At 55.9% G+C, this 48,363-nt stretch carries 40 protein-coding genes and 1 tRNA gene (1 of these 41 running past the window's edge); 22 read left to right on the top strand and 19 right to left on the bottom strand.

Going from position 1 to position 48,363, the window contains the following annotated elements; translation table 11 throughout:
* The 3 genes from EO133_RS16015 to EO133_RS16005 all read right to left on the bottom strand — a co-directional run.
* Positions 1–2,060: methyl-accepting chemotaxis protein (locus EO133_RS16015; protein WP_164735046.1), on the bottom strand; the 2,060-nt coding region annotated here is incomplete at its 3' end.
* A gap of 160 nt (positions 2,061–2,220) precedes the next feature.
* A complete protein-coding gene (locus tag EO133_RS16010; protein ID WP_127073637.1) occupies positions 2,221–2,988 on the bottom strand; it encodes an N-acyl amino acid synthase FeeM domain-containing protein in 768 nt (255 codons plus the stop codon).
* A gap of 69 nt (positions 2,989–3,057) precedes the next feature.
* The gene (locus EO133_RS16005; RefSeq protein ID WP_127073636.1) at positions 3,058–5,361 is read right to left on the bottom strand and encodes a putative bifunctional diguanylate cyclase/phosphodiesterase; all 2,304 of its coding nucleotides are present in this window, start codon (positions 5,359–5,361) and stop codon (positions 3,058–3,060) included.
* A gap of 162 nt (positions 5,362–5,523) precedes the next feature.
* Between EO133_RS16005 and EO133_RS16000 the strand changes: the two genes are divergently transcribed.
* The gene (locus EO133_RS16000) at positions 5,524–5,814 is read left to right on the top strand and encodes a 4a-hydroxytetrahydrobiopterin dehydratase (RefSeq protein ID WP_127073635.1); all 291 of its coding nucleotides are present in this window, start codon (positions 5,524–5,526) and stop codon (positions 5,812–5,814) included.
* Here the strand turns inward: EO133_RS16000 and EO133_RS15995 are convergent.
* On the bottom strand, positions 5,801–6,349 hold the full coding sequence (locus EO133_RS15995; RefSeq protein WP_127073634.1) for a hypothetical protein: 549 nt from the start codon (positions 6,347–6,349) through the stop codon (positions 5,801–5,803). The two genes, EO133_RS16000 and EO133_RS15995, sit on opposite strands and share 14 nt — an antisense overlap.
* A 257-nt stretch (positions 6,350–6,606) precedes the next feature.
* Between EO133_RS15995 and EO133_RS15990 the strand changes: the two genes are divergently transcribed.
* From EO133_RS15990 to EO133_RS15955, 8 genes are all read left to right on the top strand, one after another.
* Positions 6,607–7,053, top strand: coding sequence for a tellurite resistance TerB family protein (locus tag EO133_RS15990; RefSeq protein WP_127073633.1), 447 nt, complete (start codon positions 6,607–6,609; stop codon positions 7,051–7,053).
* Between the two features lie 332 nt (positions 7,054–7,385).
* Positions 7,386–7,685 (top strand): YggT family protein, encoded by a 300-nt coding sequence (locus tag EO133_RS15985; RefSeq protein ID WP_127073632.1) that lies wholly within the window; start codon positions 7,386–7,388, stop codon positions 7,683–7,685.
* Positions 7,686–7,688: 3 nt separating this feature from the next.
* Entirely contained in the window at positions 7,689–8,015 is a 327-nt protein-coding gene (locus EO133_RS15980; RefSeq protein ID WP_164735045.1) for a DUF167 domain-containing protein, read from the top strand.
* A gap of 201 nt (positions 8,016–8,216) precedes the next feature.
* Positions 8,217–10,364 carry a sodium-translocating pyrophosphatase gene (locus EO133_RS15975; RefSeq protein WP_127073630.1) on the top strand — a complete coding sequence of 716 codons (2,148 nt, stop codon included), beginning with the start codon at positions 8,217–8,219 and terminating at the stop codon, positions 10,362–10,364.
* Between the two features lie 337 nt (positions 10,365–10,701).
* Positions 10,702–15,468: an NAD-glutamate dehydrogenase gene (locus EO133_RS15970; protein WP_127073629.1), complete on the top strand. Its 4,767-nt coding sequence runs from the start codon at positions 10,702–10,704 to the stop codon at positions 15,466–15,468.
* A gap of 180 nt (positions 15,469–15,648) precedes the next feature.
* A complete protein-coding gene (gene ppa / locus EO133_RS15965; RefSeq protein ID WP_127073628.1) occupies positions 15,649–16,179 on the top strand; it encodes an inorganic diphosphatase in 531 nt (176 codons plus the stop codon).
* A gap of 133 nt (positions 16,180–16,312) precedes the next feature.
* Positions 16,313–17,722: a 3-isopropylmalate dehydratase large subunit gene (leuC, locus tag EO133_RS15960; RefSeq protein WP_127073627.1), complete on the top strand. Its 1,410-nt coding sequence runs from the start codon at positions 16,313–16,315 to the stop codon at positions 17,720–17,722.
* A 10-nt stretch (positions 17,723–17,732) separates the two neighbouring features.
* A complete protein-coding gene (locus EO133_RS15955) occupies positions 17,733–18,164 on the top strand; it encodes a metallopeptidase family protein (RefSeq protein WP_127073626.1) in 432 nt (143 codons plus the stop codon).
* Positions 18,165–18,395: 231 nt separating this feature from the next.
* Here EO133_RS15955 and EO133_RS15950 read toward each other — a convergent pair whose 3' ends face one another.
* Positions 18,396–19,019, bottom strand: a complete 624-nt coding sequence (locus EO133_RS15950; protein WP_127073625.1) for a hypothetical protein — start codon at positions 19,017–19,019, stop codon at positions 18,396–18,398.
* A 121-nt stretch (positions 19,020–19,140) separates the two neighbouring features.
* On the opposite strand from EO133_RS15950, the gene EO133_RS15945 reads away from it, so the two are divergent.
* Positions 19,141–20,304 (top strand): GGDEF domain-containing protein, encoded by a 1,164-nt coding sequence (locus EO133_RS15945; RefSeq protein WP_188681844.1) that lies wholly within the window; start codon positions 19,141–19,143, stop codon positions 20,302–20,304.
* Positions 20,305–20,379: 75 nt separating this feature from the next.
* Here EO133_RS15945 and EO133_RS15940 read toward each other — a convergent pair whose 3' ends face one another.
* Together EO133_RS15940 and EO133_RS15935 are read right to left on the bottom strand one after the other, a co-directional pair.
* On the bottom strand, positions 20,380–21,951 hold the full coding sequence (locus tag EO133_RS15940; protein WP_127073623.1) for an ABC transporter substrate-binding protein: 1,572 nt from the start codon (positions 21,949–21,951) through the stop codon (positions 20,380–20,382).
* Between the two features lie 238 nt (positions 21,952–22,189).
* Positions 22,190–22,264 (bottom strand) — tRNA-Gly (locus EO133_RS15935).
* A gap of 248 nt (positions 22,265–22,512) precedes the next feature.
* Here EO133_RS15935 and EO133_RS15930 point away from each other — a divergent pair.
* The 3 genes from EO133_RS15930 to EO133_RS15920 are packed head-to-tail and all read left to right on the top strand — an operon-like array spanning position 22,513 to position 24,381.
* The gene (locus EO133_RS15930; protein ID WP_244640565.1) at positions 22,513–23,451 is read left to right on the top strand and encodes a thioredoxin family protein; all 939 of its coding nucleotides are present in this window, start codon (positions 22,513–22,515) and stop codon (positions 23,449–23,451) included.
* Between the two features lie 46 nt (positions 23,452–23,497).
* Positions 23,498–24,160: an LON peptidase substrate-binding domain-containing protein gene (locus EO133_RS15925; RefSeq protein WP_127073621.1), complete on the top strand. Its 663-nt coding sequence runs from the start codon at positions 23,498–23,500 to the stop codon at positions 24,158–24,160.
* Positions 24,160–24,381 carry a Trm112 family protein gene (locus EO133_RS15920; RefSeq protein ID WP_127073620.1) on the top strand — a complete coding sequence of 74 codons (222 nt, stop codon included), beginning with the start codon at positions 24,160–24,162 and terminating at the stop codon, positions 24,379–24,381. Before EO133_RS15925 ends, EO133_RS15920 begins: the two co-directional genes overlap by 1 nt.
* 124 nt (positions 24,382–24,505) lie before the next feature.
* Here the strand turns inward: EO133_RS15920 and EO133_RS15915 are convergent, their stop codons facing one another.
* The gene (locus EO133_RS15915) at positions 24,506–25,744 is read right to left on the bottom strand and encodes an FAD-dependent monooxygenase (RefSeq protein WP_127073619.1); all 1,239 of its coding nucleotides are present in this window, start codon (positions 25,742–25,744) and stop codon (positions 24,506–24,508) included.
* A 315-nt stretch (positions 25,745–26,059) separates the two neighbouring features.
* On the opposite strand from EO133_RS15915, the gene EO133_RS15910 reads away from it, so the two are divergent.
* From EO133_RS15910 to EO133_RS15890, 5 genes are all read left to right on the top strand, one after another.
* Positions 26,060–26,398, top strand: a complete 339-nt coding sequence (locus EO133_RS15910; RefSeq protein ID WP_127073618.1) for a P-II family nitrogen regulator — start codon at positions 26,060–26,062, stop codon at positions 26,396–26,398.
* A gap of 29 nt (positions 26,399–26,427) precedes the next feature.
* Positions 26,428–27,810 carry an ammonium transporter family protein gene (locus EO133_RS15905; RefSeq protein WP_127073617.1) on the top strand — a complete coding sequence of 461 codons (1,383 nt, stop codon included), beginning with the start codon at positions 26,428–26,430 and terminating at the stop codon, positions 27,808–27,810.
* 305 nt (positions 27,811–28,115) lie between these two features.
* Positions 28,116–30,737, top strand: a complete 2,622-nt coding sequence (locus EO133_RS15900; protein ID WP_127073616.1) for a DNA translocase FtsK — start codon at positions 28,116–28,118, stop codon at positions 30,735–30,737.
* A gap of 125 nt (positions 30,738–30,862) precedes the next feature.
* The gene (locus tag EO133_RS15895) at positions 30,863–31,489 is read left to right on the top strand and encodes a LolA family protein (protein ID WP_127073615.1); all 627 of its coding nucleotides are present in this window, start codon (positions 30,863–30,865) and stop codon (positions 31,487–31,489) included.
* Between the two features lie 148 nt (positions 31,490–31,637).
* Positions 31,638–32,441, top strand: a complete 804-nt coding sequence (locus tag EO133_RS15890; protein ID WP_127073614.1) for an exodeoxyribonuclease III — start codon at positions 31,638–31,640, stop codon at positions 32,439–32,441.
* Between the two features lie 20 nt (positions 32,442–32,461).
* On the opposite strand, the gene holA is transcribed toward EO133_RS15890, so the two are convergent.
* Genes holA through leuS form a run of 3 tightly spaced genes read right to left on the bottom strand, consistent with a single transcriptional unit; the run spans position 32,462 to position 36,607 of the window.
* Entirely contained in the window at positions 32,462–33,487 is a 1,026-nt protein-coding gene (gene holA / locus EO133_RS15885) for a DNA polymerase III subunit delta (RefSeq protein WP_127073613.1), read from the bottom strand.
* The gene (locus EO133_RS15880; RefSeq protein ID WP_127073612.1) at positions 33,484–33,987 is read right to left on the bottom strand and encodes a hypothetical protein; all 504 of its coding nucleotides are present in this window, start codon (positions 33,985–33,987) and stop codon (positions 33,484–33,486) included. The genes holA and EO133_RS15880 overlap by 4 nt, the downstream gene beginning before the upstream one ends.
* Positions 33,974–36,607: a leucine--tRNA ligase gene (gene leuS, locus EO133_RS15875; protein ID WP_127073611.1), complete on the bottom strand. Its 2,634-nt coding sequence runs from the start codon at positions 36,605–36,607 to the stop codon at positions 33,974–33,976. Before leuS ends, EO133_RS15880 begins: the two co-directional genes overlap by 14 nt.
* A 90-nt stretch (positions 36,608–36,697) precedes the next feature.
* Here leuS and EO133_RS15870 point away from each other — a divergent pair, with 90 nt between their 5' ends.
* From EO133_RS15870 to EO133_RS15860, 3 genes are all read left to right on the top strand, one after another.
* The gene (locus EO133_RS15870) at positions 36,698–37,372 is read left to right on the top strand and encodes a YggS family pyridoxal phosphate-dependent enzyme (protein ID WP_127073610.1); all 675 of its coding nucleotides are present in this window, start codon (positions 36,698–36,700) and stop codon (positions 37,370–37,372) included.
* 138 nt (positions 37,373–37,510) lie between these two features.
* On the top strand, positions 37,511–38,194 hold the full coding sequence (locus tag EO133_RS15865) for a response regulator transcription factor (protein ID WP_127073609.1): 684 nt from the start codon (positions 37,511–37,513) through the stop codon (positions 38,192–38,194).
* Between the two features lie 300 nt (positions 38,195–38,494).
* Complete coding sequence (locus EO133_RS15860; protein WP_127073608.1) at positions 38,495–38,950, top strand: Crp/Fnr family transcriptional regulator; 456 nt, start codon at positions 38,495–38,497, stop codon at positions 38,948–38,950.
* A gap of 301 nt (positions 38,951–39,251) precedes the next feature.
* Here the strand turns inward: EO133_RS15860 and EO133_RS15855 are convergent, their stop codons facing one another.
* The 8 genes from EO133_RS15855 to hemE all read right to left on the bottom strand — a co-directional run bounded on the left by EO133_RS15855 (position 39,252) and on the right by hemE (position 47,830).
* Positions 39,252–40,139, bottom strand: a complete 888-nt coding sequence (locus tag EO133_RS15855) for a ParB/RepB/Spo0J family partition protein (RefSeq protein WP_127073607.1) — start codon at positions 40,137–40,139, stop codon at positions 39,252–39,254.
* Positions 40,140–40,150: 11 nt separating this feature from the next.
* Positions 40,151–40,951 carry a ParA family protein gene (locus EO133_RS15850; protein ID WP_127073606.1) on the bottom strand — a complete coding sequence of 267 codons (801 nt, stop codon included), beginning with the start codon at positions 40,949–40,951 and terminating at the stop codon, positions 40,151–40,153.
* 37 nt (positions 40,952–40,988) lie between these two features.
* Positions 40,989–41,666: a 16S rRNA (guanine(527)-N(7))-methyltransferase RsmG gene (rsmG, locus tag EO133_RS15845; RefSeq protein WP_127073605.1), complete on the bottom strand. Its 678-nt coding sequence runs from the start codon at positions 41,664–41,666 to the stop codon at positions 40,989–40,991.
* Positions 41,666–43,531, bottom strand: a complete 1,866-nt coding sequence (gene mnmG, locus EO133_RS15840) for a tRNA uridine-5-carboxymethylaminomethyl(34) synthesis enzyme MnmG (protein WP_127073604.1) — start codon at positions 43,529–43,531, stop codon at positions 41,666–41,668. The genes rsmG and mnmG overlap by 1 nt, the downstream gene beginning before the upstream one ends.
* 68 nt (positions 43,532–43,599) lie before the next feature.
* Positions 43,600–44,910 carry a tRNA uridine-5-carboxymethylaminomethyl(34) synthesis GTPase MnmE gene (gene mnmE / locus EO133_RS15835; protein WP_127073603.1) on the bottom strand — a complete coding sequence of 437 codons (1,311 nt, stop codon included), beginning with the start codon at positions 44,908–44,910 and terminating at the stop codon, positions 43,600–43,602.
* 27 nt (positions 44,911–44,937) lie between these two features.
* Positions 44,938–46,203 carry a transcription termination factor Rho gene (gene rho, locus EO133_RS15830; protein WP_127073602.1) on the bottom strand — a complete coding sequence of 422 codons (1,266 nt, stop codon included), beginning with the start codon at positions 46,201–46,203 and terminating at the stop codon, positions 44,938–44,940.
* Positions 46,204–46,367: 164 nt separating this feature from the next.
* Positions 46,368–46,802: a protoporphyrinogen oxidase HemJ gene (gene hemJ / locus EO133_RS15825; protein WP_127073601.1), complete on the bottom strand. Its 435-nt coding sequence runs from the start codon at positions 46,800–46,802 to the stop codon at positions 46,368–46,370.
* Positions 46,799–47,830, bottom strand: coding sequence for a uroporphyrinogen decarboxylase (gene hemE / locus EO133_RS15820; protein ID WP_127073600.1), 1,032 nt, complete (start codon positions 47,828–47,830; stop codon positions 46,799–46,801). The genes hemJ and hemE overlap by 4 nt, the downstream gene beginning before the upstream one ends.
* A 483-nt stretch (positions 47,831–48,313) precedes the next feature.
* Here hemE and EO133_RS15815 point away from each other — a divergent pair, with 483 nt between their 5' ends.
* Positions 48,314–48,363 carry the beginning of a Maf family protein gene (locus EO133_RS15815; protein WP_127073599.1) on the top strand. 580 nt of this gene lie beyond the right edge of the window, so 50 of the gene's 630 nt are visible here — the first part of the coding sequence; its start codon is at positions 48,314–48,316; its stop codon lies off the right edge, out of view.

Genomic DNA, 48,363 nt, shown 5'->3' with positions numbered 1-48,363 from the left:
CCCTGGCTGAGATAGGCCTGCTTGGCCTTTTGCTGTGTCTTTTGCACTGCCTTGGCACCAGCAGCGGGAGCGGCGGGCTTGGCTTCAGGCTTTTTGGACACCAGCCCATTGGCTGCCGTCTTTGCCTTGGCCTGCAGCGCGTGGATATCGTGCTTGCCGGCAAGCTTGAAGATATCGACAATGCCATCGAGCGTGGACGCCTGCTCTTCGGTCTGGGCAATCGCAGCATTGGTTTGTTCAACCAGCGCCGCATTGTGCTGGGTCATTTCGTCCATCTGCTGGACCGCAACATTGACCTCTTCGATTGCCGATGCCTGAGCCTGGCTCTGCTTGGCGATCTCTTCCATCAGCAGGGTATTGGCACGGGCGGTTTCAACCATGACGCCAAGTTTATCGGCAACCTGGGCCACCAGTTTGGAGCCCCCATCCACTTCATTGGCGCTCTGCTCGATCAGCGCCTTGACCTCCGAGGAGGCTTCCGCTGCCGATTGGGCAAGACGGCGCACTTCAACCGCGACAACCGCAAACCCCTTGCCAGCTTCCCCGGCCCGCGCCGCTTCAACCGAAGCGTTCAGCGCCAAAAGATTGGTCTGGAACGCGATGTCATCGATCATCTTGATGATGTCGGAGACCTTGGCCGAAGACGTTGTGATCCGCTCCATGGCCAGCGTGGCTTCGCCCATCACCTGCCCGCCCTCTTCGGCGGCATTGGTAACGGTCAATGCTGTCGCGCTGGCTTCCTGGGCCCGCTTGGCATTTTCCAGAACCGTTGTGGCAAGCTGTTCCATGGCGCCAGAGGTTTCCTCAATCGTTGCCGCCTGACGGGTCGTGCGTTCGGACAGATCGTTGGCGCCCGAAAGGATTTCCTCGGTTGCGATCTTGAGCGCCCGCGAGGTCGTGCGCAACTGACCCACAATATCGGACAATTTGTCGGCCACCGCATTGGTATCGTCCCGAAGCTGGGCAAAGGCGCCCTCATATTCGCCTTCGACACGGCGCGTCAGATCGGTCTGGGCCAGCGCCCCAAGCACCGAAACGGTTTCGCCAAGGCCCCGGTCGACAGTCTCGACAAGCGTATTGACCCCTTGCGCCAACCCGTTGAGTTCGGCATCGGCAAATTGTGCATCCACCCGATGGCTGAAATCGCCCTTGGCCGCCGCATCGACAACCGCGCCAAAGGCCGACTGCAACTCGCCCATCATCTTGCGCCGCGCTTGTTCGTCCGCAATGATCCGGGCCGCTTCCGCCTCGGTCATCTCGGCAACCTTGAGCCCGTTCTGGCGGAAAACTTCCACCGCCCGCGCCATATCCCCAACCTCGTTGGAATTGGCGGTATAGGGAACCTCAACGTCGAACCTGTTCTGCGCAATGTCATCCATCACACGAGAAAGCTTCGGGATCGGACGCGAAACCAAACGCGCGGCAAACGCTGCAATTGTACCCAGAACAAGCGTACCGACGGCGCCTGCGATCAGCAGCATTCTGAGCGTGTCCCAAACGACTGCATCAATCTCGGCCTTACGCACACCGACATAAAGCAATCCCAGAGGTTCTCCCTGAGGACTGAGGATGGGCTGATAACCTGTATAATAGGGAACGCCTAGAATGTTGGCTTCACCATAATATGCCCGGCCAGCCACGTTATAACTATAGGCAGCGCTGGCCTGTCCCAGCTGCGTGCCCACCGCACGTTCGCCTTGCGCATTGACGATGTTTGTTGTCCGGCGCCAGAAATCCTGGGTCTCGGCATCCCATACAAACACAGTAGCCGTCTGACCGGTAATCTGGCCAATTGTGTCGATCAGGGTGTGATCGGCAAATTCTGGAATGGCATCGACAGTAATGGATGCAATAGTCTGGCTGTCTTGCCAGACAATTTCCATTCCAGGAACAGCGTTGGCCAATGTATTGGCCGCAACACGCATGTTCATGGACTGCGCTTCCGATGCGTTGCGTGCTGCATTGCCAGTAAGCGCAAAATAAGTCGTTGCAAGCGCAAATACGACAGAAATGGCGATCCCGCTAATAACGAGGCCCACAATCGCGGTCGTAAGTTTCATTTTCCTGCGAGTAAAAGCCGGTGCGCTCATTTGTAATGCCTACCCATTCTGGTTGTAGCAGTATAATGAGTTGGCACAGCCCTTCACAAAAAAGCGTTAATCAGAGCTAACGCCCTGCACTCGTATTTATCTTTATTTGCTTTAAAGCCTGCTTTCTGGCTCAGACTGGAACAAATCGGTCTTCGGCCAGAGCCGCGGCGCGTGCGGTAGGCCTGATGAGCGGCAGATAGCGGGCATCGCTGTCGCCACCAAACATGGCTTCCCGCTCTTGTGGCGTCGACATGAAAAAGGGAAACCGGTCTGCAACCCTGTCGCGGATATCGCTTACATCGGCGCAGTAAAGCCTTACAGGAAATTGCAACCCGTTATAGTGGCCGACATCGGCAATCTGCCTGGAACCGAACACACGCTTGTAAAATGCCGCGTGCTCATCGCGCACACCTGAGAGACAAAAGTCTGCCTCGAAATATTCGCAAGCCATGGCTGCAATTCGCAAAGTCAGGAACGGCAGGGCTGGAAACGCCAAGGTCGCTTCGCGATCGGCCGTAAAGCGGGAAGGATCGATATAGGTCTTGCCCTCATCGAGCATCGGATTGAGCACGTCGGGATAAACGACCATGCAGGGCGATTGCCGATGTTCAGCCGTGCAGTGATGCAGCCTTAGCGAACTGACAAGCGTGCCATCGATATAGACGCCATAACACATGGCATTGGGCACATCATCGAGCGAATCGTGCACGATTCCGTCAGAGTTTTCTGCAACACCGTCTTCGCGCCTATAGGCCTCGTAGCGCAGGCGATAGACAGGGTCAAACTGGTCTTGCAGCCTCACCCGTCTGTACTCCACACGGTCCAGAATATCCATCAGGTTTGCAGCAAAACGCGATGTCTTTACGCCCTGCCGGATGTCGGGTTGTTCCAAACGCATTACAAATCGTCCCCGTCTTCGACGAAAACGATATTAATAAAATTTTAGCTAATTTGGAAACACTAAATTTCAATCGCTTTTCGCGAGGCGGAGATGTGGCCGGGCGCTTTGCTCCAGCGAAGCGATAAGTGTTGCAATATCGCCCGATGGCAGCGCCATTCCGAACAGATAGCCCTGCACCTGATCGATATTGGTTTTTTCGCTGATCAAAGCCAGCTGCTCTTCTGTTTCAACCCCTTCCGCTGTCAGGATAAGGTCGAGATCCTTGCCCAGTCGGGCGACATTTGCCATCAGCCGCAGGGCACGTGGGTCGGAAGTGATATCGGCAACAAAGGATTGGTCTATCTTGAGCTTGCGGAAAGGCATCTCGCGCAGATAGCTCAGTGACGAATAGCCCGTTCCGAAATCGTCGAGCGCAATGCTGACACCAAGTTCGGCAATCGCACGCAAATGCTTGAGCGCCAATGCGCGCTCTTCAATCAAAGCGGTCTCTGTAACCTCGATTTCAAGCCGATGCGCAGAAAGGCCCGTTTCTTTCAGCGCGCGGGTGATAGAGCGTACCAGCATGTCGGAGCGCAGGTCACGAGCCGATACATTGACCGATACACCGATCGGGTCTGGCCAATTGCGGCATTCCGCACAGGCCTTTTTCAGAACGAACCGAGTGATTTTTGAAATTACCCCGATTTCCTCAGCAAGCGGAATAAAGACCGATGGCGGAATAGGTCCCAGGTCGGGGTGCGTCCAGCGCAAAAGCGCTTCGCAACCTGCGACCTTGCGTGTGGCCAGATCGACAAGCGGCTGATAGGCAAGGCGCAACTGTCCTGCCTCTATCGCCATGCCCAAATCCACCTTCAGGCGCTGGCGGTAACGGAACTCCGCATCCATCGTCTCGTGGAAACTCTCGATCTGTCCCTTGCCGCGAGCTTTGGCGCGATAAAGCGCAAGATCGGCACGCGCGGTCAACTCATCAAGGGAAATATCGGCTTCAGTCGTTGTTACATAGCCTATGCTGGCCCGCAGATCGATCCGCTCATGGCCTATATTGAAGGGCTGGACAATAGCGGACAGAATAGCGGAGGCTTCGGCTCCGCCTGCGCTGTGATTGACCGCTTCAGAACGGTAAAGCACAAACTCGTCGCCACCGAACCGGGCGAGCCGACTGGAAGGGTGAGCGGCATCGCTGATCCTGCGCGCAGTTTCAATCAGCACCTTGTCGCCAACCAGATGCCCCAGTGAATCGTTGACATGTTTGAAATCATCAAGATCGATGATCATGAGGACCGCTGGCGAAATCCGCTCCATTCGCGCCCGAGCTGCAAGGTCTGCGTCCGCGAGCTCGGTAAAATTGGTGCGGTTAGGCAAGCCGGTCAGGACGTCATTGCGCGCCATGAAATTGATGCGCTCTTGCGTCCGCACCCTTTGGGTGACATTTTCAAAAAGCAGTACAGTGCGATCCGAGCGCGAACTGACCGTTACCTCACAGTAAAAATCGCCCGACAGCTTGAGCACGACTTTGCCGCCGGACTGCTGCTCGATCATACGCAGCAGCCGTTCTGCAGTGGCCTTTGGCAAGGCCCGGCGGACGATTGCCTCCTCCATCAAATCGGCAAATGTCCGTCCGACCCACGCGCCCGCCGCGATCCCGGCGAATGTCTGCTGCGCCCGGTCATTGGCAAGCGCAATCACACCATTTTCATCAAGCATGCACAGACCATGCTGCATGGTTTCGAGCGCCGTATCAAGCTGATCGGCAAGCCGGGACGCCGCCACCCGGCCATGCACAGCCGCCAGAAGCATACCACGCACATCAGCTGCCAGAAATCTGAAGCTGATCATCAGCGGAATAAGAAGGCAGGCCAGGATAAGATGGAAAACATCGCCGACCATCACAAGGCCCAGTGCCATTGGCACTGCGCTGGCGATGGACTGCACTGTAACGATGCTGTCGATCCCGAAGTTGCGGGTCGCAATTCCGATCATGGCAGCAATCGTGACCGAAATTGCCATCAATTCCGCAAATGGATCACGCACCATGACCAGCGTTGAAAAGCACCAGGTGCCATAAAAAAAGGCAGAAAAGAAGCCAAGAACCATCGCGCGCCGTTCCCAGACCTTGGCGGCATCGCGATCGTCGGGCGCGGGGCGCTCGCGCTCGAACCTGCGCATATTGATGTAACGCAGGACAGTAACCAGAGCGAAAAGACCCGCATGCAGGAACAACACCACTGCCCCGGTCTTGAATCCCGCCGTCAGAACGCCAAAAATCGTCGCGAACATGCCAACAAGCATCGCCCGCCGATCCTTGTAGAGTGAAGCGACGATAGACACATAATCAAGCGTAGGCAGCGATTTGCTGTGTGTATTGGGCATATCTCCGGGCTCCGCAACAAAGTGTGGAGCGCCTCGCCTTTCGTAATGGAACGCCAACCACTTAGCATGACGCTATTGGCTAAACTATTAAATTGCCGCCTCTAGGCGTGGTAAAGACGGAGTGAACAGGCACTATCATTGCCAAAGTACAAAGGAATCATCATGGGCACGAAACCCACCATCCTCGGGCAAGCTGAACTCGACGCTGCCATGAGCGATCTTGCCGGCTGGCAACAGACCGACGCGAGCACTATTACCAGAAGCTACAAGTTCAAAAACTTTGTCGAGGCTTTTGGCTTTATGGCACAGGTCGCTATTCTGGCCGAAAAGGCCAACCATCACCCCGACTGGTCCAACAGCTACAATCGGGTTGAAATCACACTCGTCACTCATGACGCGGGCGGCATTACCCAAAAGGACGTTGACCTGGCGCAGGCAATCAACGCGCTTTAGCCTTTTTCGGCACCAAGACCAGAGCGGCAATGGCCAGCAATGCAAACGCAAGGACAAGATCGGCGCTTGCATGAAAGCCGATGATTTCCGCAATAAACAGCCGCCCTGCATGGACAATCGCAAGAATGCCACATCCGGCCGCCAGCCAGCGCGTCCCTGTTGCAAAAAAGTGCAGGGCAAAACCGGCCAGCCCGGCCACCAGAAAGATCAGTGCCAACACATAAAAGGGCGTATAGACGATATCACCATAAACGATGTCACCCCCCTGCAAGGCACCCAATGTGCCCGATGTCAGCGTGATAATCATCACCATGCCGAACGACAGTGCGGCAAAACAAATCATCACGACACCAACCCGGCCCGGTCGCGCCATCTGTGGGAGATCCTTGGCGCCCCAAATACCCATGGCAATCGCTGTCCAGGCCAGAATCGCCACAGTGCCGTTGAACGGGGTGATGTCGCCGCTCGACAGCACCAGGGTTTGGGAAACTGCCAGGCCAATTGAGCCAAGCACCAGCACGAGAGCGAAAATCATTTCAGGTGCATCTCCAAAAGCCGCCATGGGCGGGTGAATTACCAAACTGTTTGGAATCCGGCGTCATAGTCACGTCGATAATGACTCGAACGGTAGTTGAAAAGTGTCCAATTGCCACAGCGCATGAGCGCCAGGGCCATGAGCTGTGGCGCAAGACACACACCAAAGAATTTGTGCACGCCATCTGCAACGACCCGCTTGAGCCTCCCACTGCTCCGGCATAATTTCGAAAACACATACCGGAGACTGATCGACTGATGTTCGACGCCATTACCCGCCTTTTCGGGCAAGCTGACCAGCAGCGGGATAAACCGATAGAACCGCGCCTTGCTGTTGCGGCGCTATTGATTCATCTGGCCGCTGTCGACGGCATGGCCAAACCGCTGGAAATAAAAGCCATAGCCACAACGCTCAAGGATCACTACGGACTTGATGATACACAGGTTAAGACTTTGATTGCCGAAGCCAGGCGCAAGGATCGTGACGCGGTCGATTTCTATCAGTTCACCTCGGCCTTGGCCAAGATAGAAGAGCGGGAAAAAATCGAGATCATCCGCATGATGTGGCAGGTGGTTTTTGCCGACAACACCAACCATGAATTGGAAGACAACATGGTCTGGCGCGTCGCGGAACTGATCGGTGTTTCATCACGGGACCGCAACATATTGCGCAATCAGACGCGCCCCTACGAAAAGCCCCTCTGATTTTTGCATTTTGCAAAAATGTCATTGCATTTTGCACTGCATATTGCACGCAACTGCCACAGCATTGTCATTGGGAAATGGCTGAGCTTTCTCAACAGTTTGATTTAATTTGTCTTTCTAATTTCCATCGACTTTGGCACGCCACATGCATTCTATTGATCTGTCCGGATCTTTGTGTGTTGCGTACCGGACACTCCTTTGAAAGGCCCAGCCCTCGCGTAATTTTGAGGCGGGCCTTTTTTTTTCAATTCAACCGGTCTAGATATGCCGGGTTGATCGCGGCAAAGCCGATGTGACTGGCTTGGCGATACCGATTTTTGGAGGCGTTTCCGATGCTTTACGGCCTGCTGCAATTCATTGATGTGGTGCTCAACCTCATCATCATCATTATCGTCGCACAGGTTATTGTGAGCTGGCTTCTGGCTTTCAACATCCTCAATATGTCCAACCAGTTCGTCGCCATGGTCGCGAATGCGCTTCATCAGATCACCGATCCGCTGCTGCGCCCGATCCGGCGCCTTGTGCCCAGTTTCGGCGGCCTCGATATCTCGCCAATCCTGTTGTTCCTCGCCATCTACTTCATCCGACTCGTCATTCTTTATCCGACAATGGCGCAAGTGCGCTTTATGTAGCTGTTGGACTGGTTTACCCAAAGCGGCACCGATCTCTTTATCCGCGTTCGGGTAACACCAAATGCAGCGCGCAACGCCGTTGCCGGCCTGGTCATGCGCGCGGATAACCGCCAGTTCCTGGCGATCCGCACCAGCGCCCTTGCCGAAAACGGAAAGGCCAATAGCGCTGTGATTGCCATTGTTGCCAAGGCCCTGGGTGTCACAAAAACATCGATCGCCATCGCGACCGGCAGTCAATCGCGCGAAAAGACGCTTCTCATTTCGAGCCCATCGGAAAGCGCTATTGCAAAGCTCGCGCAGTTGCACGAGCAGCAGGCAGCTTCCCAATAACCATTTCAGCACCCTGAAAGAAATAACGGCAGCAATGTTGACCAAATAGAAAAGTAACCACTTTCTATTTGCTTGCGGTCATCTGTTCTGCCTATCCTCACCTTTATCTTGGGAGAAGTTTCTGCACGCTCAAATGCGGAGGAGTTTTTGCGCGCATGAAACCAGGACAATAAAGCTGACCAAAAGTGAGGGGAATTTATTATGTCACTGGCCTTATGGCTCATCGTAGCCTGTGGCGTCTTGTCGATCCTTTACGGGATCGTTACGACCCGCACCGTCATGGCTGCCGATCCGGGCACCGCACGCATGCAGGAAATTGCAGCCGCCGTTCGTGAAGGCGCAACAGCCTATCTCAAGCGCCAATATCTTACGATTGCTATCGTCGGCGTCGTCATATTCGTCGTCGCCTTCTGGCTCCTGGGTGTTTATGCGGCGATCGGCTTTCTTATCGGCGCGATCTTGTCGGGGGCGGCGGGCTTTATCGGCATGCATGTTTCGGTGCGTGCCAATGTCCGTGTCGCACAAGCCGCCACGACCTCGCTGGCCGGCGGTCTCGAACTTGCCTTCAAGTCCGGCGCAGTAACCGGGCTACTTGTTGCAGGGCTCGGGCTTCTGGGTGTGACGCTCTATTTCCTGTTTCTGACCGATATTGGAGGCTATGACGCCACGTCCCGAGTGGTCATCGACGCACTCGTCGCGCTCGGATTCGGCGCTTCGCTTATTTCGATCTTTGCCCGTCTTGGGGGCGGAATTTTCACAAAAGGCGCCGATGTCGGCGGCGACATGGTCGGCAAGGTGGAAGCGGGTATTCCCGAGGACGATCCCCGCAACCCGGCCACGATTGCCGACAATGTGGGCGATAATGTCGGCGACTGTGCCGGCATGGCCGCGGACTTGTTTGAAACCTATGTGGTCACTATCGTGGCAACTATGGTGCTTGCAGCAATCATTTTGCCGGCCGACTTGCAACTGGCCGGCATGGTGCTGCCACTCGCCATCGGCGGCGCCTGCGTCCTTACATCGATTGCCGGAACCTATTTTGTAAAACTCGGCCCCTCAAACAACATAATGGGCGCGCTTTACAAAGCAGTGATTGCAACGGGTTTGCTTTCACTTGTCGCACTGTTTCCAGTGATGGGATTGATTTTTGGCGGGCTCGACGTGCCCATTGTGGTCGGTGATCGCACTTTTACTCCCATTGCACTCTATTTCTGCGGCGTGGCCGGACTTGTCATCACCGGCCTGATCATTTGGATCACCGAATATTATACCGGCACTGGCCGCCGGCCGGTCAACTCGATTGCCGAGGCCTCGATCACCGGCCACGGCACCAATGTCATCCAGGGTCTTGCCGTATCGCTCGAATCGACCGCCTTGCCTGCGCTTGTGATTATTGCCGGCATCATCATCACCCATATGCTGGCAGGACTGTTCGGCATCGGTGTGGCTGTTGTCACCATGCTGGCTTTGGCCGGAATGATCGTCGCACTCGATGCCTTCGGTCCGGTTACCGACAATGCCGGCGGCATTGCGGAAATGGCGGGTTTGCCCGATGAGGTACGCAAGAACACCGATGCTCTGGACGCCGTCGGCAACACGACGAAAGCCGTCACCAAAGGGTATGCGATCGGCTCGGCAGGCCTTGGCGCTCTTGTGCTGTTTGCAGCCTATACCCAGGACCTGGCCTATTTCGTCGCCAATCCAGAGCAATATCCGTTCTTTGCCGATTTGGGCACGGTTAGCTTTGACCTCTCGAACCCCTATGTTGTTGCGGGGCTGCTCTTTGGCGGGCTCTTGCCGTTCCTGTTCGGCGGACTGTCGATGACTGCCGTTGGACGCGCGGCCCAGTCCGTTGTCGTCGAAGTGCGGCGTCAGTTCAAGGAAAAGCCCGGTATCATGGCGGGAACCGAGAAGCCCGATTATGGCCGGGCGGTCGATATGCTGACCAAGGCCGCGATCAAGGAGATGGTGGTGCCGTCGCTCTTGCCCGTTCTCTCGCCAATCGTCGTGTTTGTCGTGATTTTGCTGATCGCGGGCAAGGCAGCTGCGTTTGCTGCCGTGGGCGCCATGCTTATGGGCGTGATCGTGACCGGCCTGTTCGTTGCCATTTCGATGACGGCGGGCGGCGGCGCCTGGGACAATGCCAAAAAGAGTTTTGAGGACGGCTTTACCGATTCCACCGGCCAGGTCCATTACAAGGGATCCGACGCCCATAAAGCATCCGTGACCGGAGACACGGTAGGCGATCCCTATAAGGATACGGCGGGCCCCGCAGTCAATCCCATGATCAAGATTACAAATATCGTGGCACTGCTTTTGCTGGCGGTTTTGGCTCATCAGGGTCTTTAGAGTGTGTCCAGCAAAAGCATGCCCTTGGACCTGATCCGAGGGTGAAAACGGTTTTCCGGTTCGGACACGCGGAAAATCAAAGACTTAGATCAAGTCTGCGATTCAATGAAAAGCAGATTTGATCTAGAACGCTGCCGGAATAAACGGCCGCCACCAGCACCCATTTCACGGTCGGCCCTTTGGGCCGGCCGCTTTTCATCGTGCCGACAATGGCAGCAATGCTGACAGATACCAAAATCCTATGTCCTTGAAACGACACAAGATATTAGACTTCTATTGCGGGCCCGGTTAGGCTCGCACAAGGGACATATTTTAGTTTGCGATTTGAGGGCAAACCATGGGCGCGACAAGCGACAGCCTGACACAGAAATGGGCACAACGAATTGCCGAGTGCAAAGCGGAAAACCCCCAATTTGCAACCTTTTTGAGCGCAGCGATCAAATCTACCGACGAGCAGGATCTGGCAACTTATCCTGCGCAGACGCTCGAATCGCTGCTCAAGACCAGCTTCAGCCATATCGGCGAGCGTGTTCCCGGAAAACCCGATATCCGGCTCTGGACACCCGGCGGCCCGGACCTCGAAGGTGTGACAGTCATCGACATCTACTCGGCCGATACTCCGTTTATTGTGGATTCGGCGCTCGCAACCATCAGGGCGGCAGGCGGAACCATTCGTTTTATGACGCACCCGACCGTCGCACTCGATTCCGAAACCACGCCCTGGACCGTCCTGACCGAACCCAATCCCGATGCCCGCAAGGAAAGCATCCTGCAGGTGCATATCGACACCCCTTCCGACGATAGCCATGCGGAGATAATTTCCCGCGCCCTTGAAGAAACAATGATCGATGTGCGCCTTACGGTCGTGGATTGGCGGGATATGCTCGAACGTCTGCGCGCAATCGTTGTGGCCTATCGCACCGCGCCGCCCAGATTGCCCGAACCGGTGTTGACCGAGGCCATGCATTTTCTCGCCTGGCTCGCCGATCATAACTTTACATTCCTTGGCATGCGCGAATACCGGCTCGAGGGCCAGGATAGCGATCGCAGGCTCGTGCCGGTACCACAGAGTGGTTTGGGGATATTGCGCGACCCCGACTATCTTTATCTTCGCCAGGGCACCGATTTCGTCCATATGACGGCCCAGCACCTTGATTTTCTGGGCACAGACGACCCGCTGATGGTCACCAAGGCCAATAAGCGCGCCCGTGTCCATCGCCAGGTCCATATGGATTATGTCGGGGTCAAGCTCTATGACGAGGACGGAACCGTTGCCGGAGAGCTGCGCATTCTGGGGCTTTTCACGTCCATGTCGCTGGCAACCCCGCATACCGGTGTTCCGATTATCCGCCGCAAGGTTGCAGAAGTGATGCGGCGATCCGGCAACGATCCGCGCGGCCATGCGGGCAAAGCGCTCATGAACGCGCTCGACAATTATCCGCGCGACGAAATGTTCCAGATTACACTCGATCAGCTCTACGAGTTTGCCACTGTCATCTCGACCCTGCCTGACCGGCCGCGCGTCAGGGTTTTGCCCCGGATCGACCAGTTCGATAACTTTGTCTCAATCATTGTCTATCTGCCCCGGGACCGGTTCGATTCCTCAGTCCGTGCCCGTATCGGCGAACATCTGGCAAAGCGCTACGATGGCCGCGTCTCTGCCTTCACGCCCGATTTTCCTGAAGGTGAGCTGGCGCGGGTTCACTATATCATCGGGCGCAATGGTGGCCCCACACCACGCCCTGAGCGCGACGACCTGGAAGCCGAAGTTGCCGATATCGCGCGCTCCTTTGCCGACAGACTGCTTTCCGCTGCCAGCGATCCCGCGCAGATCAGCGATTATGCCGAGGCTTTTTCCGCGGACTATCAGATCGCCCATTCCCATGCCGATGCGCTTCAAGACATTGCGATCTTCAAGTCCTTGAGCGATGCCGAACCGCTCGCCACCAATCTCGTGGCGGGCCGCGGAGGTCAAGGTGAGCTGACCCTGAACGTCTATCACCGCCGGGCGCCAATCCCGCTTTCGGGCCGGGTCCCAATTCTGGAGAATTTCGGCTTCCGCGTTATCGACGAACGCACCTACCATATCCATCCCAAAGGCGACGCAGAGAGCTATCTCCACGATATGACGCTCATCCCGCATTCGGGGCTGACGCTCGATATCGATACAGACGCAAAGCGGATCGAAGCCGCCCTGATGGCGGTTTCCCAAGGCAAGATCGAAAATGACGGCTTCAATCAGCTGACAATCAGCGCACGGCTCGATTATGAAGATGTCGCAATCTTGCGAGCGCTTGGCCATTATCTCAAGCAGATCGGTATCACCTATTCCCAGCGCTATGTCTGGGGCGCGCTCGTTAATCAAAGCGCGCTTGCCCGCAATCTTGTCGAACTCTTCCATACGCTGCACGACCCTGCGTTCGCACATGACCGCGAGACGGCAAAGTCCGAGCTTGTCGCCCGGATCGAGGCAGGGCTCGAAACCATTACCTCGATCGATGAAGACCGGATCATCCGGCGCCTTCTCAACCTCATCACCAATTCTTTGCGCACCAATCTCTACCAGCGCGACGAAAATGACGGCAAGCGCCCTGCTCTTGCGATCAAGTTCGATGCCAGGCAAATCGATGGGCTACCGGAACCAAAGCCCTATCGCGAGATTTTCGTTTATTCGCCGCGGGTCGAAGGCGTCCACATGCGCGGCGGTGCAATTGCTCGTGGTGGCCTGCGCTGGTCGGACCGCCCCGAAGACTTCCGCACCGAAATTCTAGGCCTCGTTAAAGCACAGATGGTCAAGAATTCGGTGATTGTTCCCGTCGGTGCCAAAGGTGGATTTGTACCGCGTCAAATGCCTGCCAACGCGGACCGCGATACCTATCTTGCCGAAGGTACGGCCTGCTACAAGATCTTTATCGGCGCATTGCTCGACATAACCGACAATCTGATTGACGATACGGTCCTGCCGCCCGAGCTTGTCTATCGCCGGGACAATGACGATCCCTATCTTGTTGTCGCCGCTGACAAGGGAACCGCCAGTTTTTCCGATACGGCAAACGCCATTTCACTCGAGCGCGATTTCTGGCTCGGCGACGCATTTGCCTCCGGCGGTTCGGCCGGTTACGACCACAAGAAAATGGGCATTACCGCAAGGGGCGGCTGGGAAACCGTCAAACGCCATTTCCGGGAAATCGATCACGATATCCAGACCCAGCCCTTTACCGCAGCAGGTGTGGGCGACATGAGCGGGGATGTGTTCGGCAACGGCATGCTGCTGAGCAAAAAGACCAGACTTCTCGCTGCCTTTGACCACCGCGACATCTTTATCGATCCCGATCCTGACGCGGAAAAAAGCTTTGCCGAACGCCAGCGGCTTTTTGCCCTGCCCCGCTCAAGCTGGCAAGACTACGATAAAAGCCTGCTTTCCGAAGGTGGGGGCATTTTCTCGCGGCAGTCCAAAGCGATCCCATTGAGTCCGGAAATCCAGAACCTGCTCGGCATCAATGCTATGACGGCAGCCCCAACCGACATTATGGCAGCAATCTTGAAGCTGGATGTGGATCTGTTGTGGTTTGGCGGCATTGGCACCTATATCAGGGCAAGCGCCGAATCGGATGCCGATGTCGGCGACAAGGCCAACGATCAGATCCGCATTACCGGCAAGCAGGTGCGTGCCAAAGTGATCGGCGAAGGCGCAAATCTCGGCATCACGCAATTGGGTCGGGTCGAGTATGCCCTCAATGGCGGGCGGATCAATACCGACGCTATCGATAATTCCGCCGGCGTTAATTCCTCGGACCTTGAGGTCAATATCAAGATTGCCCTTTCAGGCCTCGTTCGCTCCGGCGCCCTGGATATGGACGATCGCAATCGCTTTCTTGCGGATATGACCGAAGAGGTTGCAGCGCTTTGTCTGCGCAATAACTACCTTCAATCTCTCGCGCTTTCCCTTTCCGAACGCAACGGTATGGCGGAACTGCCCGATCTTGCCGACTTCCTTGACGCACTGGAGAAAAGCGGTGAACTGGACCGGTCCGTCGAGTTTCTCCCCGACAATGCTGCACTCGAGGAACGCGTGGCACAAGGCAATGGGCTGACACGGCCCGAACTGGCAATCCTCCTCGCTTACGCCAAAAATACGCTATTTGCGCAATTGCTCGAATCTGAGGTTCCCGACGACCCTTACTTGGCCAAAGAGCTCTATCGCTACTTCCCCGAGCATCTTAAAGCACATTATCCGGACGCCATCGAAAATCACCGTCTGCGGCGAGAGGTGATTGCAACGGTGCTGTCCAATGCCATGATCAATCGCGGCGGCCCCGCCTTTGTCAATAAACTTGCAAGCGCCACCTCCACCGATGCCGAAGCTGTCGCCTTTGCTTTTGCTGCAGCGCGCGATTCCTACGACATTCAGGATCTCAACGCCGCGGTCGACGCTCTTGACAATACCATATCGGGAAAGGTGCAACTGGACCTTTATAGGGAAATCCAGCAATTGCAGGTCTCCCAGGCCCTCTGGTTCCTGCGCAACGAAAGCTTTGGCAGCGGACTGTCAAACCTTATTGAGCGCTATCGCAATGGTGTCGCCGCCGTGCGCCAGGCTTTGCCCGAGTTGCTTACGCCATTTCTAACCTCGGCAATTGCCCAGCAGGAGGAAAGCTTTGAAGCAAGTGGCACACCGCCGGAACTGGCGCGGCGCATTGCTGCCTTGTCGGTAACATCTCTGAGTTCCGACATCATTCTTGTCGCTGACAAATGCGGTGCAAGCGTAACCGATGCCGCAAAAGCATTTTTCGCAATCGTTGAAACTTTCAAGCTGGGCCGGTTCACCGAACAGGGTGCCATGGTCAGTGCTGCCGACAGGTTCGACCGCATGGCGCTCGATCGCGCTCAAGCCAATCTCATGCGCTCTTTGCGCGATCTCACCGGCGATGTGTTGCAAGCCGGGGATGGCGCAGTTGACGACCGATTCAGGGCTTGGCGCGAACCTCGCGATGCTGCAATCGCGCGTGTGGCAGCAACGGTTGCCGATCTGATCGACGGGGAACTGACCATTTCCCGTCTTTCGGTGGCGGCCGGTCTTTTGAGCGACCTGGCGACAAGTTGATCGCACGCAGTCCAGCTGTCACATGGAGAGCAAGAAGCCGGGATAAGAGCAAGCCTGCAGGCTGCTCTTGATCCGATCAATGACGCGCTGGAGCGCATTTGCTGCTTGCAATCGGCCACCATGCTAGGCAAAACAGCGCCGGTTTCCCCCTTCCCTGTATCTCAAGGATAGACAAGCGACATGAATATCGACGCTATTCCAGTTGGCAATAATCCGCCTGAAGACCTTAACGTCATCATCGAAGTGCCGCTGGGCGGCGAGCCGATCAAATATGAAATCGACAAGGATTCCGGCGCGCTTTTTGTTGACCGCTTTCTCTATACGCCCATGCGCTATCCGGGAAATTACGGCTTTGTCCCGCACACGCTTTGCGGCGACGGCGATCCGCTCGACGTGATCATTCTCAACTCGCGCCCGCTGGTTCCCGGCGCCATCGTGCGTTCACGTCCTGTCGGTGTATTGTTTATGGAAGATGATGGCGGCCAGGATGAAAAAATCCTCGCGGTTCCCGTTTCCAAGCTCACCCGCATGTATGATGCGGTCAAGGATGTGACCGATCTGCCCGAAATCCAGGTCGAGCGGGTCAAGCACTTCTTTACCCACTACAAGGATCTCGAGCCTGGAAAATGGGCGAAGATCGACCGGATCGGTGGCTATGAGGATGCCAAATCCGTTATTCTGGAATCGATCGAGCGGGCCAAACGTAGCTGACAGCGGTTCCATTTGTCAGAGACAAAACCGGCTTTTCGTCCGGGCTCGCCTCTGGTTTACTTGACCACAGGCAGGGCTCGGGCGTAGAACGGGCGCCAAAAGCAGTACTCCCGGTTACGGACAGTTAGAACCTATGAGCAAGAAGACCCTTTACGACAAGATCTGGGACGATCATCTGGTGGCCAACAATGAGGACGGCACGTCCCTCATTTACATTGACCGCCATCTCGTCCACGAAGTCACAAGCCCCCAGGCTTTTGAAGGTCTTCGCCTTGCAGGCCGCAAGGTGCGAGCGCCCGAGCGCACACTCGCCGTAGTCGATCACAACGTGCCCACATCGGACCGTAGCCAAGGCATCGACGACCCGGAATCCAAGATTCAGGTCGACACACTGGCCAAAAATGCCGCTGATTTCGGCGTCGAATATTACAACGAACTCGATAAGCGCCAGGGCATCGTCCACATTGTCGGCCCCGAGCAGGGATTTACCCTTCCTGGCATGACAATCGTTTGCGGTGATAGCCATACCTCTACCCATGGCGCCTTTGGCGCGCTCGCTCACGGCATCGGTACATCTGAAGTCGAGCATGTTCTGGCCACACAGACCTTGATCCAGCAAAAAGCCAAGAACATGCGTGTGATCGTTGACGGCAAGTTGCCAGAAGGCGTCACGGCCAAGGACATCATCCTTGCCATCATTGGCGAAATCGGAACCGCCGGTGGCAACGGGCACGTTCTCGAATATGCCGGCGAAGCCATTCGCGAGCTTTCCATGGAAGGCCGCATGACGGTCTGTAACATGAGCATTGAAGGCGGTGCTCGTGCCGGGTTGATCGCACCCGACGAAAAGACCTTTGCTTATGTCAAGGATCGTCCGCGCGCGCCCCAGGGCAAGGCGTTCGACATGGCGCTCGACTATTGGAAAACGCTCTACACAGATGAAGGCGCGCACTTTGACAAGGAAGTGCGCCTTGATGCAGCGAACCTGCCACCTATCGTTTCCTGGGGTTCATCGCCCGAAGACGTGGTTTCCGTTACAGGCGTGGTCCCCGATCCCGACCAGATTGCAGATGCCAATCGCCGTGCATCCAAAAAACGCGCGCTTGAATATATGGGGCTGATTGCTGGTACCAAAATAACCGATATCAAGATTGATCGGGTGTTCCTGGGATCTTGCACCAATGGGCGCATTGAAGACTTGCGCGCAGCAGCGGCGATCTTGAAGGGGCACAAAGTTCACGAAACTGTTTCGGCAATGGTCGTGCCCGGATCCGGGCTGGTCAAGGCCCAGGCCGAAGCCGAAGGTCTCGACAAGATCTTTATCGAGGCCGGTTTTGACTGGCGCGAGCCGGGCTGCTCCATGTGCCTGGCCATGAATGCCGACAAGCTTGCGCCGGGTGAGCGTTGCGCATCGACCTCGAACCGCAATTTTGAGGGCCGTCAGGGCTTTAAGGGCCGCACGCATCTGGTTTCGCCAATCATGGCGGCTGCCGCGGCTGTTGCAGGGCACTTTGTCGATATTCGCGAGTGGCCACGCTCGTAAGTGCTACGAGATGAACGGCAATCAAGATAATCCGAAAATCGTGTGGGGGCCGCTTGCGGCCCCTTCGCTTGACGACATCGAGGCCATGGCGCTCGACGCACTCGAAAGCTTGCCCGAGCCCTTTCGCGCGCTTTCGCGCGATCTTGTTTGCGTCGTTGCCGAGTTTCCTTCCCAAGACATCGTGCGGGACATGGATCTTGAAACCCCGTTCGATCTGCTCGGTCTGTTTGAAGGCATCGGCTTGACGGAAGCTGGTGATACGCCGGAAACCGGGCAAATGCCCAATCGCATCTGGCTTTATCGCCGCCCAATCCTCGATTACTGGGCCGAACATACCGACACGCTCAGCGAAATCGTCACGCATGTCCTTATTCACGAAATCGGACACCATTTCGGGCTTTCCGATGACGATATGTACGCCATTGATCGCGGCGAACGCTAGAGCGTGTCCAGCAAAAGCATGCCCTTGGACCCGATCCGGGGGTGGAAACGGTTTTCCGGTTCGGACCCGCGGAAAAACAAAGAATTGGAGCAATTCTGCAATCCAATGAAAAGCAGACTTGCCCTAAACCGCTTTGAAGCGCGCCTGCCGGATACCGGGTCATCTGAGGTCTTATGGTATCCACAATTGGACGATCCTTCCGCGCTTGCAGAAAGATCGATGCCGAAAGCCTCAGAACTTGTAGCGCATGCCGAAAGTCACTGCATTGGCGCCGAACATGGAACCAAGCGTTCCATACCCGCCGGATCGATGCTGTCCGCGCCAGAAATACTCCAGCTCCGGCCTATGCAGGCTGGAAATGCTGATTTCGGGCGTGAGATAAAAAAGCACACGGCCGTCGGTATCTGTAGTGTTTTCGGCGCGCTCGGCTTCGCTGCCGATTGTATCGGATACAAGGCTGATGCCGCCGACAATCTTGGGGCTGATGCGCAGCGCATCTGATACAATCAGCCCATCATAGCGCAGATAGGGGCCGCCCCAGAGCTCGATTGATGCACTTTCCCCAAAGCGCAAGGCGGTGCCGATCTCAACCCCAATCGCCAATCCGTTCGTCTGGGACCAGACATCGCGGTCAAAACCGCCGCCGACAATGAAGTTATCTTCAAACGAGACGCCAAACGGCGCAAAATTGTCCCCAATATTGCCGTCATGCAGCCGGCCGCCGAAAAAGAACACGCCTTGCTCAAAGCCATTGTCTTGGCTGACAGCCTCTTCTTGCGCCCAAGCCGCGACTGGCAACAAAAAAACCATTGCCAGCAGACCAACGACGCCATTTAAAAGCTGTTTCACAGTCATAAGCTTCCCAATCGCGCAAGGGCGAACCAATCTCAGCGCAAAACAATAACATGAGCTTAACCAAATTTTATTGCACCCGTGCCACAAGATGTGTTGTTCAAACGCATAACCCGCGAGATTCATGATGAACGGCGCATTGTTTGTGCTGGGGATCAATATTGTCGTTGCAGGGTTGATGGCGGCAAGCTTTTACTCCATCGCGTATTTTGATCGCTTCAACCGCTCTGCCCACATTCTTGCGATCGGCTTTATGGTCGGTGCGCTTACGCAGGTCTTTGAACTCCTCGTAGCCGGCAACATAGCGGTGCAGATCAGCCGTCTTGGCGTTGCATTGGGCTTCTTGAGCGCCCAGTTGATCATCATTTATGCCATAGCGATGCGACTTGGGCTTAGACAGGGGCGTCTGCCCTTTGTCGTTCTGATGACAGTTTCAACAGCACTTTACCTGTTTGTCCTGGAAATGCCCGGCACCAGCCTTGTTGCCCAGTTTCTTTATCAATTGCCCTATGCGACCGCTTCACTCTATGCCGTTTACTTGCTGCTCAAGGCACATGACAAACTGCCCGCGGACTGGTTGCTAACCGGGCTATTTCTTCTGGCCTTCATCCAGTTTCTCGCCAAACCGTTCATTGCCCTATGGACCGACGGCGTTGGTGGGCAGCCGACGGACTATATGAGCACCTTTTATGCATTAATTTCCCAATCCATGGGCACAATTCTTGTGCTCTCGATCGGACTCTTGTCGCTCCTTCTGGCAGCAAAACAAAGCGCGACCACTCTTGTTCAAAATTCCGAACGTGACATCAACACAGGATTGCTCAACCAGCGAGGCTTTGAACTGAACGTCGAACGCTGGCTCGATCAGATGCCAACGGAGCGGCGCGCGGGCCTGACCGCAATCCAGTTCGATTGCGATCTCCCGATCCCTTTCCCCGACAATTCCCTTCAGGCACTGGCAGCAGAGTTAACCCGCCTGGCTGGTGAGGATCTGATTGTCGGTCGCACTGCACCGCTCGTCTTTTCAATCTTTGAACCCGACGCCAATCTTTTCGCCGCGAGGCGACGGGCGGAACATTTGCGCAAGGCCTTGTCGAACCGGCTCAACGACATTCCCGGTCTAAACGGGGTGTCCATTGGCATTACCGAACGCGAACCTGCCGACAGCCTTATGGATATGACCATCCGCAGCCAATGGGCACTTGCCGAGGCTCGAAGAGCCGGGGGCAACTGTGTCCGTCTGGCGGCGCGTTCGGAATTCAGTCAGACGATGCAGCATCTGGAATAAATGCCGAATTGACAAGAAAAGGGCTGCCGGTTCAATCCGGCAGCCCCAATCATGATTGTGTAAAGCGACCGAGCCTTACTCGACGGTCATCGTGGTCATTGAGGGCTGGTTCTCAAGATGAACCGCGATATTGAATCCCTCGCGCATTGCATAAGCCAGCGGATCATTGTGAATTGGAAGCAACAGACGGTAATCGTGTATCTCATCCCAGATCGCTGCAATCGTTGCATCGCGTACCTCGATATCGGTCTCTACGCCCAGCGATTGGATCATCGCGTCGATCTCGGGATCGGCATAACCGGAGGGGTTATATGTGCCGTAACTGCCAGTGCGCGAATGCACAAGGTCATTGAAGATATAGGCCGAGTCAAATGTCGGTACACCCCACGACAGCATGTAGAAATCTGTTTCCCCAGTGACAACGACGGGAGAATGCTGCGCTTGCGGACGTGACGCAAGCGTTGCATCGATCCCGATCTGACCAAGCATACCGACCACCGCCTGACCGATAACTTCGTGGTTGGGGGCGGTGTTGGAGACGTCAAGGGTAATCGTGAACCCATCCTCATAGCCAGCTTCGGCCATCAACTCGCGCGCGCGCTCAATATCGACCGGCGCACACTCGTGATATTCCTCGCGCCAGCCATTTACGCGCAGCGGCGCAACTGTGCAGGTTGGCGTACCCTGACCGCGCATCACGACCTGCCGGATGGCTTCGCGATCGACGACAAGGTGAATGGCCTCACGCACAAGAGCATTGGATAGGGGATTCACATCGGTGATGTTGGAGGATGCCAGCGGCTCCTCGGAGACCTTGTAACCGAAATAGCTCACCCGATTTTCCGGCCCGGTGACAAGGGAAATGCCATCGGTCTGGCTCAGACGCTCGATGTCCTGGAACGGTACGTCCTGAACGAAATCTATCTCACCCGAGAGAAGCGCTGCGATGCGGGTCGCCGGATCGCTGATCGGAAGCCAGATGATTTCGGTAACCTGGGGCGTTTCACCCCAATAGCCGTCAAACGCCTGGAGCGTAGACCGAACGTCCGGATCGCGTTCAACCAGCACGTATGGGCCGGTACCATTGGTATTGCGGACCGCGAAATTTTCCTCGCCAGCCGCATAGTTTTGCACGTCGATAACGTCGTTTTCTTCGGCCCAATCCTTATCCATGATGAAGGTATTGGTGACGTTGTTCACATAGAGCGGAGACGGCCCGCTCATCTGCACTTCTACGGTGTAGTCGTCAATGGCACGGACTTCCACCACATCCGCATGCAGCTGACGCATGTTGGAGTTTTCGCTCTTGGCGCGGTTGATCGAGAAAACCACGTCTTCAGCGGTAAATTCGGCCCCATTGTGGAACGTAACGCCTTCACGCAGCTCGAACACCCAGACGGTATCGTCGCCGTCTTTCAAGTACCAGTCTGTCGCCAGACGGCCCACAAGGTTGCCATCCAGATCACGGCCCACAAGCGGATCATATATATGACGATTGAAATTATGAGTGCGGCCCGAATTCTGCGAATGCGGATCGTTCGTCAGTGCATCGAAGCTGGATGCCCAGCGAACGGTCTCAGCATTGGCATGACCAACCAGCATGGTCGACGCCATGAGAACCGCAATAGCGGCAATTGTCTTTTGCATGATTTTTTATGCTCCCTTTTGGTGCAGGCAAAATTTTTTTTGCACCGGGACACAATCGGGGAATTTTCCCGAGATGACAATATGGTCTTTATCGCTTGTTTTCTTGCTGTTCGGGCGGCGCCGGGAATTTTTCCCGTCGCGTTCCAATGTTGGCGACGACGCCGCTACGCGGAACCCCGAAAAACAAAAAAGGGCCGTTCGGCCCTTTGGTCTCAAGGCTCGTCCGCCTTGGAAAATTTGGAGCGGGCGATGAGATTCGAACTCACGACCCTAACCTTGGCAAGGTTATGCTCTACCCCTGAGCTACGCCCGCACTCCAATCAGGCCCTCATACACTTGGCAGCGACCTGATGCGCGCCTATATGCCCAACGTGCCGATCAATTGCAACCCATATTTTTGTCTTTGTGCACCACGAACGGATCAAAGTTCACCCGCCAACGAAAATCTGACGGCTTGATTGCGCACTTTGCGCTCAAACCCGGCTTGGTGTATGGGTCAGGCTAACGGCAATCAACGCTCTTTGGCACCAGAAAAAGGACACGCTACCAATGGACCTGACGATGAGCTCCAATCCCGTGCAGCCTGGCACGGCGCAAAGCTCGGATGACCTCATCATCGATTCGTCGACAGCGAGGTTTCAGGCCGATGTGCTTGAAGTCTCCATGAGGATGCCTGTCCTCGTCGACTTTTGGGCACCTTGGTGCGGCCCTTGCAAACACCTTACGCCCGCTCTGGAAAAAACCGTTCGGGCACTGAATGGTAAAATCCGCCTGGTCAAGATCAACGTCGATGAAAATCAGGCCCTTGCCGGGCAAATGGGAGTGCAATCGATCCCTGCCGTATTCGGATTTGTCGGGGGCCGTCCAGTCGACGGTTTCATGGGGGCGTTGCCGGAATCCGAGATCGTAAAATTCACCCAGAAACTTGTTGATGCAGCGGCCACGGCAGGCCTGAACGGCAAAAGCCAGATCGAACAGCAGATCGAACAGGCAATGGAAGCTGCCAGCGCGGCGCTTGAGGCCAATGATCTTGAACGTGCCTTTCAGATTTATGCCATGGTGCTCCAGCATGCACCTGACAATATCGATGCGCTTGTCGGGGTCGCCCAGATTCAGGTCAAGAACGGCGATCTCGATGCCGCCAGTCAGACTCTTGCACTCTTGCCAGAAGGAGCGAACAATCCGACGGCTCTGGCGCTTGAAAAGACGATTGCACTGGCTGCTGAAGCCGAAAAACTGGGCGACCCCGAACCACTCAAGATCCGGCTGAATTCCGATCCAGACGACCATCGGGCCCGCTTTGATCTCGCCATGATACTCAATGCGCGTAATGACAAGCTTGCCGCCGCCGAGCAACTGCTTGAAATCGTGAAACGCGACCGCGATTGGCAAGAGGATGGAGCACGCAAAAAACTGCTTGAGTTGTTCGACAGCTGGGGACCAAAGGAGCCGGCAACACAAAAGGGCCGTCGCATGTTGTCGGCCCTGCTGTTCCGTTGAGCCAGAGCAGATATTTTTGAACCGGAAAACCAAAGGCTGACTTATCATGCGCCGCCCGGCTTCTATCGCCGAACTTCCCGACATGCTGGCCCTGTTCCCGCTGTCCAAAGCGCTGCTTTTGCCCGATGCCCATCGTCCTCTTAATGTTTTCGAGCCGCGCTTTGTCGCAATGATCGACGACGCTCTGGCCGGCAATCGGCTGATCGGGCTGATCCAGCCTCGCGACGCCAGCGACGAGGAGGCTCCGCGCGGCGCCGTACCACTTGAAGAGGTTGGCTGTATCGGTCGCATAATCCATTTCGAGGAACAGGCGGAAAATCGCTATTTCATCGTGCTTGAAGGCCTGTGCCGTTTCGACCTCATTGACGAACTCGCTGTTGCAACCCCGTATCGGCAGGCAAAAATTTCAACAGCCCGATTTGCCGATGACTTCATGAGCAGCCTCGGAGAAGAAAAAATCGACCGCGACCGCCTGCTCACTGTGTTGCGGGCCTATGCCGAGTTTGCTCAGATCGAGGTCGATTGGGAAGAAATCGAGGAGACCGGCACCGGCGAACTTGTTAATCTCGCTTCCATGTTGAGCCCCTATGGACAACGCGAAAAGCAGGCATTGCTGGAAGCGCCAACCCTTTATGAACGCGCCGAGACCCTGATTGCGCTGGCGGAAATGGAAATGGCGCGCGCACGCACTGGCGCAATCCTGCAATAATGGCTGATGAACCTGAAAATCCCCGCCACAGGGTCGATCGAAAGACCCTTGAAATGCTGGTCTGTCCTATCACCAAGACTCGCCTGACGCTCTCCGATGATGGAACAGAACTGATTTCGATTGTTGCCCGACGCGCCTTTCCCATTCGCCGCGGTGTACCGCTGCTGGTTCTCGACGCAGCGCGCAAGGTCGATGAAGACGAAATCGAAAACCTGCGCTAGAGCGTGTCCAGCAAAAGCATGCCCATGAACCTGATCCGGGGGCGGAAACGGTATTGTGGTTCGGACACGCAACAAAACAATAACTTGGAGCCAAGGATTTGATTCTATCGGATCCTGAACGGCTCTAAAGCGCAATACCCTTGAGCAGTTTTGCGCCTTGGGTGCCAGCTGCATGTCCGATAAAGGCACTTTTCAGGCCATCGATTCGATCGACCGTTGAAAGTCCGAAGTCACGCAAGGCACGAACTGGCGCCAGATCATTGGAAAACATGCGGTTGAGGCCATCGGTGGCCAGCGCCATCAAAGCCGCATCGAACCGTCTTGCCCAATCGTAGCGCTCAAGTACGTCGCTAGAGCCGATATCGCGCCCGAGCCTGACGGCATCGACAACCATCTCTGCGAGCGCAGCGACATCCTTTAGCCCCAGATTCAGGCCCTGCCCGGCGATGGGATGGATCACATGCGCCGCATCCCCGATCAAGGCCAGCCGCGGCGCGGCAAAGCGTTTTGCAATGCGCAATGTCAGGGGAAAGACTTGCACTTCGTCCTCGATCGTCACATGGCCAAGACTCGCGCCCATCACCGATTCGATTTCCGCTGCCAACGCGCCATGCGCCATCTCGCCAAGCGCCTTGGCCCGTTCCGTGCTTTCGCTCCAGACCAATGAGGATTGCTTGCCCCCCTTAAGCGGCAAGCTGGCAAATGGTCCCGCCGGCCTGAAATGTTCATAAGCGACATTTTCATGATTGAGCGTATGGCCAATGGTCGTGACCAGCCCCGACTGACCATAATCGAGATTGAAAGTGTCTATGCCCGCATAGCCCCGTAGCGCCGATCGTCCACCATCGGCGGCAACAACCAGGTCGGCACAGAGGTGTTTGCCATCAGCCAGCAGCAGCTTGGCCTTGGCGCCATCCGCTTCAAAGCCAACGATCTGCACCGGCGCGATAAAGTCGATGCCGGCGTCTTGTGCAGCATTGAGCAATGCTGGCCCACTTGCCCGATTGGGCACCATCTGCGCGAACGGCTCGCCCGGCGCAGCTTCGCCATCAAAACGCAGCAAGACCGGCCGTGAAATATCCCCTTGCCCCGAGTCTGTGATTTTCATCGCGACAATAGGATTTGCCTGGGGGGCCATATCCGCCCAAACCCCTATGGTATCGAAAAGCCGCACGGCTCCGGCAGCAATGGCCGACGCCCGCATATCCTTGGGCGGCGACGGCATCCGGCGGTCCACAATCGCAATGGAAATACCGCTGATCGACCGCGCGAGTGCTACTGCCAACGACAGCCCCACGGGTCCAGCGCCGACAATTAAGATATCGAAGCTGCTTGTTTTCTCATTGGACTGGGCGCGCTTCATGTCCGGCCTCGCATATCTAGCCGTGGATCTATGTTGCTAAAGATAGTGCATCGACCGCTGCCCCACCAGCAAGCGTCCAAATGGCCGCATGAGAGTCCATCGAACAAATTGCCGATTTGTTCACCACTTGTTAAAGCTAGCACCAAAACATGCACAATTTTTGTGCATCACCAATTGTGTCAAGAGTTTGACGAGACTTCACCTTCTACAAAAAGCGAAGTAAAAGCAACAACTTACAACTAAAAATTCCAGGTTGGCACGGCTTTTGAGTCCCTTTCCATGCGTATCAGGTGCGGAAGTCGGAAAGGAGCACCCATGAAACTGCTGATTGCAATTATCAAGCCGTCACGGCTCGAGGAGGTCCGTCAGGCCCTCAACTCGCTCGACGTGCATGGCATGACCGTTACCGAAGTCAAGGGATATGGTCGCCAGAAGGGCCATTCCGAAATTTACCGCGGCACGGAATATGCCGTTCACTTTCTGCCCAAGCTCAAGGTTGAGATCGCTGTGGACGCCGCCCAGGTCGACGCAGTTGCCACCGCCATCAAGGATTCGGCCCAGACCGGGCGCATCGGCGACGGCAAGATTTTCATCCTGGACCTCGAACAGGCCATTCGCATCCGGACCGGCGAGACCGGCACTGAAGCCCTTTAGGCCTGGGCCCTTTTAGGAGAAAAGCAAAAATGACTGCGTTCAAATCAACCAAATTGCTCGGAACGGCGGCGTTGGTCGCTCTCGCCGTCGCCTTGCCTGCTTTCGGCCAGGAGGTCGACCCCGAAGCCGCAGAAGAGGTCGTTGAAACCCTCTCTGAAGGCGTTTCTGCAGATGTGGTGTTCATCCTCAACTCGTTCATCATGATCCTGGGCGGGATCCTGGTGATGTGGATGGCAGCCGGCTTCGCTATGCTTGAAGCTGGCTTCGTTCGCACCAAGAACGTCTCCATGCAGCTGGTCAAGAACATCTCGCTGTTCTCGCTTGCTGCCATTGCCTATTATCTGGTCGGCTACAACCTCATGTACCCGCTAGGCAATTGGGCCATCGGAGCCGACGAGACCGGTGGCTATCTGGGTGCCTTCGGCGTTGCGGTTCTCGAAGCTGTCGGCATCACCGCGGACGGGGCCGACGATTTCGAATATGCCTCGACATCCTCGGACTTCTTCTTCCAGGTCATGTTCGCAGCCACCACCGCCTCGATCGTTTCGGGCACCGTGGCCGAGCGCATCAAACTGTTGCCCTTCCTGATCTTCGTGTTCTTCCTGACCGCGATCATCTATCCCATCCAGGCCTCCTGGAGCTGGGGCGAAGGGTTCCTCGACAGCCAGTTCGGCTTCTCTGACTTTGCCGGCTCCACCATCGTTCACTCAGTGGGCGGCTGGGCAGCTCTGGCTGGTGCGATCCTGATCGGCGCCCGCGCAGGCAAGTTCAACCCCGATGGTTCGGTAAACGCGATGCCTGGCTCGAACATGGCGCTTGCAACGCTTGGCACCTTCATCCTGTGGATGGGCTGGTTCGGGTTCAACGGCGCCTCTCAGCTCGCCATGGGCTCGGTCGGTGATGTAGCCGATGTTGGCCGTATCATGGCCAACACCAATGCTGGTGCCGCGGGCGGTGCAATTGCTGCGTTGATCCTTACCTCGATCATCTACAAGAAGGTCGATATCACGTTCATCCTCAATGGCGCACTGGCAGGCTTGGTTTCGGTCACCGCCGAGCCGCTTACACCGGGCCTCGGCACCGCCTCGCTGATCGGAGCCGTCGGTGGCGTAATCGTGGTCCTGACCGTGCCACTGCTCGACAAGCTCAAGATCGACGATGTTGTGGGCGCTATCCCTGTTCACCTGTTCGCCGGAATCTGGGGCACCATCGCGGTTGTCTTCACCAATTCTGACGCAACCTTGTTCGGACAGTTGGCCTCCATTGTGATCGTTGGCATCTTCGTTTTCGTCGCCAGCTTTGTAATCTGGCTGATCCTGAAGACCACCATCGGTCTGCGGCCTTCCGAAGACGATGAAGCCCTGGGTCTGGACAAGGCCGAGGTCGGCGTCGAAGCCTATCCAGAGTTCTAAGCATCTCTGCTCACTCCAGAACAGCCCGGCACCAGCCGGGCTGTTCGACCTGTCTGGCAAGACTGTCAGCGGCGTGCAGTTCATACCCCTCTTGACCCCACATTAAGAGGCCTTCCCACTCGCAAACCGGTATGGACTGCACACCTCTGCCAGCCTCTCCAAGCCCCGCGCTGTCCAGCAGACCGAGGGCTTTTCCTTTTTCGCAAGATCAACAGCCGTCTCTTAAAGCGGAGTTAACCATGAGCCGCTAGGCTCACGGCTCGTTCTTATATTGTTTTGCGTAATTGTAAGGCCATCGTCCGCTCATGAGCTTGCATCCATCCCCGCATCTGGACGAAACCCGAGGCACCGCGCCGGTGATCTCGATTTCCATTCCATTGCGTACGATCGGACTGGTTGTCCTGACCCTATGCGCTATCGCTTTGGCTTCGCTCGCCTCGTGGTCGGTCGATGACCCGAGCTTTTCCTATGCCACCGACAAACCGGCTGAGAACTGGCTCGGCTTTCCCGGTGCGGTCATTGCAGATATTGCTTTTCAAGTCTTTGGGCTTGCTGCCTTTGTGTTTTTGCTGCCGCCCCTTGCTTGGGCCTATGGCATGGTGCTGCGCGTGGCCCCGAATTTCTTCGGCTTCCGCTTTTTCGGATGGCTGTTGGCCACCGGCTTGTTCGCCGGTCTGTTTTCGTGCTTCCCCGCCCCCGAAAGCTGGCCGCTGCCCCTGGGGCTGGGTGGCTTCGTCGGTACCGGATTTACAACGCTCTTCACCCTTGTCGCCGGCGCGACGCCACAAGGGTGGGGCTCGTTTCTCTACGCAGCACTTCTGGCAGGCCCAGCGCTTGGGCTTTTGTGGTTGACGATGCGCAACAGGACCGGCGCCATCGCCAACGAGCGCTCCACCAAACCCAACCGCAACCAGGCGACCAAACGCAAAGTTTCGCAAGAACCTGAGCAAAATGACGCCGAAGACCGGGATTCGATCTTTGACATCGGTCTTGGCTTTGCAGCACACAGTTTTTATACCGTCACTTCGGCTATCCGCCGCATTTTCACGCGCCATAAGTCCGAACCGGTTGCGCCCGCTCGATTCCAACAGGGTGATTTCGAGCCGCAACTCGATCGCAGCATTGCGCCTCCATCCCAGGAGCGCCTCGAGCCGTCTTTGGATGGCTACAACCCCGAGTGGCATCACGGAGCGTCAAACCATCAGGCGCACGGCTACGACGATTATGCCGACTATGACGACTACGAAGCTGAGTCCGAGCCGGACTATGACACACCCCCTGCCTATCGATCAGAAGCAGAGTCCCAGACCGCCAATCCCTCCCATGCGGCGCGTACGCGGGTAACGGCCCCCGCACCAAGGCCTGCGCCGTCACGTCGCCCCATGCGCGAAGCCCAGGCTTCGCTGTTGCCTTCGGACGGATTTGAACTGCCACCGCTCGATCTTCTGGCCATGCCCGGAGCCAATCAGCTCCTGCCCGAACATCAGCCCCATGAACTTGAGGCCAATGCAAAGCGTCTCGAAGGGGTTCTGGAAGATTTCGGTGTCAAAGGCGACATTATCAATGTGCGCCCAGGCCCGGTTGTGACCCTTTACGAACTTGAACCGGCTCCGGGCATCAAATCGAGCCGGGTGATTTCGCTGGCCGACGACATCGCGCGCTCGATGAGCGCAATTGCGGCCCGCGTCGCCGTGGTGCCCGGCCGCAACGCGATCGGCATCGAGCTTCCAAACAAGACCCGCGAAACAGTATTTCTGCGAGAACTTCTGGCCTCATCGGACTATGACAAGGCCAAAGCCAAACTGCCTATCTGTCTGGGCAAAACCATCGGCGGCGAACCGATCATCGTCGATCTCGCCCGCATGCCGCATCTGCTGATTGCCGGCACCACCGGTTCGGGCAAGTCCGTTGGCATCAACACCATGATCCTGTCGCTGCTCTACAAGATGCCGCCCGAGCAGTGCCGGTTGATCATGATTGACCCCAAAATGCTCGAACTGTCGGTTTATGACGGCATTCCCCATCTGTTGACCCCCGTTGTGACCGACCCGTCCAAGGCTGTCGTTGCGCTCAAATGGGCGGTCCGCGAGATGGAAGACCGCTACAAGAAAATGAGCAAGATCGGGGTTCGCAATATCGATGGGTTCAACCAGCGGGTTTCCGAAGCGGCGAAAAAGGGTGAAGTCATCACCCGTACCGTCCAGACCGGATTTGATCGGGAAACCGGCGAAGCCATCTTCGAATCAGAAGAGTTCAATCTTGAGCCCTTGCCCTATATCGTTGTGATCGTTGACGAAATGGCCGACCTGATGATGGTTGCAGGCAAGGATATCGAAGGCGCGATCCAGCGGCTGGCCCAAATGGCGCGCGCCGCCGGCATCCATTTGATCATGGCCACTCAGCGTCCATCGGTCGATGTGATCACAGGCACGGTAAAGGCGAATTTCCCCACCCGTGTTTCCTTCCAGGTGACCTCCAAGATCGACAGCCGTACCATTCTTGGCGAACAGGGCGCCGAACAGCTGCTTGGCAATGGCGACATGCTCTATATGGCCGGTGGCGGACGCATCAAGCGCCTGCATGGCGCCTTTGTCGCCGATGGTGAAGTGGAAGACATCGTCAGCCATCTGAAAAGTCAGGGCACGCCAGAATATCTCGACACGATTACGGCCGATGACGAGGAAGTTGGTGGGCTGTCGGACGACGGCGAGTTTGGCGGCTCGGGTGACGAGCTTTACGACAAGGCCGTCAACATCGTCCTCAACGACAAAAAGGCCTCGACAAGCTATATTCAACGCCGCCTTTCGGTTGGATATAATAAGGCGGCAACCCTTATCGAGCGCATGGAACAAGAAGGCATCATTTCGCCCGCCAACCATGCAGGTAAGCGTGAAGTGCTGATAGGGGACAACGCCGACGGCTATTGAACCGGACCGCGGACACGCTCGCCATTTCGTGACAGGGCTGTGTACGGGCATCCATCCTGTTGCCGCATTTGATTTTTACGAGCCTTGTTAAGGGGCCTGGCAGACCAACGAGAGTTCTGAGAAAAATGATTCGCAATTTTGCTATCGCGGCAACCCTGCTCTTTACCGTTTTGGCATCGGCCCTGCCAGCCAACGCGCAGAATCGCACGCTGACCCCTGACGAGGAATTTCTTTTGCAGGAAATTTCCGATCACAATACCGCCATTCGCTCGATGGCCGGCCGGTTCATGCAGATTGACAGCCAGGGTGGACAGATCGAAGGCACATTCTACATCACGCGCCCCAATTACGTCCGGTTCCGCTATGGTCCACCCTCGCGCGAAGAGATTATCTCCCAAGGCCGTGGCTTTTACGTCATCAATCGGCAGGACCGCACCCAATACGCTTACGCGCAAGACCATGTGCCTTTGCGCCAGTTTCTTGGCGATCGGGTAAACCTGATCAATTCCAACCTTACCGATGTGGTGGTTTCGGAAACCCACGCGGCAGCCGTGCTTGTGGACGACACCCCGATCGGTACCGTGGAGGTGTCACTGATTTTTGACCGTGAGACATTGGACCTCGTGCAATGGAGCCTGATCGAGCCATCGGGTGTCGAAACAACATTCTCGATCTACGACACGGAAAAAAATATCGATATTCCAAACCACTACTATCATATCGACCCCACCTACCGGACCATTTCCGACTAACAGCTTGCGCGTACCGGACCAGTTCCTGATGCCGGTACCCAGCTCCAGGCCAGAGGATCGGTTTGACATTCTATCCGGGGTTTACGGCGCGCTCCCACTCAGGGATAAAGATGGGCCTTGCCAAAAAACCACAGGAATCGATCTCTAAATGCCCACGCTTGCGACCTGGAACATCAACTCGGTGCGACTGCGCCTGCCCATTGTCATCGATTTTCTCGACCAGTTTCAGCCCGACATTTTATGTCTGCAGGAAATCAAGTGTCAGAATGACCAGTTTCCCAGAAAGGCGCTGGAGGAAAAAGGTTATATCCACCAGGCCGTGCATGGACAGAAAGGCTATCACGGGGTCGCCATTCTCTCCAAAACGCCACTGACGGAGATTTCAAGCCGCGGCTTTTGCGACATTCCCGAAAGCCGGCACATCTCGGCGATGACCGATTTCGGCCATGGCCCGGTAACGGTGCACAACTTCTATATTCCTGCGGGTGGCGATGAGCCTGACCCCGAAACCAATCCCAAATTCCGCCATAAGCTCGATTTTCTAGCCGAAATGAGCGAATGGTTCGACGACCTGGTTTTCGATGCGCGCCAGATCATTTGCGGCGATTTCAACATTGCCCCGCACGAGAACGATGTCTGGAGTCACAAGCAGCTCTTGAAGGTTGTGTCGCACACGCCTGTCGAAACCGATGCGCTCAATGGGCTTCTGGCGCGGCGCAACTGGGTTGACCTCGTGCGCCAGCACATTCCCATTGAAGAAAAGCTATATAGCTGGTGGAGTTACCGCGCCAAGGATTGGGACGCAGCCGACAAGGGGCGCCGTCTCGACCATATCTGGGCAACGCGCGATGTTGCCGCCAAAGCAACCAATGCGCAGGTGGTTCGCCCGGCACGGGGCTGGTCGGACAAGCCATCAGATCACGTTCCGGTAATTGTCGGCTTCGGCTCCTGATCGCTTTTCACGCGCGCAATTTATCGCCGCGCGGCCGCCAGGCAAACCGCAAGCATTGCCTGGCGCGCCGCTGCATTTGCAAGGGCCGGATTTTTCCGGACCTCTCCGACCGCCAGAGCCAGCCGGGCGCAGGCGCTGGCTAGCGATTCATCGCTCCAGACCCGCAATTGCTGCTCAAATACCGATTTCCGCGAAAAATGAATGCGCGGAATGGCCTTGGCGATGATCTGATCGCTCGAGGCCCCCATATCGCGCTCGGCCCGCATAGCCCTGAGCCGTGAAAAATGGCCCAGTGAAACGATCAGCAGGCGCTGTGCGTCGGTTCCCGCCGCCATCGCACGGGTAAGGGCATCGTCAAATTTTTTGGCATGGCCGGTGCCAATGGCATCAACCACGGCGTCAATCGCCAGCGCGGCATTGTCACCACAAAGCGCAACAACATCGTCCCGATTCAATGTGCCCCCTTCACCGGCGAAAAGCACAAGTTTTTCTATTTCGCGCCGGGTCACCTGACGATCATTGCCCAACATATCGCGCAGCATGGGCACAAGATCGGGCTCTGTCTGAATATTGGCTTCGGCAAAACTTTTTCGGATCAGCGCATCAATTGCCTGATCGTTGTCGGCATAGCAGGGCAAGGCGCGGCTGTCTGCGCGCTTTTCGGCAAGTTTGCGCAGGGAATCGGCAGGCTTGAGATCGCCAGCTTCAACGACAAAGCCGACGTCAGCGCCCTCGGACAGCAGTTCCTCAAGCGTTGCCGAGAGCTTGTTGCTGGCGCCCCTTATCCGGATCACGCGACCGCCACCAAACAGAGATGGTGTACGTGCCTCAATGCCCAGCCTTTGCGGATCGGCTTCGACTTCGCTCATATGCAGACTGATCACCGCGTCCCGATCGCCCCCCATCGCCTCGGCCAATTGCCGACAGACCAGTGCTGCATTCTCACTGACCAGACCGCCATCGGGGCCATAAACGAGCACAAGACCGGCACTGAGATCCGGCTTTGTCAGGAAGGCATCGATTTGCCGCCCCTTGAGCGCGGTCATGGGGCAGAAAGTTCGGCCACAAGCGCCAGCCGCACCGTTTCAGCCAACGCACGCACCACGCGCTCTTCCGCATCGCTTTTTGCCGCGTCATTGGCAACGAGCTGGCCGGAACGTTGATAACCACCTGTTGCTGTTCGCCGCCCCGAAACCAGAACTTCATCGCCCCGCCTCACCTGATAATTGGCAGCAGCAACGATCTGATATTCCGTCAAGGGCGTCGAAACGGTCGTGAGCCCGATCCGTGATTCGGAAATCGCAATCGAAACGGAAAGCTCCGGCGCATCATGGTTGCGCGTCGCGCCCGCCCGTGCGGAAAGCGTTTGGTAAAATACCTGCTCGAGCCGCGAATTGGGCGCCGCATAGCGCAGATTGAGGCGTTGCGCGGCCGCACCCCGATCTGAATAGACGGGGGTGAGTGTGCACCCCGGCAATGCAAAAGTCCCTAAAGCCGCACCGAGCCCGAACAGAACGTGACGGCGGTTGAGGCTAGGCAACGACATTGACGATCCTTTTGGGCACGACAATCACCTTTTTGGGTGCCTGGCCCTCAAGAATGCGCACAACGGCATCCAGTGACAAGGCTGCATTTTCGATTTGACCGTTAGAGGCATCCGCCGGCACGGAAATTTCTCCACGACGCTTGCCATTTACCTGCACTGCCAGAACGACCACATCGTCGACCAGGTAGCTCTGATCGACTTTTGGCCATGGTGTATCGCAAACGAGCGTCTTGTGTCCCAATGCCGCCCAGCAGCTTTCGGCCAGATGCGGCATCATCGGCGCAATCATCTGCACCAGATGCTCGACCGAAACACGCAGAGCCTTGAGCCGGGTCAGGCTCGGCTCTTGCGCAACCTGAGGCAAAAACCTGGAGATTGCGTTGGTCAGTTCGTAAACCTGCGCGACCGAGCGGTTGAAACGCAAAGCTGCAAAATCGGCACCGATCTGGGCGACAGCCCGATGCGATGCTTTAAGCATTTCCTGGGAAGCGGCATCGTCGGCAACAAGGACATCATTTGGCGTTTCGAGCACAAAAACCGCGTCGGACACAAGTTTCCAGACACGCTGAACGAAACGCCATGCGCCCTCAATACCAGCCTCGGTCCATTGCACGTCGCGCTCGGGCGGTGAATCGGAGAGAACAAACCAGCGCGCGGTATCGGCACCGTAGGTTTCGATCATTTCGTCAGGATCGACCACATTCTTTTTCGATTTCGACATCTTCTCGATCGACCCGATCGAAATCACCTCGCCGGTTGTGGCGTGTTTTGCCGTGCGATCGCCGCCCTCAGCCGAAATCACAACGTCGGCCGGTGCGACCCAAGCGCCATTGGCGTCCTTATAGGTTTCATGGGTGACCATGCCTTGGGTAAACAGGCCCTTGAACGGCTCGGCAACATCGAGATGCCCGCATTGCTTCATCGCACGGGTGAAAAACCGCGAATAGAGCAGATGCAAAATCGCGTGCTCGATCCCACCGATATACTGATCGACCGGCAGCCATTTGTTCGCAACTTCGGGAATAACCGGCGTATCGGCCTTTGGCGCCGTAAAGCGCGCAAAATACCAGGACGAATCGACAAATGTGTCCATCGTATCGGTTTCCCGGCGCGCCTTGGCGCCACACTCGGGACATTCCACATCGCGGAACAAGGCATGCCGGTCCAGGGGATTGCCAGGCGTATCAAATTCCACATCTTCGGGCAGACGTACGGGCAGATCGGCCTTCGGCACCGGAACCACACCGCAGGTATCGCAATGGATGACCGGGATCGGACAGCCCCAGTACCGTTGGCGTGAAACACCCCAGTCCCGCAAGCGGTAATTGATCTGACGAACCGCTTGTGGCTTGCCATCGATCGTGCGTGCCTCGAGCCGTGCCGCAATCGCGTCCTTCGCCGCTTCAACCTCAAGCCCATCAAGAAATCCGGAGTTGAACGCAGTTCCCGGCCCGGTATAAGCCTCCTTGTCGATCACAAAACTTTCCGCATCGGCATCAGGCGGCAACACCACCGGCAGGACCGGCAGGCCATAGGCATTGGCAAACTCGAGATCGCGTTGGTCATGCGCCGGACAGCCGAAAATGGCACCGGTGCCATAGTCCATCAGGACAAAATTGGCGACATAGACAGGAAGACGCGCTCCATCGATCACCGGGTGGTTGACCTGCAATCCGGTTGCGAATCCTTTTTTCTCCGCTTTTTCAATTACTTCTGCCGAGGTTCCCATGCGACGGCAATCCGCGATAAACCCTGCCAGGGCTTCATCGGATTTTGCCAGTTCACCAGCCAGCGGATGATCGGGTGAAAGCGCGATAAAGGACGCGCCAAACAAGGTGTCGGGCCTTGTAGTAAATACTTCTACGGTCTTGGCGCCAGTTTTGCGTTCGGCGATCTCGAACAGAATTTTGAGCCCTTCGGACCGGCCGATCCAGTTGCGCTGCATCAGGCGCACCTTTTCAGGCCAGTTGTCCAGCCCATCAATTGCAGTGAGCAATTCCTCGGCAAAATCGGAAATTTTGAAGAACCACTGAGTCAATTCGCGCTGCTCGACCAGAGCGCCCGATCGCCAGCCGCGCCCGTCAATCACCTGCTCATTGGCCAGAACCGTTTGATCGACAGGATCCCAGTTGACCTTGGAGGTCTTGCGGGTAACAAGGCCAGCCTCGAGAAAGTCGATGAACAATTCCTGCTGACGATGATAATAATCCTCGTCGCAGGTAGCGAACTCCCGGCTCCAATCGAGCGAAAACCCCATCGATTGCAACTGCTTGCGCATCGAGGCAATGTTTTCGTATGTCCAGGCACGCGGATGCACCTTGTTGGCCATCGCGGCATTTTCCGCTGGCATACCGAAAGCGTCCCAGCCCATTGGATGCAGCACCGTCTTGCCCATGGCGCGCTGATAACGCGCCACGACATCGCCCATCGTGTAATTGCGCACATGCCCCATATGGATGCGCCCGGATGGATATGGGAACATCTCAAGGACATAGTATGGATCCTTCGGATCGGGGTCGGTCACTGTAAACGTGCCGCGATCGGACCAGATTCTCTGCCAGAAAGGTTCTTGTTCGCGCGGATTGTAGCGCTCATTTAAGCGTTCTGTGGCGTTTGCCATGACGGTCTTGCCCGGCCTCGACTTGTGTTTTTGAGAGATTTTAGCTAGGCGGACCTTCACCAGAAAAGCGCAGTAAGGTCAACCATTGCAATGGCCCAAGCCCCTCATGATGCCGCATTAACGCGGCTTTCCAGCATAACAGACCGTATCGAGCGTGCTTCTGCACGAATTGAAGGCTCGCAACCTGCGCAATTGATTGCCGTTTCCAAGACCTTCGACGTCCAGGCGATTGCGCCGCTCATTGAGGCAGGCCAACGCCATTTCGGCGAAAACCGCGTTCAGGAAGCAATCGGCAAATGGCCTGGTCTCAAGGCACAGTACCCCGATATCGTGCTTCATCTTATCGGGCCCTTGCAAACCAATAAGGCAAAGGAAGCCGTCGCGCTTTTCGATGTGATACACTCGCTTGACCGCGACAAACTCGCGGGCGCGCTAAAAAAGGAGATGGATAGACAGGGCCGCCATTTGCCCTGCTTTGTTCAGGTCAATATCGGGCTTGAAGAGCAGAAGGCCGGCATTTCTCCCTCTGAAACCGCAGCATTTGTGTCCCGCTGTCAGACTGAGCACGGCCTCAATGTGGCAGGGCTTATGTGCATTCCTCCGGTTGACGAGGCGGCTGGTCCCTATTTCGCGCAATTGGCGCAATTGGCACGCAATATTGGCCTTGAACAGCTTTCAATGGGCATGAGCGCGGATTTCGAGACTGCAATTTTGATGGGTGCTACCTATATAAGAGTTGGTTCTGCGCTGTTTGGCAGCCGATAGTTGGCGTCATGATTGAACCAATTGAGCATTTCAGGCGTATTATTACTGGAATAACAGCGTTGTGATTGGCACGGCATATGTCCGTCGTTAGATTGCCAGAATGGACGGCCATCCACACAAATTTTACTGGAGTTGCCCATGATCAAGCGCCGCCTCGCGATAATCGACGATGATGTCGACCTGCGCCAAACCCTGATTGAGCAGCTAACCCCTTATAAGGAATTTGAAATTTCCCACGCGGACACAGCTGCCAAGGCGCGTGCGATGGTAGAAAATGAGCATATCGATCTCATGGTACTCGACGTCGGACTGCCCGATATGGACGGGCGTGAGGCGCTGAAGCTCATGCGCAACGATGGATTTCGGGCACCGGTTATCATGCTGACCGGTCACGACAGTGACGCCGATGAAATTCTCGGACTGGAAAGCGGTGCCAACGATTACGTCACAAAACCTTTTCGTTTTTCCGTTCTACTTGCCCGTCTGCGGGCCGCATTACGCCAGCACGATCAAAGCGAAGATGTCGTTTTCACCATTGGACCCTACACATTTCAGCCTTCCGCAAAGACGCTGGAGAACGGGGACGGTGGCAAAATTCGTCTGACCGACAAGGAAACGGCCATTCTGAAATTTCTGTATCGCCAAGGGTCGAAAACGATATCCCGCGACATTCTGTTGGCTGAGGTATGGGGTTACAATAACCGGGTAACGACGCACACCTTGGAAACCCACATTTACCGCCTGCGGCAAAAGATAGAGCGCGATCCTTCAAATGCGCGGCTACTGGTCACCGAGGAGGGCGGCTATCGCCTGATCCCCTAACCTTGCCCGCTTTTGACCCATAACCTGTAAGCCATTGTTTATTATCGGTTATTACCACGCGCGCCGATAATGATCTCCGTGCTCTGGGCGCTTTTGGGCTGTTCCGCATGCAAACTCACAGCCTGATTCGCGCTAACCCTTTGCGCCTGCGCATAAATGTGGCAGATATGAACCTGGACGGCGTTCGGCCAGGCGAGTGTATGAATTTTGCACATGGAATTTCGCTGAACGGCGCCAAAGGTGAGTTTGTCAGCTATCGTTTTGCCCAGCAGGACGGAGGTTGATGCCGCGGGGGCATTTATGCACGACAACGAGGTCACAAGAGCTTTCCGCTATTTTGACCTGTTTGCCGATTTTTCCGACGAACAGCTCAATCTGCTGAGCTTTGTCAGTGAAATTGTCTCGCTCGGCGTTGGCGATGTGCTTTATAGCATCGGCGATCCCGCCGATGGTGGCTACATCCTTTTTGAAGGCCGGCTGGAAGCCTTTGATGAGGCAACGGGCGAGAGCGGCGACTACGACATTACCGCGCCTGCACTGATCGGTGAACTGGGCTTGCTGCTTACGCGGCCGCGCTCCGCTACGATCGTTGCATCCGAACCGGCGCGACTGGTGTTTGTTCCACGTGAATCCTTTTTGAAGCTATTGCGAACAGATCCGGCACTAGCCGAAAGCGTCTCGGAAACCTTACGCGATGAGCTCGCACGTTATCTGGACTCCATCGCCCGCCTTGCGCCACGCTTCTCTGGAAACTGAGCGGCTCTGATCGGGCCGCCCGCCCCTGCTCCATGATCAGGGACAACGCATCTTCCACGTTTGCCGATATTTTACAATGCCTTACAAGATCATCCCACGCGCCAATGGCCAATGTTTCCCGTGAAACACTGGCCGCTTCTGCCTTGCGAAACTCTGTTTGACGTGAGTGCCAGAGCGTATCCGGCATACCCTTGGACGACTTGATCCGAGGGCTGAAACGGTTTCGCGGTTCGACCACGCGCTATAATAAGGACTTAAAGACCCTGTTTTGATTGAATCACAACAGGATAGGCTCCAGGCCTCAGCCCATGAGCCGAGCGCAAATCCCGTCCAATTGCTCAAGGGTCTTGTAGCGAATTTCGAGCTTGCCGCCCTTTTCCTTGTGATCGAGACTGACCGAAAGCCCCAGCGCATTGGAAAGCTGCCTTTCCAACGCCAATGTGTCGGCGTCTTTCTCAGCGGCCTTGCGCGTCGCCCCAGAGCCCTCACCTGGACCTTTGCGCGCTTCGGCGTCCTTCTGGTGCAAAGCTTCGGCTTCACGCACCGAAAGCCCCGAAGCCACGATGCGATGCGCCAGAGCCAGCGGGTCTTCGGCAGTAATCAGGGTGCGGGCATGTCCTGCAGTCAGATCGCCACGCTCAAGCATATCCTGCACTTCCCTGGGCAAGCGCAACAAGCGCAATGTATTGGCCACGTGCGAACGCGATTTGCCGATAACCTGCGCCAGATCCTGCTGCGTGTACGCAAACTGATCCATCAACTGCCCATAGCCCTGGGCTTCTTCCAGCGGATTGAGGTCGGCGCGCTGCACATTTTCAATAATTGCCAGCTCAAGCGCTTCTTTGTCATCGACTTCGCGAATGATGACAGGCACTTCGTGCAGCCCGGCTCTCTGCGCCGCGCGCCAGCGCCGCTCGCCGGCGATAATTTCGTAAACGTCAGGCCCCTGCGCGCTCGGCCGCACGAGAAGCGGCTGCATTACACCCTTTTCGCGAATCGAATTGGTCAGATCATCGAGCAATTCGGCATCGAAATCCTTACGGGGATTGGCCCGGCTGGCGATGACAAACTCGACCGGCAAGCGCCGAATACCCGACCCCGTATCTGCCTGCCGCGGCGCGTCGATTGGCGCCATATCACCGATGAGGGCGGCTAGACCACGGCCGAGGCGGGAAGGTTTCTCGTTCATATTCGTCTCCATCACGCCGCACGCAACTGACGTTCGCGCTTGATCACTTCGGTTGCCAGACGCAGATAGGCCTGACTGCCAGCACACTTCAAATCGTAAAGCAGAGCCGGCTTGCCATAACTGGGAGCCTCGGACAGCCGAACATTGCGCGGAATAACGGTATCATACACAAGCGTACCCATATGCTCGCGCACGTCTGTCAGCACCTGTTCGGACAAATTGTTGCGCTTATCATACATTGTCATCACGACCCCCTGGATCGAAAGCGCAGGATTAAGCGTCGACCGAATCTGCTCGATCGTCTGCAGCAATTGGCTCAAGCCCTCAAGCGCAAAAAACTCGCACTGCAACGGCACAAGCACGGCATGGGCAGCCGTAAGCGCATTGATAGTCAAAAGATTGAGAGATGGCGGACAGTCGATCAGCACATAGGTGACCGGCTTGCCATCGATCAACACTTCATGCGCGCTGCGCAATGCTTCTTTAAGACGGAAAGCGCGATCCCGCTCCGCGGCGATCATGAGTTCGACGCCAAGCAGATCCATGGTCGACGGCACCACCGCCACATTGGGCACGCTTGTCATCGAAACCGCTTCGGAAACCGTCGCCTCGTTGAGCAACAGATCATACGAAGACCTTTCGCGCTGGTGCCGGCCAAGCCCAAGCCCTGTCGACGCATTACCTTGCGGATCGAGGTCGACAATCAGGACGCGCTCGCCAATTGCGGCCAGCGCAGTGGCAAGATTTATGGCCGTCGTCGTTTTACCGACGCCCCCCTTCTGATTGGCGAGTGTAAGGATGCGCGGTTGCATATGGCCTCCAGAAACCATTTGGTTTCAATAACTTAGCTCAACTTGACCTTTGCGTCAGGTTCCGGATTTCCAACAGAACACCGTTTGGATCCGTCTGACTATTATGCTTTAGCACATCGTAAGACCAAACTGAATCCGCTTGGCCTAGTTCTTCACCAAATTCCTGCCCCTTATGGATCACCGCAACGGCGCCTGGTGTCCATAAATGGTGTAAATAGCTGAAAAGCAAGGGCATTGGCGCCAGCGCGCGCGAGGTAAAGGCGTGAATTGAACCGAGATTTTCAGCATCGAGAGCCTCGATTCGTGCGTTATGAACGACAATATCCAAACCCAGTTCCCGGCCCACCGCATTGAGAAAGGCACATTTGCGGCCGTTCGATTCGACAAGGTGGAATCGTATGTCCGCACCCTTCAACGCGATTGCCAGCGGCAGTGCCGGAAATCCTCCTCCGCTGCCAATATCGCATATTTGAACGGCGCCGTGGTCAGTGGTTGCCCCTACCTTCGATCGTCCTCTTAGTAAAACAGGCAAGATTTGCAGCGAATCCAGAATGTGCCGCGACCATATTTGATCCAGTGTTTCACGTGAAACCAGATTCTGCACACGCTGCCATTTGAGAACAAGATTCTCTAGAGATTCCAGATCTCTCTTTATCGTTTTGGAATCTCTAGAGAAATACGGCTCGTATGCCTCAAACGCCACCGTCGGGTCCATCAGCTGGCTTTCTTATCCAGGCGGCCGCGACGGATAACTGCGAGGATTAAAGTTAATGCGGCCGGTGTGACACCTTCAATTTTTTGCGCCTGCGCAATGGTCTGCGGCTTAGCATCGATGAGTTTCTGTTTCATTTCATTGGAAAGGCCAGGCAGAAGCGCATAGTCCAGCCAGTCTGGAATTTCACGCGCTTCATCGCGCTGAACAGCTTCCACATCCGCCTGCTGCCTATCGAGATAAACCGCATACTGGGCATCGATTGCCAATTGCTCAAAGCTTTTGTCATCGATGTCAGCGAGTTCGGGCCAAATGGCCTCAAGATCGGCGCGCTGCGTCGTTGGATAGCTCAGCAGTTGAAACGCGGAACGGCGAACGCCGTCTGCATTCACATTGACACCGGCTTTCCGTGCTTCATTTGGCGTTGCGGTCAACCGCGTAAGCAGAGACTTTCCCGCATCGAGGCGTGCCATACGTTCACAATGATGTTCCCGGCGCTCCTGGCCAACAAGGCCAACGCCTATCCCCAGATCGGTAAGACGCTGATCCGCATTATCAGAGCGCAAATGCAGCCTGAATTCCGCACGCGAGGTAAACATGCGATAGGGCTCCGTCACGCCGCGGGAGATCAGATCGTCGATCATAACGCCAAGATAGGAATTGGTGCGGGACAGGATAAGCGGCGCAGCACCTTTGGCCGCCAGCGCCGCATTGGCTCCCGCCAGCAGACCTTGCGCTGCTGCCTCTTCATAGCCGGTCGTTCCATTGATCTGCCCGGCCAGATATAGGCCCGGCAACGCACGTAGCATCAGGCTTGGCGAAAGCTCTCGCGGATCGACATGATCGTACTCGATGGCATATCCGGCACGCTTGATCACCACATTCTCAAGACCAGGCATTGCGCGCAGAAAGGCAAGCTGCACGTCTTCTGGCAGAGACGTTGAAAGCCCATTCGGATATATGGTTGGATCGTCCAGGCCTTCTGGCTCAAGAAACACCAGGTGGCTATCCTTATCCGAAAAGCGCACGATCTTGTCTTCAATCGATGGACAGTAACGCGGTCCACGCGAGCTGATCCGACCTGAATACATCGCCGAGCGCCCCAGATTGCTCGATATTATCGCATGGGCTTGAGGGGTTGTCCGCGTTTCAAAGCACGATATCTGTGGCGTCGTAATGGCGCTGGTTAGCGCGGAAAACGGTTCTGGAGGATTGTCACCAATCTGCTCATTGAGAACCGCAAAGTTGATGGAATGGGCATCAAGGCGCGGCGGCGTTCCTGTTTTCAAACGCCCAAGCTTAAGCCCGAGCGCCTCCAGCCGCAGCGATAGCCCGAGAACTGGCCCTTCCCCGGCCCGGCCCGCCGGTATCATCTCATCACCGCGATGTATCAGACCACGCAGAAAAGTGCCCGTAGTGAGAACGACAGCCCTTGCGGAAAATACGCGCCCGTCGAGAAGCTGGACACCCGCAATCCTCCCGTGCTCGACGACAAGGTCGTCGACTTCCCCTTCAACAATCTCAAGATTCGGCGTTTCGGATAGTTCGGACTGCATGGCCTCGCGGTACAGCTTCCGATCCGCTTGCGCCCGCGGGCCACGCACAGCCGGTCCCTTGCGTCGATTGAGGACGCGAAACTGGATGCCGGCCTTGTCGGCAACACGCCCCATGACACCGTCAAGCGCATCGATCTCACGCACGAGATGACCCTTGCCCAAGCCACCGATTGCAGGGTTGCAACTCATCTCTCCGATCGTCGCGCGCCTATGCGTAATGAGCGCGGTTGGAACACCAAGCCGCGCGGAAGCCGCAGCGGCTTCGCAGCCGGCATGGCCTCCCCCTACAATGATGACCTCATAAGTGGTCATAGGCGGTATCCTTCATCATCTCGTGTTTCACGTGAATCTTTTAGAGCCGCGCATGTGTTTCACGTGAATCATTTGCCAATACAGAAACCTGCAAACAGTCTGTCCAGAACGTGTTCGGTGTCAATCAACCCGATCAGTTCCGCCAACTGATCGCTGGCCTGTCTGAGATCCTCTGCGCATAACTCCGGTATTCCGATATGCGCAATTGCCTGATGCAGATTTTCGGCTGCAGCTTCAAGCGCCGCTTTATCTCTCAAGTGACTGATCAGGCCTGGCTCATTCGTCCTTATGCGCGTCTTGATATGGTCTTCCAGTTTCGAAAGCAAGACGGATATGCTGTCCTTGTCTTTCATCGATAGCGCAAAATCGCTATCGGGAGCGGCAGCGCCTATATCGGTTTTGCTAGACACAATCCAGATTGGCGTGTCGATGCCTTGGGGCCTGGGAATGGTTTCCACATCCGGAGCCTCAAGCCATAGGACCAGATCGGCATGACCTATCGCCCGTCGGGCCCGAACGATACCCTCTTGTTCAGCCAGGCTGTCCGTCTCTCGCAAGCCCGCCGTATCGGTAACAATTACGAGCATCCCACCAAGATCGATAGTGACGTCCTTGGTATCGCGCGTAGTACCGGCTTCCGAGGTTACGATCGCAACATCAGATCCTGCCAGGGCGTTGAGCAAGCTCGATTTGCCAGCATTTGGCGCACCTGCAAGGGCGATCCGAAAACCTTCGCGCACAATCCGCCCGCTGTCGTAACGCGCAAGAGCGTCAGCCAATTGGTTTTCGAGACTTTCGATATCGGCCTTGAAATGCGCAGGAAGCTCGAACGGAACGTCGTCCTCGTCGGAAAAGTCCAGCCTGGCTTCGATCTCAGCCCGCAAATCCAGCAGCGCCTGGCGCCAATCTCCGACACGACGTGATAGCGCACCGTCAAACCGCGTTAATGCCTGGCGCCGCTGACTTTCCGTTTCGGCGGCCAGGAGGTCTCCAAGGCCTTCAACCTCTGTCAGATCGAGCTTTCCGTTTTCAAATGCCAGCCGTGTAAAGTCGCCTGCGCCCGCAAGCCTGACACCTTCAAATGCAGTCAATACAGACAGAATTGCCTTTACACCGGCTGGTGACCCGTGAACCTGAAGTTCCGCGCAATCAAGTCCGGTAAAGCTGTGCGGAGCCGGAAAGACGATGACCAACCCCTGGTCGAGAGGTTGACCGTTTGCCGGATCTTTCAGCGTCCGTAAGCTTGCTTGGCGGGGTCGGGGCAACCCGCCCGCCAAAGCCGCAACCGCTGCAAAGGATTGAGGTCCGGTCAACCGAATGACAGCGACGCCTGATGGCACGCTGCCAGACGATAGTGCGACAAGGGTTGGCTGCGTCATCGACTCAAGCCAGGCATTGGAACACGCTTACGTGTTCATGGAATCAAAGAACTCGGAATTGGTCTTGGTTTGACGCAATTTATCGAGCAGGAATTCCATGGCATCCACTGTGCCCATCGGGTTGAGAATGCGGCGCAGAACATACATTTTGCGCAAGATGTCGGACTCCACAAGCAGTTCTTCCTTGCGGGTGCCGGACTTTGTGACGTCGATTGCAGGGAATACACGCTTATCGGATACCTTGCGATCAAGAACGATTTCCGAATTGCCGGTGCCTTTGAACTCTTCAAAGATGACTTCATCCATGCGGCTGCCGGTATCGATCAGCGCCGTGGAAATGATCGTCAGCGAGCCACCATCCTCGATATTGCGTGCCGCACCGAAAAACCGCTTTGGACGCTGAAGAGCATTTGCGTCCACACCGCCGGTCAAGACCTTGCCCGAGGACGGCACTACCGTGTTATAGGCGCGGCCGAGCCGCGTAATCGAATCGAGCAGAATCACGACATCGCGCTTGTGCTCAACGAGCCTTTTGGCCTTCTCGATCACCATTTCGGCGACCTGAACGTGCCGGGACGCCGGTTCATCGAAAGTCGAGGAAATAACCTCTCCCTTCACTGAACGCTGCATGTCGGTCACTTCTTCCGGCCGCTCATCGATCAGCAGAACGATGAGATAGCACTCGGGATGGTTGGTTGCGATCGACTGTGCAATATTTTGCAACAATACCGTCTTACCGGTACGCGGCGGCGCAACAATAAGCGCGCGCTGTCCCTTTCCCAACGGGGCAACCAGATCGATAACTCTTGCGGAACGATCCTTTGTTGCCGGATCGTCCATTTCCATCTTCAACCGCTCATCGGGATAAAGCGGCGTCAGATTGTCGAAATTGATCTTATGCCGGACTCTCTCAGGATCCTCGAAATTGATCGTATTGACCTTCAACAGCGCAAAATAGCGCTCGCCTTCCTTGGGCGAACGGATCTGGCCTTCAACCGTATCCCCCGTGCGCAAACCAAACCGCCGGATTTGCGATGGGCTGACATAAATATCGTCCGGGCCGGGCAAATAGTTAGCGTCTGGCGAGCGCAAGAATCCAAATCCATCGGGAAGAACTTCCACAACCCCTTCCCCGGTGATGTCAACATCGCGGGTAGCCAGTTGCTTTAATATTGCAAACATCAATTCCTGCTTGCGCAAGGTATTGGCGTTTTCAATTTCGAGGTCTTCTGCAAAGGACTGCAATTCGGCCGGAGATTTGGCCTTTAGGTCCCGAAGCTTCATGAATTCCATGATCAGCCTTCTAAAGGGAGATGATGTTTGCTTAAGAATAATATGCGGGGGAGGTTTCGAGCTCGTTTACGGCTCGATTCACAGCGAATGTGTGACTTCTCCCCTCCCATAAACCACTTGACCGCCTGATTGCAAGCACAACCGCGAGCAGGTAGCAAAAAGGATCAAAACGGCTTCACGATGACCGCTATCACGATGATAATCATAAAGACGGTCGGGACTTCGTTGATGGCGCGGAAATAGCGCGCCGATTTCTCATTCCTGTCAGCCGCAAAGGCTTTCTGATGTTTCACCAAAAGCCCGTGATAGCCCGAGAGGGCGAGAACGAACGCCGCCTTGAGCCACATCCAACCCTGGGAAAAATCGACTGCGCCAAAATAAAAGGCAAGTGTCAAACCCAAGATCCAGCTCGCGACCATGGCCGGCGTCATGATGGCTTTTAAAAGCCGCCGTTCCATGATCTTGAAGGTTTCCGACATCTCCGAGCCCGGCTTTGCATCTGCGTGATAGACAAAAAGCCTTGGCAGATAAAGCGAACCAGCCATCCAGGCGATGACGGCAATAACATGCAGAGCCAAAGTCCAGGCGTACCAGTTCATCCCTTGACGATCCCGATCAGTTTTTCGACATGTTCAACCGGTGTCTGGGGAACGATACCATGGCCAAGATTGAAGATATGGCAGCGATCCGAGAAAGCCTCGATGATCGTTCTTGCACGCTCTTGCATTTGCTCACCGCCAGCAACCAGGCGCAAGGGATCGAGATTGCCCTGAACCCCGAGATCATCGGGCAAATGCGAACGCGCAAACTCAAGGGGGGTGGCATAATCGAGCCCAATCACATTGACCTTGGTCGCCTTGGCGTAGCCGGCAAGATTTCCAGCGGCTCCGCGCGGAAAGCCAATAATGGGAGCGTCCGCGATTTCGGCCCGTACCTTCTCAATGACCCTTCTATTGGGGTCAATTACATAATTGGCAAAGGCGACGTCATCCAGATTTAGCGCCCAGCTTTCAAATATTTGAACGATATCCGCGCCCGCTTTGAACTGTGCAATGAGATATTGGGCCGAAACCTCGACGAGAATATCGATGAGAGCAGAAAATTCTTCAGGATGTTCAAGCGCGAATAATCTCGCAATTGCCTGATCCGGTGACCCTCTTCCGCCCAGCATATAGGTTGCCACGGTCCAGGGTGCTCCGCAGAACCCGATCATGGTCTTGTTCTTATCGAGCGACGATGAAATACGCGACAGCGCTTCAAGAACCGGTGCGAGATGATCCAGAGCCGCTTCGGGTTTCAGCTTGGCAATATCGGTTGGTCCAAGCGCTTCAAGAACCGGTCCCTCGCCTTTCTCAAACCTTACATTTTGCCCTAGCGCATCGGGCACAACGAGAATGTCCGAAAAAAGAATCGCTGCATCCAGGTCAAACCGTCGTAGCGGTTGAAGCGTCACTTCTGTTGCAAATTGAGGATTGTAGCAAAGATCGAGAAAGCTTCCCGCCGTTTCACGAACCTTGAGATATTCGGGCAGATATCGCCCGGCCTGACGCATGATCCAGATCGGTGGGCGCTTCTGACGAAATCCCAAAGCGGTATCGAGTAAAGGCTTACCTGTAGGCTGGGGCATAGATGGCTTTCTTGGCTGAGCGTGGGCAGAGCCTAGCGGCTAAGATCGGGACATTCCTCAAAAAAAGAATCTTAAACAGTTCTTCTTTTTCTTTATGCCTGTGTTTTGCATAAATTCCTTGGCGCCCACAAGCGATGCCCGAAATACTGGCCTGCGGCAGTTGCGCGCGTTTCCGCCCTGTGAATCTTTCGACCCAGATCGTGTATCGCGGGCTTGAATCGCCTGCAGCTTAAGCATTTGTTAAGATTTACGTCTTGTTAAGAACTCTTAACGCTTCGTTAATATCGGTGCGCGCGGCAAGAGCTCGTTTTCCGCATACTTCTCCACAGCCCGTCATGGAAATGCACTTTTAACAACTTGTTAACCCATAAAGGGTCAGCGGGGAAAACAGTGGACGCTTGAGCACCCTCCGAGCCAAACACCTTTTCTTGGGGAAGGCGATGTGGAAAAACACCTGCATCGCTATCCACAAGACCCTTGCTCATGCTGATCCTTGCCTCGAAAAGCAAAACGCGGAAAACCCTTCTCAGTTC

Origin of the sequence: Pelagibacterium lentulum (genome assembly GCF_003992625.1) — a bacterium.
Classification (GTDB): domain Bacteria; phylum Pseudomonadota; class Alphaproteobacteria; order Rhizobiales; family Devosiaceae; genus Pelagibacterium; species Pelagibacterium lentulum.
The sequence above is the reverse complement of the archived record's forward strand: the minus strand, read 5'-3'. Positions and strand labels throughout refer to the sequence as shown.

What these genes read in the sequence shown, in the direction of transcription:
- EO133_RS16005 (WP_127073636.1), bottom strand. Translation starts at nt 5,361, where the DNA reads ATGCCCAATACACACAGCAAATCGCTGCCTACGCTTGATTATGTGTCT.
- EO133_RS15955 (WP_127073626.1), top strand. Translation starts at nt 17,733, where the DNA reads ATGAACGGCAATCAAGATAATCCGAAAATCGTGTGGGGGCCGCTTGCG.
- EO133_RS15940 (WP_127073623.1), bottom strand. Translation starts at nt 21,951, where the DNA reads ATGCAAAAGACAATTGCCGCTATTGCGGTTCTCATGGCGTCGACCATG.
- EO133_RS15855 (WP_127073607.1), bottom strand. Translation starts at nt 40,139, where the DNA reads ATGAACGAGAAACCTTCCCGCCTCGGCCGTGGTCTAGCCGCCCTCATC.
- EO133_RS15910 (WP_127073618.1), top strand. Translation starts at nt 26,060, where the DNA reads ATGAAACTGCTGATTGCAATTATCAAGCCGTCACGGCTCGAGGAGGTC.
- EO133_RS15995 (WP_127073634.1), bottom strand. Translation starts at nt 6,349, where the DNA reads ATGATTTTCGCTCTCGTGCTGGTGCTTGGCTCAATTGGCCTGGCAGTT.
- EO133_RS15975 (WP_127073630.1), top strand. Translation starts at nt 8,217, where the DNA reads ATGTCACTGGCCTTATGGCTCATCGTAGCCTGTGGCGTCTTGTCGATC.
- rho (WP_127073602.1), bottom strand. Translation starts at nt 46,203, where the DNA reads ATGGAATTCATGAAGCTTCGGGACCTAAAGGCCAAATCTCCGGCCGAA.
- hemJ (WP_127073601.1), bottom strand. Translation starts at nt 46,802, where the DNA reads ATGAACTGGTACGCCTGGACTTTGGCTCTGCATGTTATTGCCGTCATC.
- EO133_RS15900 (WP_127073616.1), top strand. Translation starts at nt 28,116, where the DNA reads ATGAGCTTGCATCCATCCCCGCATCTGGACGAAACCCGAGGCACCGCG.
- EO133_RS15990 (WP_127073633.1), top strand. Translation starts at nt 6,607, where the DNA reads ATGTTCGACGCCATTACCCGCCTTTTCGGGCAAGCTGACCAGCAGCGG.
- EO133_RS15870 (WP_127073610.1), top strand. Translation starts at nt 36,698, where the DNA reads ATGGCCCAAGCCCCTCATGATGCCGCATTAACGCGGCTTTCCAGCATA.
- mnmE (WP_127073603.1), bottom strand. Translation starts at nt 44,910, where the DNA reads ATGACGCAGCCAACCCTTGTCGCACTATCGTCTGGCAGCGTGCCATCA.
- EO133_RS16000 (WP_127073635.1), top strand. Translation starts at nt 5,524, where the DNA reads ATGGGCACGAAACCCACCATCCTCGGGCAAGCTGAACTCGACGCTGCC.
- EO133_RS15970 (WP_127073629.1), top strand. Translation starts at nt 10,702, where the DNA reads ATGGGCGCGACAAGCGACAGCCTGACACAGAAATGGGCACAACGAATT.
- EO133_RS16010 (WP_127073637.1), bottom strand. Translation starts at nt 2,988, where the DNA reads ATGCGTTTGGAACAACCCGACATCCGGCAGGGCGTAAAGACATCGCGT.
- EO133_RS15930 (WP_244640565.1), top strand. Translation starts at nt 22,513, where the DNA reads ATGAGCTCCAATCCCGTGCAGCCTGGCACGGCGCAAAGCTCGGATGAC.
- EO133_RS15945 (WP_188681844.1), top strand. Translation starts at nt 19,141, where the DNA reads ATGATGAACGGCGCATTGTTTGTGCTGGGGATCAATATTGTCGTTGCA.
- EO133_RS15880 (WP_127073612.1), bottom strand. Translation starts at nt 33,987, where the DNA reads ATGTCGTTGCCTAGCCTCAACCGCCGTCACGTTCTGTTCGGGCTCGGT.
- EO133_RS15915 (WP_127073619.1), bottom strand. Translation starts at nt 25,744, where the DNA reads ATGAAGCGCGCCCAGTCCAATGAGAAAACAAGCAGCTTCGATATCTTA.
- hemE (WP_127073600.1), bottom strand. Translation starts at nt 47,830, where the DNA reads ATGCCCCAGCCTACAGGTAAGCCTTTACTCGATACCGCTTTGGGATTT.
- EO133_RS15895 (WP_127073615.1), top strand. Translation starts at nt 30,863, where the DNA reads ATGATTCGCAATTTTGCTATCGCGGCAACCCTGCTCTTTACCGTTTTG.
- rsmG (WP_127073605.1), bottom strand. Translation starts at nt 41,666, where the DNA reads ATGGACCCGACGGTGGCGTTTGAGGCATACGAGCCGTATTTCTCTAGA.
- EO133_RS15905 (WP_127073617.1), top strand. Translation starts at nt 26,428, where the DNA reads ATGACTGCGTTCAAATCAACCAAATTGCTCGGAACGGCGGCGTTGGTC.
- EO133_RS15850 (WP_127073606.1), bottom strand. Translation starts at nt 40,951, where the DNA reads ATGCAACCGCGCATCCTTACACTCGCCAATCAGAAGGGGGGCGTCGGT.
- leuC (WP_127073627.1), top strand. Translation starts at nt 16,313, where the DNA reads ATGAGCAAGAAGACCCTTTACGACAAGATCTGGGACGATCATCTGGTG.
- EO133_RS15890 (WP_127073614.1), top strand. Translation starts at nt 31,638, where the DNA reads ATGCCCACGCTTGCGACCTGGAACATCAACTCGGTGCGACTGCGCCTG.
- EO133_RS15950 (WP_127073625.1), bottom strand. Translation starts at nt 19,019, where the DNA reads ATGACTGTGAAACAGCTTTTAAATGGCGTCGTTGGTCTGCTGGCAATG.
- holA (WP_127073613.1), bottom strand. Translation starts at nt 33,487, where the DNA reads ATGACCGCGCTCAAGGGGCGGCAAATCGATGCCTTCCTGACAAAGCCG.
- EO133_RS15860 (WP_127073608.1), top strand. Translation starts at nt 38,495, where the DNA reads ATGCACGACAACGAGGTCACAAGAGCTTTCCGCTATTTTGACCTGTTT.
- EO133_RS15925 (WP_127073621.1), top strand. Translation starts at nt 23,498, where the DNA reads ATGCGCCGCCCGGCTTCTATCGCCGAACTTCCCGACATGCTGGCCCTG.
- EO133_RS15865 (WP_127073609.1), top strand. Translation starts at nt 37,511, where the DNA reads ATGATCAAGCGCCGCCTCGCGATAATCGACGATGATGTCGACCTGCGC.
- mnmG (WP_127073604.1), bottom strand. Translation starts at nt 43,531, where the DNA reads ATGACCACTTATGAGGTCATCATTGTAGGGGGAGGCCATGCCGGCTGC.
- ppa (WP_127073628.1), top strand. Translation starts at nt 15,649, where the DNA reads ATGAATATCGACGCTATTCCAGTTGGCAATAATCCGCCTGAAGACCTT.
- EO133_RS15985 (WP_127073632.1), top strand. Translation starts at nt 7,386, where the DNA reads ATGCTTTACGGCCTGCTGCAATTCATTGATGTGGTGCTCAACCTCATC.
- EO133_RS15920 (WP_127073620.1), top strand. Translation starts at nt 24,160, where the DNA reads ATGGCTGATGAACCTGAAAATCCCCGCCACAGGGTCGATCGAAAGACC.
- leuS (WP_127073611.1), bottom strand. Translation starts at nt 36,607, where the DNA reads ATGGCAAACGCCACAGAACGCTTAAATGAGCGCTACAATCCGCGCGAA.